Source organism: Streptomyces sp. NPDC111656, from assembly GCF_055656965.1.
Genome location: NZ_JBVKCA010000009.1, coordinates 112671 through 170341, shown reverse-complemented (window position 1 = coordinate 170341; position 57671 = coordinate 112671). Strand labels below are relative to the sequence as shown.

Sequence of the window (57671 nt, the reverse complement as noted above, 5' to 3'; positions counted from 1 at the left end):
TGCTGATGATCGCCATCGGCGCGATCTGGCAGGTGTCGGTGATCGTGTTCGCGACGGTGCTGCTGACCCGGTTCACCGGGATGGGCGGCTGGGCGAGCCAGGACGTGCTGCTGATCGCGGCGACGCGGATGCTGGCGCACGGTCTGTTCGTGCTCGTCCTGGGCCGGGTGCACGGACTGGCGCGGCACATCCAGGAGGGCGTGATCGACACGTATCTGGTCCGCCCGATGCCGGTCCACCGGCAGCTCCAGCTCTCCGTCTTCCCCACGAATGCGATCGGCGACCTGACGGTGGCGACCGGTCTGATGGTGGGCGCGCTGACCCGCAGCCAGCTGGACTGGAACGCGGCCCGGATCTCGTACCTCGTCGTCTGTGTGCTGGGCGGGATGCTCCTGGAGGCGGCCCTGTTCACGGCGGTGGCCTGCGCCTCGCTGCGCTTCCCGGCCGCCGACTACTGGGGGCGCTGGCTGGAGGAACTGCTCGGCACGTTCGGCAGCTATCCGCTCAACGTGCTGCCGCGCGCGGTCGGCGGTTTCCTCACCTTCGGGCTGCCGCTGGCCTTCGTCGCCTACTTCCCGGCCGCCGTGCTGACCGGACACGGCGGCGACTCGGGGGTGCCGTACTGGCTGGCGGCGGCCTCACCGCTGGTGGGGCTGCTCGCCTATCTGGGCGCGCGGCTGCTGTGGCGCTGGAGCCTCGGCCACTACTCCGGGGTCAACGGCTGACGACCGGTGGCGCCGGTCCCGTCCGTACGGGGTCGGCGCACCGGGGTGAGCAGGGCCAGTACGGCGACGAGCACGCAGCAGGCGCCCGCGATCGCGCCCACCGCCGCCGTGCCGTGGCGCCCCGCGGCCCACGTGAGGACGGCCGCGCCGGCCGGGGCCGCCGAGTAGTGCAACGTCCAGAACGCCGAGGTGACCCGCCCGAGCAGATGCTCCGGAGTCACCTCCTGCCGCAGCGACATGGAACACGTACCCGCCACGCTCCCGAAGCCCAGGAAGACCGCGGTCAGGGCGGCGACGGTCGGCACGCTGCGGGCCCAGCCCAGACCCGCCAGCGCGCATCCGCACACCGCCACCGAACCGATCCAGGTCGGGCCGAAGCCCAGGCGTCGGCGCACCCGGGCCACCAGGAGCGCCCCGGCGATCGTGCCGAGCGCGCCGACCGCGAACACGGTGCCGACCGCGGCGTCGTCGCGGCCGAGATCGTGCTTGAGGTGGTAGATCAACAGGTCGTTCAGTCCGAGTGTCAGGAAACTGAAGAAGGACAGCAGAACGGTCAGGACGCGCAGTACCGGATGCCGGACCAGGAAGGACACCCCGGCGAGCAGATCCGTCCACAGCCGCCGGACCGCTCCCGCTCCGGCCGCGGGTCCCGGTGCGGGGCGTGTGCTGCCCTTGAACCGTACGAAGCCGACGCAGGCGGCCGACACACCGAAGCTCGCCGCGTCCACGCCGACGGCGGCGGCCGGCCCGAACCACGCCGCCACCAGCCCCGCGCACACCGGACCGGCCACCCCGGCCGCCGCCGCGGTCGCGTTCAGCCTGCCGTTGGCCTCCGTGATCCGCTCGACGCCGACGAGGTTGCGGACGACGGTGACGTAGGCGACGGAGAACAGCATGCCGACGGCCTCGCACAGCGGCAGGACCACATAGAGCAGCCAGATCCGCGGTCCGAAGACCCAGACCAGCGGAATCACCGCGTACAGCGCCATACGGACCAGGTCGCAGGTCACGAGCAGTTTCCTGCGGTCCACCCGGTCGACGACGACCCCGGCGAAGACGCCGGCCACGACCGAGGCCGCCCCGCCGACGGCCGTCAACAGGCCCATCTGCGCGACGGATCCGGTCGCGTGCAGCACGAGCAGCGGCAGGGCGATCAGGGCGAAGGAGTCCCCGAGGACCGAAAGGGTCTGCGCGACCCAGAAGACACCGAAGTCACGGTCCCGCCGCAGCGGTTGTGGAAGTTCTTCGTCAACAGCGGCTTCCGCGGCCCGCTCCGAAGGTCTGGGCTCTTCCCCGCGCCGTGCCCTGTACGTCACCGTGTCGGCCCCCGTCACCCGATCCAGTCGTCGACCAGCCTAGGGCCTGTCCGGCGGATCATGTGACTACTAGGCTGCGACGATGGAACACTTAACCGACGTGCCCGGGAGCTTCGCCCAGCCCGCGGATCCGGCCCGGGCGAATGACTACGACAGCTTCGCCGAGGCGTACGCGGCGGAGACCGAGAACAACCTCGTGAACGCGTACTACGCGCGGCCCGCGATGTTGGCCCTCGCCGGAGACGTGGCCGGCCGCCGGATCCTGGACGCCGGTTGCGGCTCGGGCCCCCTGTCCGCCGCGCTGCGCGACCGCGGTGCGGTTGTCACCGGTATCGACGCCAGCGCCGGGATGCTGGCGTTGGCAAGGCGGCGGCTCGGTGACGACGTAGCCCTGCACGTGGTCGACCTCAGCGACCGCCTGCCGTTCGACGACGGTGCGTTCGACGATGTGGTCGCGTCGCTGGTGCTGCACTACCTGGAGGACTGGGGGCCGACACTGGCCGAGTTGCGGCGCGTGCTCAGGCCCGGCGGCCGGCTGATCGCGTCGGTGGACCACCCTTTCGTGGCCTACACGTTCCAGGAGCCTCGGCCCGACTACTCCGCGACCACCAGCTATACCTTCGACTGGACGCTCAACGGACGGTCCGTCCCGATGAGGTTCTGGCGCAAGCCGCTGCACGCGATGACCGATGCCTTCACCACCGCCGGTTTCCGCCTGACCGTCATCAGCGAGCCGCAGCCCGACCCGGCGGCCCGTGAGCTGTTCCCCGACGACTTCCATGACCTTTCGACCAAACCCTGCTTCCTGTTCTTCGTCGTCGAGGCACCGCCGTCGGCCACCGGCTCCCGGTGAAACTCCGGACCAAGGTCACCAAGGGCGGTGCAGGGTCCGTCCGGCGGTGATCTCCTCGTAGCGGGCGGTGCGGCGTTCGAGGGTGCCTTGGGCCTGTCCGGTTCGCGGCGAGTTGTCTTGCTCCCGCCGTGGGCCGTTGCTATGCCTTGGGCACTCGACTCTATGGAGGACGCTGTGCATCAAGAGCCCCCTCTTCCCGTTCCTCCGCGTTCACGTGTCCGGGGATTCATCTGCGCCGTCGCGGCCACCTCCCTCGTGACGCTCACCGCCGCGACAAGTCCACCCGACGCGGACACCCGGACCGCGGCGGCCCCGGCAGCCGTGGTCCGCGAGTGGAACGCCATCGCCACCGACACGATCAAGACCAGCCTCGGCCCACGCCCCTCCGGGCAGGCAGCGATCTGGGAGGGGTTCGTCTCCGTCGCCGTGTACAACGCCGTGGTGGGGATCGAAGGCGGCTACGCCCTGTACAAGTGGCACGAGCGCGGTCCGGCCAAGGCATCCTCCGCGGCGGCCGCCGCCACTGCGGCCCACGACGTGCTGCTCGCCTACTTCCCCGCCTTCAAGGAGCAGCTCGACACGGCCTACGCGGGCTCGCTCGCCGCTCTTCCGGCCGGTCAGGCCCGAGACCGGGGCGTCGACTACGGAAAGCGCGCTGCCGCCCGCATCATCGAACTCCGGGAAGGGGACGGAAGGTTCGCAAACGTTCCCTTCACCGCTTCCCCGGCACCAGGGGTCTGGCGGCCCACCCCGCCCGCGTTCCAGCCCTTCATCGACACCTGGCTCGCCAAGCTCCGCCCCCTCCTGCTCGCCTCCCCGCAGCAGTTCCGCCCCGGCGGACCACCTGCCATCTCCTCGGCCCGCTACGCCGAGGATGTCCAGGAGGTGAAGACCATGGGCGCGAAGACCGGCTCGGGCAGGACCGCGCAGCAGACCGAGACCGCCCTCTTCTTCAGCGGCAACCTGGTCGAACAGGTCCAGACAGCCGTACGAGACCACGCCGCCCGGCACCGGCTCGGCATCGCCGAGACGGCCCGGCTGTTCGCCGCGGTGAACGCGTCGGCGACCGATGCCGTCGTCACGGCATGGGACGCCAAGTTCCATTACAGCTCCTGGCGGCCGATCACCGCCATCCGTCTCGCCGACACCGACGGCAACCCCGCCACGACGCCAGACCCGGCCTGGGAGCCGCTGCTCCTCACCCCACCACACCCGGACTACGTCGCCGGCCATACGACCGTCGCCGCTGCCGTGGCACGCGCCCTGACCGGCGTCCTCGGCACCTCGCACATCGACCTCCACGTCCCCTCCGAGGTCACCGGCACCACGCGGTTCTACGGGTCAGCCGAGGGCCTCAACCGGGACGTCGTCGACGCCCGTGTGTGGGGCGGCGTCCACTCCCGCACGGCGGACGTAGCCGGCTGCCGGGTCGGCACCCACGTGGCCGCCTGGGCGCTGGACCACTACTTCCAGCCGGTCGCCAAGGACGGCACCCAGCCGCCCCCGCCGACACGAGCGGCTCGGCAGGACAAGCCCGCCGAGCCCAAGTGCGGCGACGACACCGACTGAACCACAGAGCCGGGACTCGTCAGTCGGGCCGGACTTACGTCGGACAGCACTCGGTACGCCTCGATCTGCTGGTGGAGAGGCAGCCGCCCCGATCCGAGCAGCATCGTCCGTGCCCTCAGCACCGCGTCCTGATCGACTTCAGCGGGTTCGTCCATACGGCGATTCTGTGAGCGCCGGAAACCCCGGACAAGGCGGTTGGGCTGTGCCGTCCGTCCTAGGAGAACCGGCCTCCCAGCTGTCATGACGGGGATGGTCGAGCCCGGGAGGTCCCGTTCGGGGTCCCACTGGACGCGGGCGGGGCCGCCTTCAATTTCCGTCGCCAGGAAGGCAGATCGAGGTGTGAATGCTGAAGTGAGCTTCGAGGGCGTTCAGTTGAGCCATCACTTGCTCGACGACGTCGTATCGGATCTCCACGCCCTGGGGTACACGAGCACGTCCTCGGACTCCTGACGGTTCCTCATGGAACCAGCGCCGGTGGCGCTACGCTGCTGTGTCGTGCAGGAGACGCGCCTCGACACTGCTCGCATCCGGGCGGCTCGCCGGGTGATCGACCCGGTCTTTCTCGACACTCCGCTGTACCGCTGCGAGGCGCTGGAGCCCGGCCTCGGGTGCACGGTGAGCATCAAGCTCGAAACGGCGAACCCGGTGCGCAGCTTCAAGGCCCGCGGCACCGAGGTGGTCGCGAGCCTGCTCGCCGACAAGGGCTCGCGAGCCGTGGTGTGCGCGAGCGCGGGCAACCTTGGACAAGCCCTCGCGTGGTCCGGTCGCGGCCGGGGGCTCGACGTCACCGTCGTGGCGTCCCGCTTCGCGACCCGGGCCAAGCTTGATCGCATCCGCGCGCTGGGCGCCGGGTTGGAGCTGGTCGACGGCGACCACGAGATGGCTCGTGAGCGGGCGGCGGCCATCGCACGCTACGCCGGCATCCGGCTGGTCGAAGACAGCCTGGACATCGAGACCTGCGAGGGCGCGGCGACCATCGGCCTGGAGCTCGTGGACACCGCGCCGTCGTTCGACACCGTCCTGATTGCTCTCGGCGGTGGGGCGCTGGCCACCGGCGTGGGTCATGTGGTGAAGGCATTGGCACCCGGAGTCGAGGTGATCTGCGTCCAGCCGCTGGGCGCACCGGCAATGACGCACTCGTGGCGCAGTCGGCGTGTCGTCACCACCGACTCGACCAACACCATCGCTGACGGCGTCGCCGGCAGGCACCCCATCCCGGCCGTCCTGGACGACCTCCTCCTGGTCGCCGACGACGCCGTCCTGGTTCAGGAAGCGTCGATCATCGCCGGTATGCGCATGCTCCTCGACCACGCCGGCCTCGTCGTCGAGCCTTCGGCCGCGCTCGGCATCGCGGCGATCCTCGAAGACCGCGACCGCTTCGCCGACCGACATGTCGTCACCATCGTGTGCGGCAGCAACGTCGACGTAGACGCCTACCACGGCTGGGTCGACGCGGCTCCCATCCTCGGTTCCTGACAATTGCCCAGGTCAGCACCCGCACCAGCCGCGAGTGATCGCAGCTTCCCAGACTGAGGGCTCAGAGGCGGAGCAGCCAAGCAGTTCTCGGTCTGATGGTCCGTGGGTGCTCAGTCGGCAGGTACCGGGTGAGAAGGTCGTCGCGTCGCTGCGGAGGGTGGGCACCTGTCTAGAAGCCGCGTCACCGATGTCGTACACACCTGCTGAAGACGAAGCACCAGGTACCTGCCGAAGTAGCGCCTCCCCTCCCGGTACCGTGCATAGCGATCTACAGTTACGCGCATCATCTGGTTATAAGTACACCCGCTGGAGATCTTGAATTCGCTGCTGACGTCAATCAAGTCCATAACGCGGCAGTTGAGGCCATGGGTGGATCGATTGCCGGCCCAAGCCAGCTGCGAGGTGTCTATCAGTCGGATACCCAGGGCAGCGGGCAGGACCCTGGGATCTTCGATGCCCTGAGAGATGTGGTGGCGTCAGCACCCGATGCGGCGATCATGGCAGCTTGGCGGCGCGTAGAACTGCGGCTTTTCGAAGCGCACTGTCTCGTGCAGGGGATTTCACTGAGCACCGGACGCCCCTTTCGCGTCTTCCCCATCACTCCTCGCCGATGGGCGGATCAATGCCCCATCGGCGCGCCACAGCGCACCAGATGAAGCGGGGCCGTTGTGTTGCTCGGATCGGACTCCCGGCTCGATGCTCACGCACGAGCGCCCTCTCGGGCCGTCCTGGAGCCGCGGAAGGGCGTTCAACGGTGACCAGCGTCGACAACTGCCGACAGCTCAGCAGCAGGTCAGGACGTTGATCGATGAGGCGACCACAGGTCGCGGCCGCCGATGATCAGTTGTGGCTGAACTGACGCCGCACAGCAGCTCCTTCAACCAGGCCACAGGCGAAGAGGAACGCCTCCGCCGTTCCGATGTCAGTGCCGCCTGCTCTACTTCGGCACAGGACAGGACCGGTGAACGACGGAGACCGACATGGGCGTGCTGTACGACTACTTCCACGCGACCGACCGCACCACAGCGGTGAACCAGGCCATCGGCCCTGACGGCGACTGGCTCCGCGGGACGTCGCTGGAGGAGATGGGCGCAGACTGGATCGACGCCAAGGGCCTGGACCCGAACGTCGTACTGGCCCAACTGGTCGCCTACGCCGAGGGCGTCTCCTTAACGGATCAGCAGGATGCGCCGGAACTGATCTGGCCCGAACCGCCGTACCCCCAGGGTGAGCCCACCGACCCCGACTCCCCCTGGAACACAGGCCTGATCCTCGAACAACTTCCCGATCGCTGGCGGGACATCCTCGCCACCCTCCCTGATGACGCGGTCCCGATGGTGGCGGCTCAGTGGTACGAGATCGAGGAGGTCGATTTCGCCGACTACCTCCATGCCGAGGATGCGGTTTCCACGTTCATGGCCCTCGCCTGCCGCGCGCGGAGGGCGGGCGCCCACCTTTACTGCCGATGCAGCCTATGAAGCCCCGTAAGGCCGGTAGCCCGCTGCTGGGGTCGTGTCAGACGCGTGCCAGATCGTGCGGGAACCACGGAGAACAGCGTGCAACGCAGTAGCGGCCGACCAGGCATCGTGAGCACTTCGCCCCAGGCCAGCAGCCCATTCAGTCGTAGATCACCTCAGCTTCCCAAGCTCGGTGTGCGGACGGTGCTGACGCAAACGATGCCCTCCGATACGGTCCCGAGCCATGGCGAATGGCAACGGTGTGCCGGAGAAGGCGGCGTGGATCCTGGTTCGGGACGACCGGGTGTTGGTGACGCGTAGTCACGGCAGAGATCGCTTCTACTTCCCGGGCGGTCATCGTGAGCCGGGCGAGTCCGACGGCGAGACCCTGGTGCGGGAGATCGACGAGGAACTGCAGGCGGCGATCGACCCCGGTTCCATGGTGCACTTCGGCACATTCGAGATCGGCGAGCGCCATCCGAATCACGGCCCCTTCCGGATGATCTGTTACACCGCCGATCACCGCGGTGAGCTGACCCCATCGAGGGAGATCGCCGAGAAGGCGTGGTTCCGCTACGCCGATCGGGACCGAGTCTCGGCCATCGACGAGATGGCTTTCGACGCGCTTTACGAGGCCGGACGGCTTTCCTGATCCCGTGACCGCTGTACAGCAGTGGAGTACAGCAAGCACCACGACCGCAGCAGAGCGTCAACAACCGACGATGGCCGACCGACCAGCCGACCAGACCTCAATGACCGCCCAGCCGAGCGCTCGGGACCAAGAGGTCGCTCCAGAGCTGTGCCGCGTGGGTACCTGCCGTTTCCCCAGGTCCACGGATGGCCGACTCGTATGGTGAGCCGCATGTCATCGCCGCTGAGAGCAGACGAGTCAATCGCCGGCCAGGAAGATTTCGTTGCCTTCCTGACGAGGCTCACGGAGGACTACCGTCAACGCGGGGAGGAGTGGGAGAACCCCACTCTGGAGCAGTTTCAACGTACTACGCTCCGGCACTTATGACCGCAACGCTCTACGAGTGACCGCCGACAGTGGCCAATGCCGACCAACAACGACCACCGGGCGCACGAGACCACTGCTCCTGAGCAGGGAACACGCAGGTCACCAAGATCCCCGGCAAGACCCAGGGCAAGAAACCCTAAGTTGGATCCTGTGGCTGATCTGACAGGTTGTGCCACTCGTGACCACACCCGCCGACGCAGTGCAGCGTCCGCCTGCGGGTATCGGCGATGCTGAAAAGGGCGACGAGCAGCCGAAATGACTTCGTGAGTTCATAGGCCGGAAGTCGGTCCATCCCGAAGCGCCATTTCGTGAGCATCACCGCAGGCGTGTGAGTGGGCCGAATGCCAGAGCGCGCGATGCTCTCCGCCACATCGTCCTCCCTCGCACGAGCCTGCCCGCAGAACAGCACCAGCGTGTACAGGGCCTTGCGCTGGTCATCGTCCGAGAGGCCTTCGAACCACTCGACACCATCAGCCACGGGTCTGAGCCCTTGCGCGAGTTCGTTCAGGATCACCTCGTGTGCGTACAGCACAGCTTCTCACCCCCATGCGATCAGGCTGACGGTACGCCCGCGGGCGCCCGAGAGCCGCACAGTTTTAGGTGTTCCGTGCAGGCCGGTTTCGTCCACTTCTACGACGAGGAAGGCCGAAGGGCGTTCTCGATCAGAGCGAACCAGGTAGCCATGGTCCAGCAGCTCCAGCGGTACAGCAGCTTCGTACCGCGGCCCCAGCAACCGCCCCCGGCCGATACCGCCCCTTGGGGGCTCCGTAGCGGCCGGTATGGCCGTCGCTGACTGATCCGGCCAGAGCCCACGGATCAGAAGGTGCACGACGCAGATAGTCGCGTGCCACGACCGTGCCAGGGGGTCAGCCACGGTCAACCAGAGTGGCTCCAGATCACATCCGGGCCCGCTGGCTCACCCAAAGAAGCCGCAGGTCACCCCCAAGACGCCCCCGCCTCTCTCCTAAAGCGGTGGCGCGAGGGGCCCTCTCCGCACCTGTCGATGAAACGCCAGGTCAGAGCGTTTTCCTCGACGGTGTGATCGGCTCACCGAACTTGCGTACTCCAGGCAAAACACTCCACGGCCGGTGACCGCTGACCGTCCCCCGAATGGCATGTCCCGGATGCTGTGCACAGGATGGAGAGGTAGGCGCGGCCTCCAGCTCCGACCTCCGGAGCGACTGAGGGGATGGTTTGCATGTCGTACCCGAAGCAGGTGTATTTCGGCGATGGAGGCGAGATCAACGCGCACTTCCTGCCGACCGACACCGCGCCGAATGTCGGCGAACCTGGAGACGGCATGGCCATCCGCTACCTCGCGACGGCCGACATCACGCGCGGTGAGTTCGGCCTCTACCGGGTCATGCTGGGGGCGAAGGCGGGTGGCCCCAAGACGCACTTCCACCGGACCATCTCGGAGTCCTTCTTCATCCTCGATGGAACCGTCCGCCTCTTCAATGGCGAGAAGTGGGTCGACGCGCGGGAGGGCGACTTCTTGCACGTTCCGCAGGGCGGGCTGCACGCCTTCCGCAACGACTCCGACACCCTGGCCGAGATGCTGCTGCTCTTCACTCCGGGCGCACCGCGTGAGGAGTTCTTCGAGAAGATGTCGGAGATGGGCAACGCCACCGACGCGGAGCGCGCCGAGTTCTTCGACAGGCACGACCAGTATTTCGTCGACTGACCGGTCCCAGCCGCTCCCGCGGCGTCGGGCCCCAGACGCGCGGCGGCACAGGACCGTCGTCCGCACGCTCAGGCGGTCATACCGGCGAGTTTCGACGGCAGTTCAACAGACCCCGGCACCCGACGCGTCACCCGCACCATCGCCCGGCAGACCTCAGCGACCGTCGCGCCCATGGTTCGCATCGAGGGGCAGGGAGTTCGTAGGACCTCGAGTGGGTGATCACGGTCGTCGTGGTGATCGTGATCTCGTGGAGCGTAGCTGCCGATGTCGTCAGGGCGTACGTAGACGTGCTGGCTCTGGTGACCGCGCTTTGCGCGGGCCGCGGTGTACAGCAGCGGCATTCAGCAACCGCACGGACCGGCGTTGACCGTCGCAACCTTCCTGACTGACCTGTGCCGGGGTTGCGTCCCTGGAGACGGTGTATGGGTGCGACCTGATCCGGGAGTTGCTCCGGCTTCTGGCTGATGCCCACATAGATGGACGGCCACCGGCTGATCTTCGAAGTGGCGAAGCCTCGAAGGAGATCAGCCGGTGACCGCACCTGACGGTGTGCCCCTGCACGCCCTCGCGGAAGACAACCTGGCCGCGGCGAGTCCGGATCTGCTGCGCGCGATGGTGAAGACGTTCGCCGACGCGCTCATGTCCGCGGAGGCCGACGCTCTCTGCGACACCGAAACGGGCAGGTCAGCGACGAACGCGTCCACCACCGCAACGGCTACCGCCCGCGCGAGTGGGACACCCGCGCAGGGTCCGTGGAACTGACCATCCCCAAGCTGCGCCAGGCCAGCTACTTCCCGCACTGGCTCCTCGAGCGGCGCCGACGGGCCGAGCAGGCCCTGATCTCGGTGGTCACCACCGCCCACCTGCTCGGCGTGAGCACTCGCCTGATCGAAAGGCTCGCCGCCTCTCTCGGCGTCACCCAGCTGTCGAAGTCCCAGGTCAGCGTGATGGCCCGGCACCTGGACGAGCAGGTCGCAGCCTTCCGCAACCGGCCCCTGGACCAAGGTCCTTACGCGTTCGTCTGGGTCGATGCGCTGACCCGGAAGGTCCGCGAGGGCGGCCGCATCATCAACGTCCACGCCTTGATCGCGGTCGGCGTCAACGCCGACAGGCGCCGCGAGATCCTCGGCATCGACGTCGCCACCGCGGAGGACGGCGCCGGCCGGCTCGCCTTCCCGCGCTCCCTGATCGCCCGCGGCCTGAGCGGTGTCCAGCTGGTCATCTCCGACGCCCACGTCGGCCTCGTCGACGCCATCGGCGCAGTGCTGCCAGGCGCCTCCTGGCAGCGATGCCGCACCCACTACGCCCGCAACCTGCTCAGCCAGGTTCCGAAATCGGCCCAGCCCTGGGTGGCCACGCTGCGGACCGTCTTCGCACAGCCCGACACCGACGCCGTCCAGGCCCAGATACGACACGTCCTGGACGTCCTGGAAGCCAAGTTCCCCAAAGCCGCAGCCCACTTGGACACCGCCCAGCACGACCTGCTGGCGATCACCGCCTTCCCTCGCGAGATCTGGCGGCAGATCTGGTCGAATTAATCCGCAAGAACGGCTGAACAAGGAGATCCGCCGTCGCACCGACGTGGTCGGCATCTTCCCCGACCGCACCGCACAGCCTCAAAACGAGATCACCGAGCAGCCGTTGATACGCCACTCCCGCGGACGTGACCCTTAAGGGGCCATGATCACTCGCGCCAAAGCAGTTCCAGCCCGCTGGGCGGAAGGTCATCGTCGTCCGTGCCTGTCGGGCATGCTTTGGGGAGTGTGACTGATAGGCCGATGCTCTTCATCGCGGCTTGGTAGGGGACTCCGGGTGGTGTTGCCCCTGACCAAATCACGGAGGTGCAGGTGCTGGTGTCGCAGTTTCCCCCGAATGTGAAAAAGTCGCCGCTCTCCACGGACTTGCAGCGGCACACAGCGTGGGTCGGGTTGCGCGGGTCGATTTCGCATTCCATGTCCAGGCAGTTTGCCCATTGTGCTGGGGATGCGCAGGTCATGGTGCGGGTATGGTGGTTCGTGTTTTGTGTCGAGAACGTCGATACCAATCTTTTGCCGACTTGTGCCCGTTCTGTACACGACTTATAGCCGTAGGAGTAGCCGTATTCCACCACGCAGCGGCAGATGACGACGTTCGGGTCGCTCGGCGAGGGTTTGCAGGCGGCTTTGGTACACAGCGCGTAGCGCTGTTTGCAGAGCCATCCCCCAGCGAACTTCACTTTCTTTGGGCGCCAGTTCGCCCCGGTAACGCCGCGGGCCATCGCGCGGGTGGAGATGACGGTGGGTACCATCGTGGCCGAGGCGAACACCAGCGCGCGTCGTGCGATCGTTGATCTACCGCGCGGTTGGAGTGCCCTGGTCACCAGGTCGGCGATCTCTGCTGCCCCAGCTGCGGGCGCGGCGGCGAGGATCCGGTCGGTGTCGATCAGCATTGCGCTGGGTGTGGCGGTCAGACCGTAAGCGGTGAGCAGCATTCGGTCTTCGTCTACCAGTAGGTTCCGCAGCCCGTGCTCACGTGAGAAGGCAACGCTGTCCGCGGGGGGACCGCCGTTCACGATTGCGATGGTCAGCCGTTCTGCATGGGCCTGTTGCCACCGGGCCACCTGTGGCAGCAGTGCGTCGCACGCGCCGCACGCGTGATCAGTGAAGAGAAGCAGAAGTGGCTTATGCGCAGCGCCAAACAGTTTGTCGAGAGTCCATACTTGTCCCGTTGCGTCAGGCAGTGAAAAGCCCGGTGTGACCATGCCCGGTCGCACTTTCCCGGATCGCTTGAGTCCCAGCACCACCCAACACGTCGCTGCGATGGCCCCTAGGCCCGTGAAGAACCATGGGGCACGCCCGTCGGTTGCGACGAATCCCGCCATAGCTGCGAGGAGCCCGTTGCGTGCGAGCGTGGCCCACCCGACCGGCGTGGCGCGTAGCCCTCCGAAGCAGTGGCAATCCGGGGTCCTGCCGCGTGCGATGCTCACCACGATGGCCAGGCAGAACGTCAGCAACAGTCCGAGCGCTCCAAGCGCACCGATTCCTGCCCATGGGTTGACGATTAGGGCCAGGGCTGTGACGAACTCGTAGGAGACGAGAAGGTATCCAAGCGGCTTCCCCATTCGAGCTGGCAGGCCGAAGCTTGCGATTGCGCGAGGCAGTCCCTCGCGGTCCATGAATTTGGCGATCCCCGCGACCCCGAAGACCGCAGCCAACACCAGCCGTGCTGCCAGGACCATGCCCGCTCACTCCAATCGTTCTGGACGCCCTCCGGACGGAGCGCAGGCACCACGCACACACACCACGGCGCCCCGAACGACTCGTACCGCCTTGCGAGGCCCCGAACAACACTCCACAGGTCAGACTCACCCAGACGGCCGTGAGCCCGGTGACCGATCGACATCAATGGCGTGCATGGAAGGTGCTCGGCAGGTTCCGACTGGTCGGCGCGGTGCTGTCGAGCAGAACGACGAGTGGACCGAGGGCCGCCGCTACATGGGACTCGACCTGCTGACCACGGCCCGCCTCCACCCGATCGAGTCACAAACCGACGAGACCGCCCTGCCCACCGAACTCACCGCACAGCCTCAAAACGAGATCACCGAGCAGCCGTCGATACGCCATTCCCGCGGCCGTGACCCCGCCGGCGTGGCTGAGGCCGCTCAACAGCGGCCAAGGACGACCATCAGGCGCACGGGCGCTCGGCCCCTGAACAGCGAGAACCCAGCTCCCCAAGATCCCCGGCAAGACTCAAGGCAAGACGAAGTAGCCCCTAACCTCCTTGTTTCGGTTGGGAGCGATGAGCCGGGCTGACCGTGGTTGTTGGCCGCTTGCCGTCAAGCGGGCATGGCTGGGGCCCGACGCTCGGGTCGGGTGCTCCGGTTCCTCGGGTCGTGGGTGGGCAGGGACGGTGTTGCCGGTCAGGTGGCTGGCCGTGGCAGGGCGGCGAGGCGGGCGAACGCGGTGACGAGCTCATGTCGCCAGGGCCAGGTGGCGGAGATCCGCAGGTGGAGGCGGCGGCCGCCGCGGGTGATGCGGGCGGCTGCGTGCAGCAGCCGGTAGCGGAGCTTCTTCGGCTCGGCGCAGGCCAATTGGCCCTCCAGCAGCAGAGTTTGGGCCCAGGCGAGTAGGTCGAGGCGGTCAGAGCCAGTTCGAGCCAGTCAGCGTTGATGGCGAAGTGGCGGGAGGGGAAGCGGCCGAAACCGGTGGTCTTGCCGCAGCGGATGCGGTCCTCGACGCGGGCGTGCGCCCGGTGGCGGACCTCCAGATGCTGCAGGGAGCCTTCGCCGTGAGGGGTGTCGGTGAGGAAGACCTGGTGGTGCATGCCCTCGTCCAGATCGAACAAGGACAGCTGGGCGCCGGGGTGAGGGCGCTCGCGCCGGACGATGATCCGGGTGCCGTCCGGGTGGTCCGCCAGGTCCACCATGCCAGTCAGTTCTGCCACTTCGGCGCCGGTCCGCAGGGTGCCGTCCTGTTCCAGCGCGGGGTGCCACAGGTGGTCGGGCAGGGCCTGGATTGCGCGGTGGAGCGGTTCGGTGTCGGCGTATCCGACGGAGAAGGAGGTGTGGATACCCGTTCGCGCAGTGCCCGGAGGCGGGTGAGGAAGGCTTTTGCGCCTCCGGCGCTGTCGGCGCGGATGAGGATGTCGGTGCCGTGGCGGTGGGCGTCGGGGATCTGGGCCAGGGCGGCGTCCAGGACGGTGATGTGGTCTGCGGCGGTTTTGGCGCCGGCGTTGCCCGGCCGCAGCACTCCGGCCAGGGCTTCGCCGGTGTTGTCCAGGAAGCACAGCAGTGGGTGGTGGCCGAAGCCGCGTTTATAGGTGGCCGCCGCCTGCTCCTTCTCCGTGTGGCGGGTGACGAGGGTGGCGTCGATGTCCAGGACCAGGCCCGGCAGGTCCCGTCCGCCGGCGTGGGCCGCGGGTGTGCCGCCGGTGGTCTCGGTGGCCTGCAGCCAGGCGACCTCCCGGGCGGCGGCTCTCGCCGAGCGCAGGCGGGCGAGTGCGGCCGGGTCGATGCCCGCCAGCAGGCGCCAGGCGGTCGGGGTGGAGGCGACCGGACCGAAGACCTCCCTCTGGTCCCGCGGCAGGGCCAGGTCCACTATCGCCTCGCCGCCGTCGGCGAGCATCACTGCCAGATCGACCGCGATCCGGCCGGGGTCGTGCCCGGTGCCACGCGGTCGCAGCCTGCGCAGCGCGTCCGTGAACACGCCGGTCAGGCCGGTGACATCAGCGAGATCGGCCAGCAGGCGGAATCCGGCGTGGCTGACGACCCCTTGGCCGTCGGCGGAGACGACGAGCTTGGGACGCGACCCGGTAGTGTGCACGCAGAAGTGCCTTCTTGCTGTGGTGACAGAAGCCCTAGACAAGCCTCATCATCCCAGCTCAGGAGGCACTTTCGCGTTTCCGCTCGAGATCCGGACGCCGCCGCAAATGAAACGCGGAGGCCAGCGCCGCGTCCCCGACCATGAGACTCGATTGGATCAAGGGCGACATCGAAGGCAAGATGACCGAGAAGTCGCTGGACGGAAAGGAACAGGCCAACAAGTTCAGGGTGAAGCGACCGATAGCGGTTCTGGCGGCGAGGGCGGCGGCGACCTTGGTGTGGGCGCTGGTGGCGGTGCCCAGGGCGGTTGCCGCGACCAGTGGGCGAAAGGCGGCGAAGCGCTGGCGGAAGAAGGCGTCTTGACGGGTGGTCGGCCGACTGGAAGAAATGGGCCGGGCCCATTTCCCCGAAGGGACCCGATCCACTTCCGAGAGAGGACGTCACCGGATGTCCGGCCTTTCCCATGTCCCGAGAATCTCCTGGTTAGGACCTTTTTCCCCCGGCGGCAACCGTCGTCTCAGCGATGTGATCGCAGCCGGTCTCACGATCGTTCTGGTCGTGTGCGGCCTGCTGGCGGTGCCCTCGGAGGCGAGTGCCGCCGAACCCGACCCGCCGCGGGCGTTGCCGCAGAATGCCACCGACAACGATGTGAAGTGGCAGCCTGCCCTGGATTACGACACGGACAGCTGCTACAACGTGCCGGCGATCGGGCCGGACGGCACCATCGCCCAGGGCCTCGACCACAACAATACGTCCGCTTCGGCGGATTGCCGTGACCAGTCCGACCTGGACAACAGCAATTCCTACGCGCGTCAGCGGTGCAACTCCGGCTGGTGTGTCTACCTCTACGACTACTACTTCGAGAAAGACGTCGCGATCGAGGACGTCGCAGATGCCGGCGGCCACGTCCACGACTGGGAGCACATCGCCGTCTGGGTCCACGACGACCAGGCGAAATGGGTCTCCGCGTCGCAGCACGGCAACTACGAGATCAAAGCGGCCGACGACGTCCTCTGGGACGGTACCCACCCCAAGCTCGTCTATCACAAGGACGGCGCCTCCACGCACAACTTCCGCTTCGCGTCATCGGGGGACGAGCCGCCCGAGAACCATTACCACCGATGGATACGCTCCCCTCTGGTGTCGTACAACGGCTTCCCGAGCGGGCTGCGTGACAAGCTTTTCGACCACGATTTCGACCACGCCTCGATCGCCATCAAGGACCCGAACTACGCGAGCGATCTCGAAGTCGCCATGCCCTTCTACGTGACGACCGAGTGCAGGCCCAACGGGAGTGGCGGCCAGATCTGTACCGAGATCAAGAACCCGATGTTCCCGTTCGACTACACCCGCGACGAGAACTCACCGGGCGATCCCAACCCGCCCTCTGATCCACCGGACACACCGCCCGCCGACCCGCTCAAGGTGATGGTGGTGGGCGATTCGATGACGCAGGGTCATGAGGGTGACTGGACCTGGCGATATCGGCTGTGGCAGTGGTTCCGGGACCAGCATGTGGCGGTGGATTTCGTGGGGCCGTACACGGGAACCCTGCCGCCCGACTCCCCGTCTGCACCGAAGCCTCCCCCGCTCCAGGGCGAGCAGCAAACAGTCACGGGACCGCCCCGGACGTCGGGCGGGTACGCCAAGGGCGCGGAGGAGTTCGACAGCGACCACTTCGCCGTGTGGGGAAGGCAGGCGGCCCAGGACAAGACCCTGATCCGTGAGCAAGTGAAGAACTTCAAGCCGGACCTGCTGCTGGTCGGGCTCGGGTTCAACGACATGGGCTGGTTCGTCAGCGATGCGAACGGGACCCTGTCGAGCATGAAGTCACTGGTCGACGAGGCCCGCGCCGCCGATCCCGAGTTGAAGTTCGCGCTGGCCAACGTCCCCCAGCGCACCAAGATCGGCGGACGGGACGACCTGATCGCCAACACCGACACCTACAACCGGCTGCTGAGCGACGCGATCCCGCAGTGGAGCACTGACCGGTCACCGGTCAAACTGGTCGACTGGCGCGGGGACTACTCCTGCGAGCCGGACGGATGCCCCGCTGGTTACGACGGCCTGCACCCCAACGCGCTGGGCGAATACCAGATCGCCCACGCCTTCGAGAAGACCCTGCACGACCGCTACCACCTGGGCACCGCCGTCCCGGCCGTCCCGGCGAGCGCGCCCGCCCGGCCGACGCCCGTGCCGGACCACGTCATCGCCTCCTCAGAGGACAGCGGCATCAAGGTGACCTGGGATGCGGTCTATGGAGCCATCGGTTACCAAGTCCGCTACCGGCTGGTCGGCATGGCCGACTGGACCGAAGCCCGTGTCGCGGCGAACCGCTTCGACACCACCTGGACCGAGGACGGAATGGAGTGGGAGTACCAGGTCCGAACCGACAACGGCGGCACGGTGAAGTCGGACTGGTCGGCGACTGTCGGGGCCACCGCGCATCCCAAGACCGCTCCGCCGCCCGTCGGTATCGTCACCACAGCCACCGCGGCCGGCGTCGATGTCGTCTGGGGCACCCCCACCGGCCCGTACACCGACACCATCGACCGCTACCAGGTGATCACCTACGACAAGGACACCCCGGGCGCCTTCATCGACAGCACCTCGGTCACCGGCAAATCCATCCACATCGACGGCCTCACACCCGGCCACCACTACGAGGTGGCCGTCGTGACGTGGAATGCCGCGGGCGGCGGCCTGCCGGGCGCCGGACGTCCCGTCACCATCGGCGCGGGTACCCCGCCGGCGCCCGGTGACCTCCACGTGACCTCAACCGACCCCACCACGGTGCAACTCACCTGGTCGGGCTCCTCGCAGGCGGCCGGATACCGAGTCTGGGTCCGCAACATCAATGACGGAAGCCAGTCCTCCGCCGACGAGTTCATCGTCGACACCACGCACCATGGCATCGCGTACCTCTTCCCCGGCACCTGGAACTACGAGTTCTGCGTCACCGCCGTCAACGGAGCTCTGGAGTCCGCGAAGTCCGACTGCATCGTCGCACCCCGCCCCGCGAGCGGCTAGTACTCCAGCAGTACTTCGTGGCTTGACCTGGGGAAACGTAAAGCGGTGGGAGTGTAGCGGGCAGACGGCCGTCACGGGCGGCTTCTGCCCGCCCGCCCCTCGAAGGAGTGTCCCCGACGGCGATAGTGGCAGTGGCGGGCAACAGCCTGGCGTCGTCGGCGCCAGCGCGACCAGTTCAACGCGTGGGTGTGGGCACGAGGGTGTCGGGGCGCGCAAGCTGCCAGGAGTCGCCGCACTTCCGCCACAGTGAGCTCGATGACCTCAGCCTCCTCATCAGCGCAGCCCCCTTTTCGCCCTCCTGCGCGGTCGCTCGCGGTGTTGGCGCCGGCGTTGCCGGGCCGGAGCCGGCCGGACAGTGCCTCGCCGGTGTTGGCCAGGAAGCACAGCAGCGGATGGAAGCCGAAGCCGCCTTTGTAGGTGGGTGCGGCCTGCTCTTTCTCGGAGTGGCAGGTGACCAGGGTGGCATCGAGGTCCAGGACCAGCCCGGGCAGCATGCGTCCTGCGGCCCGGGCTGCGGGGATGTCCTCACTGTGCTCGGCGGCCTGCAGCCAGGCGACTTCCCGGGCCTGGGCGCGGGCCGAGCGCAGCGACGCCAGTGCCTTCTCGCCAACGTCGGCGAGCAGCCGCCAGGCTGTTGGTGTCGAGGCGACGGGGCCGAACACCTCTGCCTGGTCTCGCAGTACGGCCAGGTCCGCGATGGCCTCGCCGCCGTCGGCGAGCACCACTGCCAGATCGGTGGCGACTCGGCCTGGATCATGGCCGGTCCCGCGCGGCCGAAGCGGCCTGAGAGCGGTGGAGTACGCGGCGCTCAGCCCAGTGGCATCAGCGAGATCGGCCAGCAACCGTGCCCCGGCATGACCGACCACCCCCGAACCATCAGCACTGACATGGATCTTGGCACGCAACCCGATACGCTGCACGTAGAAAGTGCCCTCCGCCTGGACCGACAGAACCCCTCAGCAAGGTTCATCGTCCCAGGTCAGGAAGGCACTTTCGCGTTTCGGCCCCACCAGCCGCCGTAACCAAGTGAAACGGCGGGGCCAACGATCAAGCCCCCTGCCGGCGAAGACCCGCGGGCAGGGGGCTTGTCGCTGTGGACGCCGATCGGCGGTCAGGCTGCCGGCATCGGCGATCCCGCGATCAGGAAGTCCCCGATCTGACGATCAGAAGGAGACGGTGACGCCGGCCTGGTGGTACTGGCCGACGGTGTCCAGGGCCTCGTCCTTGACCGCGCCGAACTGACCCACGAGGTCCGAGCTGCTGATCGCCGTGGGGCCGGCGGCGATGCCGACCTGCGGGCTCAGGCCGCCCGAGACGGTGTCGAGCTCGGCGTCAGAGATTTCAATGGTCTGAACCTGGGGAGCGGAGTTCATGATGAAACTGCCCTTCGTATGGATGTTCCACAAGGGGGAGCGGCCAAGCTGGGGATAAACGGTGGGCCGCGACCGCAGGCGCGCGCCATCCGTTTCCGGACGTCTTGGCGCGAACCCGTCGGCGCGAAGGATCAAATCACGGTGCGTGCCCGGCATCCAGCCGGTCGCTGCTCCCAGCGGGGCAGTTGAAAATGTCGGCTACTCATCCATGCACGCATGCACACGAATTGAGGGCAGCTTCTCTACATACAGCCCCGCACAGGAAAGCGACAGCTATTGCCACGGCGACTCCGAACAGGACAACTCCGCACCAACAGAACGCCCCCGTGGCGCAGTTGCGCATTCGCTGTGCAGATTCAGTCACGTTCATATCCGCGCGTTCTTCAGCACCTCGTCCACAGCGTTCCGCTGCCCGTACGCAGCCAGCCTCATCGGGTCCGGCTCCTCCGTCGGCACGGGGCAGAGCAGGGCAGAGCAGGGCAGGGCACGACAGCGCTACGGAGCAGAAGGGGCCCGTGCCCCACCCGCCGCCCAGTCCGTCAAGGTCCGTGGTCTGTGCACCAAGGCAGCGGCGGGGGACGGGTCGGCTGAGTCCTGGGCAGGCCGTCTCTGGGCCGTCCGAGGCACAGACGAATCGGTTTCCGCCGGAACGGACACCACCACACGCCGGCCTGACGGCTGAGGTAGGGGAAGTGATTGAGGACGTATTCGGGGTGCAGCGGGCGTCCGTCGGGGCGGTGGAAGACACAACCGCCGTGGGCGGCGGTATGGGTGACGGGTCCTCTGGCGCGGGCGCGGTGTCCAAGGGCGGTGGCGACTCGGCCGGAGAGGGCGACCCCGTTCCGGCTCGTGGCCTCGCCTTTGCGCAGACCGGCCCATAGTCAGCCGTTTCTTTCGGTGCGCGACATCACTCCATTTGCGTGTATACGTGAAGGTTCGTCTCCGACAGGTGCCGGGCGCTGAGCCGTCCGGTCACTTGCACGGACAACGGATAGGGGATTGAGCAATGCTCCTCGACGATTCCGTCCCTCTGCCTGCTGCTCCGTCTGCACTGATGACATCGCCCTTGATCCAAATCCCGCTCGTGGATGAGCTCACCCCCGCCATCCTGGAACGGGCCGCCCTGCCGGTCGATTTCACCGTCGACGACAAGGTGCGCAGGCGGGTTGCCGAATGCCGCGAGTACACCGCCACGGCGATGAGCGACGGCCGCGCGGTGTACGGCGCGACCACCGGCTTCGGACCGCTCGTCGCATTCCCCGGCCGTGCGGAGTTCGGTCACCGACACCGGCACCGAGAACTACACCTGTCTCGAATACTCCGGGAAGAATCTCCTGGTCACCGCGACGGGCACGGCGAAGGTCCAGCTGCCGGGGACCCAGTGCACGGGTGACGAGAACGAGGGGACGAACGACGTGACGGTGACATGGTCGGACGGCACCACCTCACACATCCACTACGACAGGATCCATGGGGCTGAGACCGCCGGCCTGGTGGCCGTCTCCGAGAGCGGGACCGTTTCCCCGACCAGCACCAAGTTCGCCAATGACGCCTCGTCACTCACCGGAGAGCTGATCGGTCAAGGCTGTGGTACCGCTACGGGCGAGACGTCGGGCCACGGCACTTTCACGGTGGTGTTCAGCCACTGATCCGCGTCGTGACCTGGGCCGCCCCGAAGTTCCATCCGTGCCCCCGCGGGGCTCACGCATGAGCGCCCTCCCTGGCCGTCCTGGGGCCGTGAAGGGCACTCAACGGTGCCCAACGCCGACAGCTGCCGACAGCTCGACAACAGGTCAGGGCGTTGATCGATGAGGCGGCCGCAGGTCACGACCGCCGGTGGTCAGTTGTCGGCTACTGATCGCGCCCGCCGTCTACGGCCCGCCGTCGAAGAAACCGGACTTCAGGTCCCCGATGATGGCGTCGAGTGGATGCCCACTGACGATGAACGGTCCGCTCCAGGGCGCGCTGAGTGCGAAGAGCAACGCCAGGCTCAGCCCGACCACACTCGCAACACCTACGATCAGCAGTGACGTTCGCAGGCTGCTGCGGAAGACCAGTGCGCCGGAGTTCACGATCAAGGCCAGTCCGCTGACCACAAGCGTGACGACGTAGAGCGCGGGAACGTCGCGCGAGGCGGCCGCAACGCGGGCGCGACGACTACTGGTGACACCGTCCATGGAGACCACCAGCTCCGTGCCTGTCGGAGTTCCCACCTCGGGCCGGGCCGCCTCGGCGCGCACACTCCGCTCCAGCCGTGCGATCGCGTGAGCGGTGGCGGGGTCGTCACCGGACGCCGCTGCTGTAGCCTCCCACTCCCTGGCACGCGTGGTCTGCAAGTAGTCCAGCAGTGCCGCATGGATCGGCTCCGACTGGACTCGCGGACTTGTCGCCGCCCATGCCAGGCGGGAGGCCGCGGCCGCCTCGTCGCTCACCAACCCCTCGGCTGCGCGCAGGTAGCCGGCCTCGCTGGCCAGTGTGAGTGCCGCAAAGATCGCGAAGGCAGCGCCGAGTGTCGGCATCAGGGGCGTGGCGATCTGCGGCACCCGATCCCGTTCCTCTACCGGTACGAGCGCCCGGACGCCGACCCGCGCCACGGCCGCGACCAGTAAGGCAAGTAGGAGCCCGCCCACAACCAGCACCGCCGCCGGCAGCGAGGTCAACCAGTTCACCACATCACCTACAACGCGTTCCCGCGAGCACCCTGCGGCGGCGGCACATCGGCCCCCGCGACCTGGAACTCCTCGTCGATCACTTTTAGTGAACGCCCCATGATCACAGGTTGAAGACCTCTGACGCCTGCGACGCCCGGCACGGCATCTCTTTTCGTTGGCCAAACTTTCCGCCCAGGAACGCAGGTGAACGCCCCCGTACACACACCCACACCCGACCAACACAGTTGGGAAGCGTGCTGGTGACGGTCGAGTTAGCCATGCGTCACACCCGGGCCCGCCATGAGAAGCTCCGGCAAGAACGACTCGACGCCTACTCCACCTACGCCGGCACGCTGATCAACTACCGCCGCTGCCTGGTGCACCTGTGGTTCTGCGAGCACGAACAGCCACCACCAGTAGACCCCGATGCCGTCCGGATCCTCGCGTCTTGAGGCACCTACGGACGCACCCCTTCGTACGGACTGTCCAGAGACAGCCACACATCAGCAGGGCCGCACCACAAAGTGCTACGAGCCGACCGCTCACGCCGATCAGGCCAGATACCTGCCCTAGACGCGACCAGCTTCCCAAGCTGAGGGGTCAGGCATACACGCGCCTGATCGGTCGGCGGCCTCGCCGTCGTGGCTGACTGTCGTCGGCTGAGGCCCAGACGAACCCGCATCCAACGCTGTGCAGACGTCATCGGTCACCCAACTGCGGCCGACGCGGCAGGACTGTGCATCCTGACCACCATGACGAACCCCGAAGGCCCGTACGTGAAAGTGCACTTCCGGCTTGTGATCAAGAACGACTGGCCCCCGGCGTCGATGGAGAGCCTGTGGGCGGTCGACCAAGGCGACGGCGGCCGTACCCTCGACTGACGCCGCCCACGTACTCCACGCTGGGCCGTCCCTGGGCCGTCCGAGGTTGCTCAACAGGGAACAACGATGACCAATGACGACTGCTCAGCCGCACATGAGACTCGTCCTGAGCTGGGAAGACGCAGGTCACCAAGATCCCCGGCAAGACTCAGGGCAAGAAGACAGGTTGTGTTCGCCCTCAGTCTCCGCCGACCGTGAGCCTGCCGCGTCCGCGACGGACGTGCCCCTCCCGTGCCCGATCGGTCGGGAAACAACGGGGAGCCACGGTCGCTGGAGGACGACGGGGACGAGAGCGGCCCCTGACCGAGCTACCTGGTCAGGGGCCGCTCCAACGAACAGATCGAGCGGGCCCTTGAAGCTGCTGAGGAATAGCAAGCCTACCTGGGGCTACCGAGGCGTCGCCCCGGTGATCCGGCTCAGATGCCGCGCGAAACACAGCCAACTGGGAACCCACGCGTCCGCCCCTCCATCCTCCTAGTCACGAGTCCCGAAGCCGCACCGATCCGCGACCAGGCGGCCGGGACCCATCACAGGGGGAAGGAACCCGAATCTTGCGCAACAAGTTCGGCCGTACGATCACCGGCGCAGCAGTGCTCGGGCTCGCCGCCACCGGCGCCATCGCAGGAACAGCGAACGCCACCACAGACGTTCCCGACACTTCGGGCGCCATCACAGGAACAGCAAACGCCACCACAGACTCTGCCGACAACGCCTCCGCAGACGTTGCCGACAGCCCCTCCATAGATCTTCCCGACAACTTCTCCGCAGCCGTTCCCAACGCGGTGTGGACCGCGAACGGTTGGCCCGCACCTTCAGCCGATCCGCACCTTCCTGACGCGAACGGCAACATCGCCGCCGACCAGGAGGAGGAGCCGCAGCCGCTCATCTCTGAAGGCATCTACGGCCCTGACGCCGACCCGGCGTCCACGTCCGCAGATTCAGCCGATTCGGCAGCCGCAGCCGCAGCGATCAGCGGCAACGGAACGGCCAACTGGGCGTACAACAACCTGGACACCAGGTGGGAGTACAGGACCGACTGCGCGAACTTCGTCTCCAAGGCCCTGTACCACGGGGGCGGAATGAAGATGCGCCCCGGCGGCCGCAAGGCGGACAATGCCTGGTGGCAGGGCAGGTATGGGTTCGGTAAGAGCTGGAGTTGGACGAGCGCGGACTACCTCCGGCGGCACGTGACCAAGTGGCGGAATTCCGCGATGATTCCGCACGAGTACAACGCCAAGGTGGGGGACCTCGTCTTCTTCAAGTGGAAGAGGGAGAGGATTTACAACCACGTGGCGATCGTCTCAGCCATGGTGCAAGGGCACGCGAGGATCGTGCAGCACGGCCTGAAGAATGAGACCACTCTCAACGAAGTGATCAATCGGTACAGTCACACCCCGAACCCGATCGAGAAGGTCACGATCGTCAGGCCCAAGACCCGCAATTAGCAAGGATGTGAGATGCCCAGGTTCAAGCAGAGCCATACGGCGGCCGGATGGCTGGCAGCAGCAGCAGTGTTGCTGACGTCTGGATGTGCTGTCCTCGACAGCAGCTCTGCTGATGCCAGAGGGCCGGGCGCGTTCTACGAGCAGGCGTACGCCGACCACGAGCCGTTGCACGTGGTCGGCTACCCCTCCACCGGCTCTCTGCTAGTGGTGCAAAAACTCGTGTGGGACATCGCCGATGGCAAAACGGATGAACTTCGCAAGCTGGCGACCAGCGACAGCAACGAGACGGACGCCCGGAAGACCGCCGACAACTGGATCAAGGGCTTCGGTGCCGGCGCCCGCCGCAATGTGACAGGCGATTTCTATGACGACGGCTCAGAGCGCCAAGTCGTGGTCCTGTACTTCCATGACACCCGCCAGGTCAAAGAGTTCACCGTTCGGCTCGATGGCGACGCGGGCAAGGAGGACTGGCGGGTTCTGATGAAGTCGGCCGATTTCAAGGACGCAACCCTCGCTCCCAACTGGGCGCCGAAGGAGCCGGGAGGAACCGGCTCCAGAATGAAGAACAGCAACTGATCACATGAGCACCTCGGGCCCCCGCCCTCCGGAACGAGCCGGAGGGCGGGGGCTCGTCATCTCCCATGTCACGGCGCCCTGCGCCCCCTGGTCCGCGACAGCGCCAATCCTCCGACCGGGCGCTCTCGCAATGGTGATCCACAACGCTACACAGCCGGATCAAGGTGAGACAGGACCCACGCAGATGGGGTGCCCCTCGGTGAGAGGCACCCCATCTGACCAGCAGGTCTATGACCTCGGCGGAGGCGGTGAGATTCGAACTCACGGTGACATCGCTGCCACGACGGTTTTCAAGACCGTTTGCGTGATCGGTCCCTGACTTCCCCGCTTCCACAACACCGTGCCCGATGTCCGCCTCGGAAAGAGACGCCAGCCGGAGGAGCAAGGCATCCTCGCCAAGGACCGCCACGGCTCCTACGGTACCGTCCCGTGTACCACCCGCCGCAGCCTCATAGAGCTCATGGAGCAGCACGGGTTCTGGGGGCATGCATCATCCGCAACCACCGCGAGCGCTGGCGCCGCAAGACCGTGCCGCTCTCGCGCCAGAAAGGGCGAGGACTCACGGGGAATCGGCGGCAACAGCGTGGCAAACACTGGGCCTTGCTTCAAACCACGTCTCCACAGCTCACGCCGGCAAGCACGCACCCTCGCTCCCAAAGCGGGCGTTGTTGCAGGGGCGGCGACCGCAATCGATCCTGATCGAAATGTCTCCATCCCAAGGCCGATCCGCCAGCCGGAATCAGGGTGCACCTTCACAGGGGGTGCAATGAGGTCTCTCGCGATCACGTGGACTCCGTGGAGTCACGGCTGGGCTTTCGTCAAGGTGACTGACGATCAAGGCGGGGCGGAGATCGCCGCTTCGTACGTCACCGACGGGCCTGAGCAGTTCCTGTACGCGGTTGCCAGGCTCGTGCTGGGTGACGGAGAGACGCTCGCTGAGCTGGAGGGGGAGCCTCAGGTCTACCGATGGTTCTTCCGTCGGGACGGATCTGAGGTCGACATGCGTCTCGTCGTGGCTGAGAACGACCGGGCACCGGACAGCTCGGAAACTGTTCTCTGGTCAGGTCGCCACACGATCGCGGCACTGGCCCGCTCGGCCGTCCGCGCCTTCGACCAGATCACTCACGAGCTCGGTGAGGAGACCTACAAGGCTCAGTGGGGCCGTCCGTTCCCTCGAACCGAACTCGAAGCCCTACGCATCGCGATGCGGGCGCACGTCAGGAGCACCCCGGCTCCTGACATCACCAGCTGACATCAACGAGGGGGGACACAAGCAACCTTGAGCAGCCGCAAGCGGCGTTCCGATACAGGGAGCTCGGTTCCATGCGGGACTCGGGATCGAACTCCTAAAGTGGGTGTCGCAGGTTCGAATCCTGCCGGGGGCACAGCGAGAAGGGCCAGCACCACATCGAATTCTCAAGTTCTCCTCAGAACATTGATCATTTGATTGTCCAGTACATGCCCTGACCGTAGTGTCCGGGTGCTCGATCGCCACGGGGGCGGTCCACCGGAAAGGTGTCACATGGGCATCGGTTCACGGCGCGCTGCGACCGGCGCTGCTACTGCTCTGCTTCTCTGCTTCGTGACTGCGGGTACTGCTGCCGCTGATGAATTGCCGACAGGCGACAACAGCGCGATATCCGCTGACCAAACGGCGGACATCAACGACAGACAGGTCTGGGAGGACGCCACCGATCAGCCACTCTCCGAGAAGGCGCCGTCCATGTGTGACCAGCCGTCCACGTGGTACACCATCACGTCGAAGAAGGCATACCACGTTCCTTCTTGGTGGAACGGCACCAAGTACAAGGACGGTCCGGGTGGCACCATGTCCGTGTCCGTCACCAAAACTGGCACCATTTCTGCCGAATTTTCAGCGAGCGGGGAGTGGTCGGCCGGAGCAATCCTCGCGAAGGCTAAGACCACCATCAGTATTAAAATCGGTGCCAGTGTCTCTGTCGCCATCGGCCACAACTACTCCCATGACATCAGCCGGAACAAGTACGGACACCTGCAGTACGGCTCGTGGGGGTACAAGCTGAACTGGAAGCGGTACCGTTCCGCCGGTGGTAGCAGCTGTGGTGGCGTCGAGATCGCTCACGGGTCGGCGACGCTGCCCACATCCGAGACTGGCTGGAAGTACTGGGAAACCTCGTCATGACCTTTTCGAGCCCGCGGGCATGGCTCGCCGGATGCGCTGTGGCAGCGTCAGTAGTCCTGCTCGCCTCGTGCACGTCCGGCAGCGATGACGGCAAAGCCTCCAAAGATCACTCGCCGCCTGTTGCGAGTGGGTCGCAGACGGCAACAGAGTCGTCCCAGAAGAAACTCACTGAGCAGGCTCAAGCGGCCCTGACCGCCGTCCACAGCGGGAAGATGGTCGAGGCCGGCGCGGAGCGGGTGATCGACGGCATCCACACCGAGCCGAGCCTGAACGAGGGCAGGACATACAGGCTCAACCTGGTGTGCGTCGGCAACGGCAGCGCGCAGTTGACATTCACGCCGGCGAGCACCGGCACAGAGACCAAGGTGCCTTGCGATCAGTCGGTGGTCCAGCAGCGGATCACCGTGCACAAGCCGGTACGCATTGATGTCGACGGCGCCAAGGGGTCGACCGGCGTGATCGCCTGGCGGATCGACGCCATCTGATCCGGGCATACGGGTGACCCCAGCACGGCTGCTGGGGGCACTCAATCAGTGCAGCAGCGAAATACGGCAACCTCAACGACCGAATCCGACCAGCCGCGTCTTCGTATGGCTGAAGCGCGACCTGCATGACCCTCAACGGCTGATCTCTATAGAGCTACGGATCAGAAGGTCCCGCCACCAGGAGACGGCTCGGCTCCCGCCTCGGGCCGTCGTGCAACAATAAAATCTCGGTGCCACGGAGTTCAGCGCAGAGCCCTCCGCTCGTCTACACGACGGGTCGGTATACCCAGAAACACATCGGGCGCTGCAGAGCCAAAAAAGATGTTGAACGTCTCCAGCTGATAGGACCAGGCCCCGTCACATCTGCCGACGAACCGGTAATTGATCTGCCATTGCAGCCACTGGCCGGGAGCCAGCCGAACGGCTGGCGGGCGCCGGTTGCGTCGTGGCATGGCAAACATGGATACCTCTGGTGGATCCACGCGCAGCAGCCCATCGACCTCGCGGAGGATCGTCCCGGGCGCCGACAGATCCCGCACCTGCATACGAGGCTCGAAGGAATCGGACTCCCGCATAGCGACCTCGTGGAGGGCAGAAATCAAGCCGGGAGGCAGCAAGAAGACGGACGGGGCGGAGTTCCTCAGGGCAGCTTCAGGACCGCCGCGCGACTTCTTCGTCCACGACGTGCGCACCCGTTGAACAACGGCATCCATGGGCTCGATCATCCGGCATGACGCCGCACCGCGGCCACAGAGTTATGTGCCGCGCCAGACCTGTGCCAGATCGTGCGGGGAACCACGGGGACGCCGGGCACCAAGTCAGCGGCCACCTGAACGCCAGCACTGAAGATTCCCCGTGATCTCGGACACTTGATCTCTATGTCGCGAGGGCGTGTTGGTGCCGCTGCCTGGTCTCAGCTGGGGTGAGGTAGCCGAAGACCTTGTGCTTGCGCAGGCGGCGGTTATAGAACGTCTCGATGAAGGCGAAGACCTCTGCGCGGGCGGTGGCCCGGTCTGGCCATGCACGGGTCCCGATCTCTTCTTTGAGGAGGGTCCAGAAGCTCTCCGCGGCGGCGTTGTCGAAGCGTGTTCCGGTGCGGCCGCGGCTTTGCCGGAGGTTCATGCGGCGTGGCGACGTGTGGCGCACCGAACAAGTCAGGGGGCCGGTGCCGGCGGAAGGTGGTGACCGGCACGTCTCGGTGTCCGGTTCATCAAGGGCCCTGGTCCGCATACGGCGTGGCCCAGCGCAAGGAGAAGGAAGCCAAGGCGAAGAAGCGCTCTATCCGCAAGAAGCGCTGACCGTGGCTGACATCCACAGGTGACATCAACGGCACCGGACGTCGGCACCCATGCACGGCCCAGCACATACGCCCCGATCGAGCAGGGACCCTGCCGGGCCGATCGAACTCCTAAAGCGGGTGTCGCAGGTTCGAATCCTGCCGGGGCACGGAGAGAGAAGGGCCGGCTCAGGAGGATTCCGAGGCGTGGACGACGAGGGCACGCACCACAGCCGCACCACATAGGGCGGGGAACGGCGGGAATCACAGGGAAAGCGGCACCGCCTGCCAAGGTTCCCTGCCAGCCGTTCGCCCAGGTCAGCCTCACTGCCGGAACGGTGCTCGCCGCTGCGACGTACGTCTGTCTCGCGTCGCGATCCTGGAGGCGCGTATGCCGGGCCGGACTGCCGTCGGCCGTGGCCGGTTTCGCCTCCAACGGTTTCGGCGTCGCGTTCATGGTCCCTACGGCGATGGGCGTGGCCGGGCAGCAGCCGGGCTCATCCCCGCCGAGGGCCTGTCCGTCGTCACTTCGGGTGTCCTGTGCCACGGGGGCGGTGCTACCGGTGGGAGGGGCGGCGGCTGGAACTGTCAGCGCAGTTCCAGCCGGCTGCCCTCGATCGTTCTCGTCGGGTCAGTGGTCCGCGCAGCACGGGGTCGGGTCCGGGACCTCGAACGGGACCAGGGTCCCGCCCGCGGCCGGCATCGCGGCCAGGACCAGTTGTCCTTCGCGCCACTCCGGTCGTACGTGATCGCGGGTGACGATCCGCTGGTCCGGGGCGGGGCCCTCGGGCGCCCCGAGGACGACGATCCGCTCGACCGCGGAGACGGCCAGCAGCCGGGCGACGGTCACCGTGCCGGTGAGGGCGTCGGCTCCGGCGTACCGGACGGCACGGCCCCCGGTGCGCGCGAGGTGCTCCGCGGCGGCGTGCGCGGCACCGGCGGCCAGCTCGTCCGGACCGTGCCGCTCGGCGCCCAGAGCGGCGCCGAACTCCCGTTCCGTGAGCGCCCGCCAGGCCGCGCGGGCCACGCGCTCCGAGGGGGTGGAGAAGGACAGCGCGGTGTGCCGCCGCCCCTCCCGCACATGGTGCGTGCAGCCCACCACCCCGTCGTCCAGGCCGAGTTCGACGGCGAGGTCGAGGAGGAGATGGTCCGCCACCCGCAGGGTTGCGGACAGACCGGTGTCGACCCCGACGACGTACCGTTCGGTCACGACGGCAGGATCCACACCGGGTTGGAGTAGAACCACAGGTCCTTCCACGGGTCCGCGTCACCGACGACGTCCACGGCCGGGCCCGCCGGGTCGACCGCCGCGCCCATCAGACCGGTGGCGGAACGGTTGCCGTCGGTGCCGCGCAGCCGGACGTACACCGGGCGGTCGACCGCGCCGAGGGAGTACGACAGACGCACCACGCCCGTGGACTTGTTCACCTCGTACGACCGGACGACCTTCGCGGTCGGCGCGGTGAAGGTGTCCTTGTCCGCGACGGCGCCCGTGACATCGCCCTGGATGACATCCACGCGGGCCAACTTCGGTACGAACCCCGCCCAGTTGGGTCCGTCGGCGAGCGCGATGTCGACCGTCAGCGTGACCTTCTGCCCCTTCTTGACGTGCAGCGCGCCGCCGAGGGTCGCCCAGCGGCTGCCGCCCGCCACCCGCGCGTCGAGGCCGCTGATGAGCTGCCCGTGGTCGACCCATACGCGCCCGGCGCGGATGCCGTCCATGACGGCGGCGTACGAGAAGCCGTCGGCACCGACGTGGGTACGGCTGTACTGGCCGGGCCAGTAGTCGCCCTGGGTGACGTCGATCTTGCCGCCGTAGACCGGGTCGGTGTGCCTGCCGTTGGCGGTGAAGTCACTGTCCGGGCCGCCGCGGACGGCGGTGTCCGTGTACACCTGGTGGGAGTCGGAGTTGGCCGTGATCCACCAGGGCTTGCCCTCGGCGAGGAGGCTGTCCCACAGGCCGCCGACCGTCGCGGTCATCCAGTCGAAGCCGCCCCAGGTGCGGTAGCTCTCCAGCGGGTAGCCGGCGAAGGAGTCGGCGCTCGGGTTGTTGTCGTAGATGCCCCGGGCGCGCCCCATGCCCAGCGGCGTGGCGATGCCCGCCGCCTGGTGGCCCGGCGCACCCTCGAAGCCGACGGCGATCTGCCGGCCCGAGCCGGTCGCGTCGCGCCAGCCGCGGATCTCGTGCGGCGAGTCGACACCGCGCCGCGCCGGGTGGTTGGCGAGCATCAGCGCGTCCTTGACCTTCCGCCGCTGCACCTGCTCCGCGAGGAAGTTGAGGCCCGCGACGGCGAGCGCCTCGTTGGCGGGCGAGGACCCGCTGGTACCCGTCACGCTGCCGTCGTAGGACGTCTCGAACGCCTTGAGGACGCTGACCTCGTTGTTGCCGGGGTGAACGAACACGGTGCCGTGCTCGGCGCCCGGTATGTTCCACTCCAGCCCCTGGAAGACAAGTGTGTCCTCGTACTTCTCCCGGGCCTCCTTGATGTCCGGGTTGACCTTGTCGACACCGATCTTGGCGTGCGTCTCGCTGCCGTGGTCGGTGATGACCATCCAGTCCAGACCGTGCCGGGCGCCCTGCCGGACCTGGTCGACGACGCGGTACTTGCCGTCGCTGCTGTACTGGGTGTGGATGTGGTGGTCGCCGGACAGCCAGAGGAACCCGTTCCGTCTGCGACCGCTCGTGGCGCTGGAGGCGTACGCCGGTGCCGCTGCCCCCTGCGCGAGGACACCACCGGCGGCCAGCCCCGCCCCCAGCAGCCCCGCGCGGCGCAGCAGCGAGCGGCGCGACTTCTGCTCGGGGGTCAGGGCCTCGTCGGGCACGGAGGCGTCGAACGCGGCGGGAAGCGACTCACTCTCGTGACCGTGACTGTGGTCGTGCTGGTGACCGTGGTGGTGATGCCCGTGCCCCATGCCTGCCTCCTGAGTCGTGCGCCGCGAGTGCGACAGCGCGCCACGAGGAGATTCGGTGCGGAACGTGAACGCCGGACGGCGGGCGCGTGATCGGCGGGCGATGGGGGCGAGTCGACTCACCACTTCCCCCTCAACTACCCACCTAGGCCCACCAGTAGCTCCGCCCACACCACCTTGTAGGCCATCCCGATCCGGGGCTCCACACCCCACCGCTCGGCCAGCGCCGCGACGAGCACCAGCCCGCGCCCGCCTTCGCCGTCCGGCTCCCGCAGCACCGGCAGCCGCTCGGTGCGCCCGTCGGCGACCTCCACGCGTACGACGCCTTCGCGCAGCACCAGCCGTACGCGGAAGCTGCGCCCGCGCACGCTCCCGTGCCGTACGGCGTTCGCGGCCAGCTCGGCCACGACCAGGCTCACGTCTTCGTTCGCCGCACTGTCGTACGCGAATCCCCACACGTCCATCCGGTTCGCGACCAGCCGCCGCGCGAGCCGGGCGCCTCGCGGCGTGCAGCTGAAGAGCTGCGTGAACGTACGTACGGTGACCGGTTCTTGGGCCCGGATGTCTCCTTGCATGGCCCAACGGTCCCGGGGATCACGGGCGTCGACCAGCGACGCCACTCGTACGCCGGGTTCTGTAGGAGTTCACGCTATGGACAGTACGAGTCACCGTCCGTGACCATACCCGTCATGACCAACAGCACCACGAACGAGCCCGAACCGTCGGACGGTCTGAAGACGTTCGGCCTGGTCCACAAGGCCTGCCGCAAGCGGGCGGGGCTGACGCAGGAGGAGTTCGCTCCCCTGGTGGGGTACCAGCCGTCCACGGTCGCGTCGATCGAACAGGGGAGACGACTGCCGCCACGGGCGTATGTGGAGCGGGCGGAGGAGGTGTTGGACGCGTTCGGAGTGCTGCGGGCGGCGGCGAAGTACGCCACGCGGCAGCCGGGTTTGGCGTCCTGGTTCCGCGAGTGGGCGGAGCTGGAGGAGCAGGCGATCAGTCTCTATACGTACGAATGCCGCTTGGTGCCGGGCCTGTTACAGACGGACGGGTACGCACGGGCGGTGATGTGGAACGTGCCGCAGCGGCCGACCGACGAGCAGGTCGAGCAGCGTGTGGCCGCGCGCTTCGCGCGACAGGAACTGCTCAGTACGGATCGGGAGCGGCCCACGGCGTTCAACTTCATCATCGAGCAGGCGGTGTTGGAGCGGCACACGGGCAGCGAGGAGGTCACGCGAGTCTTGATCGACCACCTGCTGCAGGTGAACGAGCGGCACTGGAACGTCGAGATCCAGTTGATGCCGCTCCGGCAGCCGGTGCACGCGGGTCTTGACGGCCCCATGCGCTTGCTGGAGACGCCGGAGAACGAGTGGCTCGCGTACGCCGAAGGCCAGAAGACCGGGCACCTGATCAGTGACCGCAAAGCGATCAGCGTGCTCCAGCAGCGGTATGCCAAGATGCGCTCACAGGCTCTCTCCCCCGAAGACACGGTGAGCCTGCTCCGGGAGATGCGAGGAGCGCTATGAGCACCACCGAACTGGCCTGGTTCAAGAGCACGTACAGCGGCAGCGAGGGTGACGACTGCGTCGAAGTGGCCCTCTCCTGGCGCAAGTCGACCTACAGCAGTGGCAGCCAGGGCGACTGCGTCGAGGTCGCCACCTGCCTCACCACCATCCACATCCGCGACTCCAAGCACACCTCCGGCCCTCAACTCGCCCTCTCCCCCACCACCTGGACCGAGTTCGTGGCTTTCGCCGCGCGCTAGCCGTTCACCGCGCGGGAGTGTCAGGTGTTGGCGCCGCGTGCCGCCACCCGCCAGCGGTCCAGTTCCACGCCCTGGCGGGCGATCACCAGCTCGTCCGCGAGGTTCACCGGCTGGCAGACGTGGTTGGGGACGACGGCGAGTACCGCGCCGAGGCGGGGGGCGGGTACGCCTTCCGGGAGGTGGACCACCGCGTGGTGCTCCCAGAGGGCGGTGATCGTGGCCTCGGGGTACTGCGGGAGATAGCCGTGGCCGGTCACCCACGCGGAGCGGTCCGCGCCGAGGACCTTGCTGCCCGCGTCGAGGACGAAACGGTCCGGGGCGGGGACGCTGATGACCGTCGAGGCGGCCGCGAGGGCCAGGTCGTCGACGCCGCAGCAGCCCATGGCCAGTTGCTGAGCGTCGTTGAAGACGTAGACGCCGGGACGGAGTTCGTCGACCGGGCCGGGGCGCCAGCGACCCGCCGTCGGAGTCGAGCCGCCGCTCAACACCCGGGGTTCCAGGCCCTGTTCGCGCAGAGCCTCCGCCGCCTCGGACAGAGCCCGCTCCTCGTCGCGGGCCGCCCGCTCCCGGGCCTCTGGGTCATGGCCGTATCCGTGTCCGGGGAAGGTGAACGCGCCGAGCGCGCTCAGCCCGGCGTCCGACGCGGCGCGGGCCACCCGACCCGCGTCCGCGGCCGGCACCCCGGTCCGCGCCGTGCCGCAGTCCACCTCGACCAGGACCTCCACCGCGCGGTCGCTCCCCCGCACCGCGTCCCCCAGCCGCCGCGCCGCCGCCACCGAGTCGACGCCGACCCGCAGCGCGACCACGTCGGCCAGTCGGCGCAGGCGCCGCGCCCTGCTCTCGTCCGGCCAGAGCGGATACGCGATGAACAGGTCGTCCACGCCCGCCGCCGCGAACGCCTCCGCCTCGCTCAGGGTCGCCACCGACAGTCCGCGCGCACCCGCCCGGAGCTGCCGCCCCGCGATCTCCGCGCACTTGTGGCTCTTGGCGTGCGGCCGGAGAGCGAAGCCGCCGGCCCTGGCGGCCTCGGCCATGCGGGCGATGTTCCGGTCCAGTACGTCGGCGTCCACGACCAGCGCGGGCGTGACGAGCCCTTCGGGCAGTTGCTCAAGCATCACTACGTCCTCCCCGCATCACCACGTCCCCCAGTCCGCTACAGCCTCTCACTCCCCATGCGCCTGTGTATATTAGGTCCCTACCTAGGACTCCTAGGCAATCAGGCAAGGCAATCCAGACAAGCCAGTGCTCCAGAGGTGGTCCCCATGGCCCGTGCCGGGCTCACGGCCGACCGTGTCGTCGAGGCCGCGGCCGATCTCGCCGACGAGGTCGGGTTCGAGAACGTCACCCTGTCCGCGTTGGCGCGCCGATTCGGGGTGAAGGACGCGAGCCTGTACTCGCACGTCAAGAACCTGCAGGATCTGCGGACGCGGGTCGCGCTGCTGGCCGCGGGCGAGATGATCGACGGGATCGCCACGGCTGTCGCGGGGCGGGCCGGCAAGGACGCCCTCGTCGCCTTCGCGGGCGCCTACCGGACGTACGCGCTCGCGCACCCCGGCCGCTACGCCGCCACGCACACCCCGCTCGACCCCGCCGTCGGCGCCGCGTCCGACGCGTTCCGGCGTACCGCCGAGATCACCTACGGCATGCTCCACGCGTACGGCCTGTCCGAGCCGGACCTCACCGACGCCGTACGGCTGTTGCGCAGCACCTTCCATGGTTTCTGCGCTCTGGAGGCGATCGGCGGCTTTCACGCCGCCAGGGACGTGCAGACCTCGTGGGAGCGGGCCCTCGACGGCCTGCACACGGCCCTGGAGCACTGGCCACGGAGCGAGCGGAGGGAAGAGGATCATGCGTGACAGGCACTACGACAGGCACTACGACGAGCAGTACGACGGGCACTACGACGTGCGGGGCAGCGGGCCCCTGCTGCTGGTCATTCCTGGCGGGGCCGGTCATCCCATGGGGCTGGACGGCGCCGTCGCGCGCCTTTCCGAGCGGTTCACCGTGGTGACGTACGACCCGCTCGGGCTGTCCCGCGGCCCGCTCGACGGGCCGGTCGGGGACCAGCGGGTGGAGGCGTGGAGCGACCGCGCCCACCAGCTGCTCGACTCCCTCCTCCCGGACGGCGAGTCCGCGTGCGTCTTCGGGAGCAGCTCCGGTGGGATCGTCGCCCTGGACCTGCTGGCCCGGTACCCGGAGCGGCTGCGGCGCGTGGTCGCGCACGAGCCGCCGAGCATCGGAGTGCTGCCGGACGCTGCCCGGCAGCACGCGATGATCACAGAGGTGTACGAGATCCACCGTACGGAGGGGGTGGCGGCGGCGACGGCCCGACTCGGCGCCGGTCTGGAGGGCCGGAGTCGGGAGCCCGGTCCACACCCCCGCCCCGCGTCGACTGCCGCCGACGGCGGCGAGAACGCGCGGAGCGGGCAGAACATGCCGGACTCCCGAGAGACGCAGAACACGCCCATGGACATCTTCCTCGGCCGCGTCCTGCGCCCCTTCACCTCCCATGCCCTGGATCTGGACGCCCTGAAGGGTCTGTCCTCCCGGCTCACGCTCGGTGCCGGAAGCGACTCGCGGGGCCAACTCCCCTATCGCACGGCCTCGTTGCTCGCCGAACTCAGCGGCAGCGACTTCGTCGAATTCCCCGGGGGTCACCTCGGCGTCCTCCAGCACCCGGTCGCGTTCGCGGACCGGCTGACCGAGGCGCTCTGAGTCGCCCGGCAGACGGAGGGATCAACCAGGCGCCGCGAAGAGCTGCACTGTGTACTTTCCGCTGACGGCGACGCCGGTGTCCTTGAACGAGCAGTTGACGATGTTGCCCTTGTGGCCCGCGCTGCCCATCCAGCCGTCAACGACCTGCTTGGCGCTGGTGTCTCCCCAGGACATGTTCTCCGCCGACGGCCCCGCGTTGTAGCCGGCCTCCTTGATGCGCGTTTGGGGCGTGGAGCCGTCGGAGCCCGTGTGGTTTGTCAGGTTGTTCTTGGCGGCGTCGTCCGCGAAGACCTTGGCGGCCTGGGTCAGCTGCGCGTTCTCATGGAGTGCGGGGCAGTTGGCCTTTTCGCGTTCGGCGTTGACCAGCTGCAGGACCTCGCCGGGCGAGGTCTGCAGGGCGCGCGGCGCGGCGGCGGGGACGGTGACCGTCGCCGCGGCGCCTGCGGCGGCCGCTCCGGTGAGCACCAGCAGAGGGGCCGCACACGCGGCAACGCAGACACGACGTATTCGATTGCTCTTGGTTCGCACGGGATTCCCTTTCGTCAGGGGCGGTCGGCAGCTCCCCGACATCGCGTGCGACGCGACGCGAGGAACGTGACGGCACCCTCCCCGCCCTTGGCCGTCACCAGCCCGCGGCCTCTTTCGCCGCTCGGGTGAGGGGCATGACAACGCCTCCTCGTACAGATCCACCGTAAGCCCGACCACGCGCGCTCACGACTCGGGCGGCCCGCGGGCGGTGCCCCGGGACAAACACGCCATCGGAGCCGGTCCGTTGAGAAATCGCGTCATCATCGGCGTCCGCGCCCGCATCGACGTCTCCGTCCGCCCCGGAGTCCGCGTCCGCGCCGACCTTCGAGGCTCCCGCCGACCGGCTCGGCGCGCCCCGGCCGAGGTCCGCCGCACTGCCGGGCACCGAGGTGGACGACGTACCGGAGGCGCTGGTCTTCGCGCAGGTCAAGAAGCTGAGGCAGGCCTAGGAGGTCCGGTCCTGCGGGCTGAGGGCCTGTACCTCGTCGTACGTCGGCGCGGTGCCCCGCGGTGGGCGGCCTGCGCGGATGTCCGCCATCGCGTCCAGCGCCGCGCCCAGGGCCCGCCGGTAGAGGTACGAGCCCAGGCTGATCCTGCGTACGCCGAGGTCGGCGAGGTGGGAGACGGGCGGGCCCGCGGGTGAGTAGAGGATGTTCAGCGGTACGTCGAGGGTCTTGAGCAGGGCGGTGACGCGGGCCGGGTCGGTCAGTCCGGGGACGAACACGCCGTCGGCGCCCGCCTGTTGGTAGGCGTCGAGACGGCGGACGGTCTCCCGCTCGTCCACACCGTCGCCGAGCCAGTGGGTGTCGGTGCGGGCGTTGACGAAGAGGTCCGGTACGGCTGCCTTGACCGCCGCGATCTTCGCCGCGTGCGGGTCGGCGGGACCGAGGCCGTCCTCCAGGTTGATGCCGACGGCTCCGGCGGCGGCGAGTTCGCGCGCCAACTCGGCGACTTCGGCCGGATCTTGGCTGTATCCGTCCTCGGCATCGACGGACAGCAGGTAGGGGGCGCCCCCGAGTTGCCGAGCGAGCCGCACGGTCAGGTCCCGGGTCGCCGCGACCCCGTCCGGCAGTCCGGCCGCCGCGGCGACACCGAGGCTCGTCGTACCGATCGCCGCGAAGCCCTGAGCGGCGAGGAGCCCGGCCGAGGCGTGGTCCCAGGCGTTGGGCAGCAAGAGGGGCGCGTCGGCGTGGTGGAGCGCGGCGAAGGGAGTCATGTCGACCTTCCGGTGCGGGGAGTCATGTCGATCTTCCGGTGCGGGAGCTAGACCTTTCGGTGCGGGAGCGGCGGGCGATCACGTCAGCTTGCCGACAGCGTCGGCGTAGTACGTCGATCCCTCGAGTTGTTCGGCCAGTTGGCGGAAGTTCCACCCCTCTCCCGGGGAGTCGTCGAGTCGTTCCTCGGTCAGCGTGTCGAGCCGGTTCGCCCACGAGCCTGGTTTCCAACTCGGCCACGTGGTCGAGGAGATGGTCGTCGACGTGTGTGGGCCTGCCGTCCCAGGCGGTCCAGGTCGCCGCCGGATCGAGGACGTGGTCCACCATGGCGACGACGCCTTCGGCCGGTTTCCGGGGTGAGGAGTTGTCCATACCGCGAACGCTAGGCGCGCGATCCTTCGGCGCCCGCCGAACCGTGTCCGGCGTCGCACCCCGAGAAGCGCGGCAACCTTTCGCCCTGCGGTGGCGACCACCCGGCATGACCAACGCAAGACCCACCCCATCGCACCGCCGCCGCCACGTGGCCCGTAAGCCCCTGGCGGCCGGACTCGGGGCCGTCGGTGTCCTGGCCGGTGCCTGGTACGCGACCGCCACGCCGACGACCACGACGGCCGCCGCCCCGCAGCTCGCGGCCGTCACGAACACCACGGTGAACCTGGCCGCCAAGTTCCCGTACCTGTCCGCGGGGTACAACAACACCCGCGAGTGGACGCGCACCGCGACCGCCGTCGCCCCGAACGGCACCCTCCGCGTGGCCTGGCCCGCGTCCGACGGCGTCCACGTCACCCCGCTGACGGCGGCCGGGAAGCGCTCCGGCGCGGACACGGTCGTCAAGGGCGCCAAGGAGGTCGGCGGCCTGGTCGCGCACAACGACGGCTTCGCGCTGCTGACCCGCGTCTTGGACACCAACAAGTGGAAGGAGACGGCGGCGGCCCTCATCCGCTACAAGAACGGCACGCAGGCCTTCCGTACGAAGCTCACGGGGACCGCCTCGCACGACACGGCTCCGCTGCTGGACGGCCGGCTCACCTGGAACGGCACCAAGTACGGCACGTACTTCGTCGTGCACGGCGCGGGCGGCTTCGCGGACGGCCACTTCGGCGACAAGCTGAGCTACGTCAGCGCCAAGGGCGCGAAACTGACGGGCGGCTGGAGCTGGGGGTGCAGCCACAACGAGGGCATCGCGCTGCACGCGGAGACGACGGGCGCGTTCACCTCCCTGTGCTTCGACGACTGGCGCTCGGGGCTGTTCGTCTCGACGGGCATCGGCGCCCCCGACAACGCGCCCGCCGTGCAGCGCGAGCAGTGCTGGGCGGGCTACTGCGGCGGCACGTTCGCGGGCCGTTCCGGCGACCTGGTGAAGTCCTCGACGGGCCGGTACGCCACCGCCTTCGCCTCCCGGGGCGCCGCCTCCGCGGCCAAGAATCCGGACGACGCGAGCGGGCGCGGCTGGACGGTGAAGCCGAAGACGTCGACCCACCAGGTGACCGTCGCCTTCCTCAAGAACCGCACCACCCCGGCGGGCAAGCCGGTCCGCCTCACCAGCGCCGCGGGCACCGAGAACGTCAACGTCCACATAGCCCCCTACGGCAAGGACCGGCTCCTCGTCTCCTGGGAGTCCCTGAAGAACGCCAAGTGCTCGGCCGGCACCTGCACGGGCACCTTCACCGGCACCCACCTGCGCCTGATCGACTGGAACGGCACCCTCAAGACGCCGGACAAGGTCGTCCAGGCGCGTATCTCCGGTGATGTCGTGACCCTCAAGGACGGCACCCTGACCTGGGCTTACGCCCCCGTCACCCCGTCCTACGCGAGCGCCCTCACCGGGGCTTCACCGACCACGACGACGCTGAAGGTCGCCCGTCTGAAGCCCTGAACCGGAAGCACGTCGAGGGGCCCGAGGGCCAGCTCACGCGGACGTCGTACTCCCCCTGCCCCTCCACCCCCTCCACCTTCACGGACACCGACTCCGTGAGGGGCAGGGGGTCCGGCTCGCCGGTGAGCCGGGCGAGGGCGACGAAGAGGGTGGCGTCGGGTCCCGTGACACCGGCGGAGTCCAACAGGTTGTGCGCGGGGAGGAGTTCGGCGTGCACGCCGTCGTCGTCCGGCCATCCCGTGACGCGTACCGGCGTCCCCGGGTCCGCTCCCGCCACCAGGTGGGCCCGCACCTCCACCGCTCCCCGGGCGACGACCAGGTTCACGACCCGCGCTCCCCCACCCGCCGTGTGCCGGGACGCCACCCAGCCGTCCCCGGCGCCCAGCGGCTCGATGTCCGTCCGGCTCGGATCGTCACCGACGATCACGCTGTTGTCGTACGACGTCGAGGGCGCGGTCGCGGTCGAGTACGCGAGCCGCGTGTAGTAGGGGTCGTAGCGGACGTCCTCGCTGCCGTGGTTGTGGAGGCGGACCAGGCCGTCCGAAGTCGTGGTCTGGAGAAGCCAGTTGGGCGGTCCGACGGGGGTGACGGCGTCGGCTCGGTCCGTCGGGCCCGGCTCCTCCCGCGCCGTCCACACCTCGTGGTCCGGCGGGAGGAGCAGGCCGACGAAGGCCTTGCTCGCCCAGTACGGGGAGGCCGGGCCCGAGTAGCCCTGCAGGACCGTCTCGTCGGGGCCGTGCCAGCCGAGGGTCAGCAGGCCCCGGTCGTCGACCGCGCCCCGGTCGAGGAAGTGGCGCAGGGCGCCGGACGCCAGGCGCCTGGTCTCGCCCGGCGACAGCGGCGTACGGCCGGTGAGGGCGCCGAGCCACAGCGGGGCGGTCGTCGCGAAGCGGTAGGTGAGGGAGCGGCCCTGGCGCATCGGGGCGCCGTCGCCGCCGAACAGCCGGGCGTAGTCGGCGAGATGGCGGGAGAGCCGACCGCCGTACAGGTCGAGGAGCCGGGTGTCGTCAGCGAGATGGGCGTGCAGCACCGGGTACAGGTGCATCGCCCAGCCGTTGTAGTAGTCGAAGGCACGGCCGGGGCCGTCGGTGTACCAGCCGCCGCCGACGTACCACTCCTCGATCCGCTCCAGGCCCCGGTCGATCGCGGCCCGCGACGCCTCGGGCTCGTGGCCGACCTCCGCCAGGAAGCCACCGACCGTCACCGGGAACAACTCCCAGTTGCAGGCCCAGGGTTCGGCCGTCAGCGCGTCGCCGAGCCAGGCCGCGGCCCGCTGCCGCACACCGTCGTCCAGGCGGTCCCACAGCAGTGGCCGGGTGAGCCGCAGCGCGAGGGCGATCGACGCGGCCTCGACGAGGGGCTGGCTGCGGTCTTCCACACGCGGCCAGACGCCGGCCGTACCGGCGGCGAGTCCGTCGGCGTACCGCTCCAGGGCCTTCTCGTCGCGGCGGAAGGCGGCCAGGAGCAGGGTGCGGGCGTAGCCCTCCAGGCCGTCGGAGAGTCGGCCCGACCAGCTCGTGTGCGCACCGGGGAGGTGGTAGAGGGCGCCGTTCTCGGTCGCGTACGGGGCGACCGCGGCGAGCAGGGAGTCGGCCGCCGCCTCCCAGTGGGCGCGGGTGTAGCCGGTGTACGGGCTGAGGGTGCGGTCCTCGTCGGGCATCAGCGGCGCTCCGTGGTTCGGCGGCTCGGTCGGGTGGTACCTGGGGCGCCCCGGTTCCGGACGGGACGCCCCAGGAGTTCATCCCACCCTCACCTGGCGCTCGGGCACCAGATGCTGGGCGAGGAGTTCGTCGCGGACGAGGCCCGCGTAGACCGTGGCGCCGTGCACGGAGGTGTGCGTGTTGTCCCGCTTCTCGTTGTAGAGGTAGATCGCCTTGGAGCCCTCGACGCCCAGCGACTCGACCAGGGCCTTGGTCTTGGCCGTCAGGTCGATGAGGGGCACCTGCTCGGCGGCGGCGACCGAGCGGATGACGGCCGGGTGGTTCACACCGAGGCCGTTGACCAGCAGCGCGGTGTCGTTGTTCAGGGTGCCGTCCGCGTTGAACCAGCGGCGGACGATGGGGGTGACCAGGACCGGGTCGCCGCCCCGCGCGCGGACCCCGGAGACCAGGGTCTCCAGGTTCGCGCGGTACGTCGGCTCATCGGTCGTCTTGTCGTTGTGCGCGAGCTGGATGAGGACCAGGTCGCGCTGCCGGATGAGCGGCTGGACGGTGGGGAAGAGCGCGGGGTTCTCGAGGTAGGTGACCGTGCTCTCCCCGGAGTCCGCGTAGTTGGCGACCGAGACGCCCTTGCGGAGGTACTGGGGCAGTTGCTGGCCCCAGCCGGTGTAGGGGTCGCCGGGCTGGTCGCAGACGGTGGAGTCGCCGACCAGGTAGATCTGGCGGGTGCGGGGGGCGGCCGGGGTCACCCGGATGTCGGCCAGCGCGGGCGCGGAGCCGCCGAGGGCCAGGTCCAGGCCGGGGGTGCCGTCGGGGCCGGTCGGCTCGCCCTCGGGGGCGCGGACGTTCACCGTGAAGCTGCGGGTCACGGGCTTCCCGGCCGCCGTGGCGGTCTCGGGCAGCAGCGCGCGGCGCGTCTCACCGCTGACGCTCGTGCTCGCCGCGCTCTCCCCGCCGAGCCGTACGCGGACGTCGTACGTGCCCGGCGCGACGTCGAAGTGGCAGGCGGTCGCGGTGCAGTTCTCCAGGCCGAGGGCGCGGGGCCCCGCATGCGCTTGGGCGGGCGTGGCCGTCAGCACGGTGGCGGCGGCCACCGCGGCCACCCCGGCAGCTCTGAAACGTCTCATTGCGGCTCCTCCAACAGGACGACAAGACCTGGCGGCAGGACCGTACCGCTCCCCGCAAGCGCTTTCTAGTGCTCGGCGCGTTTTCACATGATTGCCAACTCCCAGGCGGCGAAAGCCCTTTCGCGAAATCGATTCAACTGTCAGTCTTCCGGACACCCGCACACCCCCACCTCCGAAGGAGGCACCCCCATGTCCGGATCCACCGGCAGATCCCTCGGACGCCGCACCTTCGTCCTCGGTACGACCGCGGCGGCCGTGAGCGCGACGGCCCTCACCCCGACGGCCGCCGCCGCGAGCTTCGGCTACACGGACGACGGCTCGAACTACGTCGTCGACACCGGCGCCAACCTGGTCTTCAAGGTCAGCAAGACCAACGGCGACCTGACCTCGCTCGTGTACCGCGGCACCGAGTACCAAGGCTACGGCGGCAAGAACTCGCACGTCGAGTCCGGCCTCGGCACCTCCACCGTGACCATCGCGCAGTCCGGTTCGACGATCCTCGTCTCCGTCGCGTACGGCACGCTCAAGCACTACTACGCGGCCCGCAGCGGCGAGAACCACGTCTATCTGTGGACCAACAAGGCCGACACCTCGGTCAGCGCCACCCGTTACATCGTGCGCGTCAAGGCGGGCCTGTTCCTCAACGACGAGCCGGACTCCTACACCTACGCGCCCACCACCATCGAGTCCGCGGACGTCTTCGCGAAGTCCGACGGCCAGACCCGCTCCAAGCACTACTCGAAGCTCCGGGTCATCGACTACAACTACCTCGGCTGGACCACCGGAAGCGTCGGCCTGTGGATCGTGCGCAGCAACCACGAGAAGGCCTCCGGCGGCCCGTTCTACCGCTCCCTGCTGCGGCACCAGAGCGCGGACGGCGGCGGACTGTACGAGATCCTGTACTACGGCGAGAACCAGACGGAGTCGGAGCGCTTCGGCCTCCAGGGTCCGTACGTCATCGCCTTCACGGACGGCGGCGCGCCCTCCTCCTCGCTGTACGCGGGGAACCTCACCACCTCCTGGGCGGACTCGCTCGGCATCTTCGGGTACACGGCCGCGAGCGGCCGGGGCCGGGTCGCGGGCGTGGGCATCTCGGGTCGCGACACGGCGTACGCGTACACGGTCGGGCTCGCCAACTCGGCCGCGCAGTACTGGGGTTCGGCGCGGGCCTCGGACGGCTACTTCTCGATCGCGGGCGTGCTGCCGGGGTCGTACACCCTCACGGTCTTCAAGGGCGAACTCGCCGTGTACACGTCGTCGGTGACGGTCACGGCGGGCGGGACCACGACGCTGAACAGCATCGCGATCCCCTCCTCCAACGACCCGTCCAACGCGAGCGCGATCTGGCGGATCGGCACCTGGGACGGCACGCCGGGCGGGTTCAAGAACGCGGACCTGATGACGTACGCGCATCCGTCGGACGTCCGGGCCGCGTCCTGGACCGGCAACGTGGTAGTCGGCAGCGGCACCGAGACCTCGGCGTTCCCCTGCTATCTGTGGAAGGACGTCAACAGCGGCATCATCGTGTACTTCAGGCTGACCGCCGCCCAGGCCGCCGCCGCGCACACCCTGCGCATCGGCGTGACCACGGCCTACGCCAACGGCCGCCCGCAGATCGTGGTCAACGACACCTGGACCTCGGCCGTCCCCTCACCGCCCACCCAGCCGAGCACCCGGTCGCTGACCGTGGGCTCCTACCGGGGCAACAACTACACGTTCACCTACAGCGTTCCCGCGTCCGCCTGGCTGACGGACACCAGTGCGTACAACACGCTGAAGATCTACGTGGCGAGCGGCTCGGGGTCGACGTCCTTCCTCAGCGCGGGTACCTCCATCGACGCCGTCGACCTACTGACCTGACGTCATGTTCCGCGCGTCCACTCCTGGTTGGTCCCTCCGTTGCAGGTGTACGTGATGATGGCGGCGGAGTTGGCGGTGGACGCGCCGGACACGTCCAGGCACTTGCCGCTCGCCCTGGCCTTGACGAGCACATAGCTGCCGGACGTGGTCAGGCTCCACTGCTGGGCGGTGGCGCCGGTGCAGTTCTCCTGGGTGACACTGGCGGAGTTCTCCTGGAGGCACAGGGAGCTGCCCCGGCCCATGAGTTCGTAGTAACCGGTGCCCAGGTCCTTGAACCACCACTTCTGGTTGGCGCCGCTGTTGCAGGTGTACTGGCTGATCGCGACGCCCTGCCACAGCGACTGGCTGGGAACGTCCGCGCATTTGGCACTGGACCGGCCGACGAGGGTGTTGTACGTGGCGCTCGTCCCGGTGATCGTGCCGGCGGTGGTGTCGACCGAGACCTCCGGATACCAGGACATGGACATCGAGGTGGAGGTCGGGAAGGTCAACGGCAGCCAGACGTAGCGCGAGTCGTTGACGGTGCCGCCGAAGGAGTTGCCCCACCGGTCGCCCATGTAGAGGTACGAGGTGCCCGAAGTCCCCTGGACCGGAAGGACGTACGCGGTCTGCGAGTTGTACGTCGTCGAGTCGCCGACGTTGGTCATCGCGGTCCAGGGGCCGGCGAGGCTGGTCGCGGTGGCGTACTGCTGCTGGTTGGCGTTCCAGCCCGTGGCCGCCGAGGTCAGCATGAAGTAGACGCCGCCCCGCTTGAACAGCGCCGGTGCCTCGCGGTGGCCGCCCACCCACGGGTTGGCGACCAGGCTGTCGATGCCCGTGTAGTCGGCGGTGAGCTTGTAGATCTGCAGGTCGTAGTTCTCGCGGGCCGCCGACACCATGTAGCCGGTGCCGTCCGAGTCGACGAAGGTCGTGATGTCACGGGACATGTACTGGCCGAGCGGCTGGAAGCTGCCCTGGTAGGTGTAGTTCCCGTCGACCGTGTCCGAGACGGCGACGGCGGCGCGCGCCTGGCTGTAGTCGACGCCGTTCTCCTTGTGCATCCACATCACGAACTTGCCGGTGGACGCGTTGTAGATGACCTTCGGCCGCTCGATGTAGGCGGTGCCCAGCTCGGAGGCGCTGGACTGGGTCAGTACGTGGGACCGGAACTCCCAGTTCTTCAGGTCGGTGGAGCGGTAGGCGTCCACGTACTTGAAGGTGTTGTCGGCGTTGCGGTCCTCGCCGAACCAGTAGTAGTAGCTGCCGACCTTGATCACCCCGCCGCCGTGCGCGTGCACGGCGTTGCCCGAGGTGTCGCTGAACTGCGTGCCGTTGGTGATGGTCTGGGCCGCCGCCTGGGCCGGTCCGGCGGTCGCCAGTGCCGCGGCGACCGCGCAGCACAGGGCGACAAGGATTGCGTACACACGTCTCATCTGACGCCTCCCGGAGGGGGTTCGAGATTTCGTACGGCATCTGTCATTACGAACGCCGAAAAGGTAAGGGGGTGTTACGGGAAGGTCAACGGGTCGCGCGTGACAAAGATGGACGCGAGATTTCTGTTATCGCCGCCGTCCGCGTACGTCTCCGATGACGTGCGCAGCCATACCCACAAGACAGCAGCCGCCGTAGGCGCCCTCGCGACCGTCGCCCTTCTGGTCACCGCGCCTCCCTCTTTCGGCTCCGTTCGCCTCCGGGACGCTCCAGCCGGCGGCCGTGACGCCACCGCCGACGTCCTCGCGGGCCGGGACGTCACGCTCACCGGCGACACGGTGGTCACCGTGCCGTCCGGCACGACGACGTACGACGGGGTGTTCCGCGGCCGGGGCACCCTCACCGTGCGCGGCGGCGGCACGCTGGTCCTCACCAAGGACAGCGACTTCACGCTCCCTGCGGCCCGGCAGCGGCAGAAGGTGACCACCCAGGGCGGCAACCACCCGTATACCACCGTGAGCAACCCGGACCCGCCCGCCATCACCGTCGAGCGGGGCGCCACCCTCCAGTACGGCACCGGCGGCGGCACCGGACTGATCGGCCACTTCCCCTACAACACGCCCGGCTACCAGCTGAACCAGCTCAACGTGCGCGTCGACGGCACCCTGCGCCTCTCCCTCACCCGCACCTTCAACATCGGCACCATCAGCGGCTCGGGCCTGGTCACCCAGCCGCGCAACATGTGGGGCACCCTCGACCTGGCGGGCACCCACCCCTTCTCCGGAGTGATCGACAACGGCACCGGCATGGCGGTGGGCCGCCCCGAGTACCCGGTGGCGCTCCCGAACGCCCGCGCCGTCCTCAACCAGGGCTCCTGGATCATCGACACCCCGCTGTACCAGACGATCACCCTGCGGCAGAACTTCTACCAGCGCGCGTACGGCAGCGACGTCAACGTCCACTCGCGGCCCGGCAGCAAGGTCGTGCTCACCGGCCAGTACGGCTACAGCGACCAGGGCGGCGACACCGACCCGTCGTTGAGCGACCCGGGCATCAACTGGCGCCCTGTCCCTCATCAGTTGAATAAACGCGGCACCAACATCGAGGGTGCGGACGTCCAGTGGGGCGACGGGACCACCCACAAGATCTTCATGCCGGGGACGAAGGACACCGTCTACATCAACCTGCACATGGCGAGCGGTGTCCGGTCCCGGCTGACCTTCGCCTACGACGGTCCCGTCACCCTGGGCGCGCCCATCGGCGGCGGCCGGTACCACGACACACTGGCCGCGCCCGGCGCCGGGGACGTCGTGATCAAGGGGACGCCCGGCAACGACGTCACCTTCGCGGCGGAGCAGCACTACGACGGGTCGACGACCATCGAGAAGGGCGCCGTGCTGCGGCTGGGCTCGGGCGCGCGGGGCGGTGACGGCTCCCTGATGACCGGCACCGAGCGCACGCGGATCGTCGACGACGGCACGCTGATCGTCCGGAACGCCGCAACTCCCCTGTCACTGCCCCGAATTGAAGGCGCCGGTGGGCTCACCCAGTCGGGCGCCGCGACGACGACCCTGACGGGCGGCGAGGTGTCGTACACGGGCCCGACGACGGTCACCAAGGGCACGCTCGCCCTGGCCTTCGGCGCCACGCTCGCGCACAGCAAGGCGATTCGGCTCACCTCGGCCGGTGCGCGGCTGGACGTGCGGACGACGGGACTTCGGGTGTCCACGTCCCTCAGCGGCAAGGGCACGGTACGGGGCGCCGTCGTCAACGACGGCGAGGTCGCGGGCGCCCTCACAGTGACCGGCGACTACACGCAGGGCGCGAAGGGCACGCTGGTCCTGCGCGACAAGCCCCTGAAGGTGACGGGCGCGGTCCGGCTGGCCGGGGACCTCGATCTGTCGGCCGCCGGGACCGGTCCCGCCCGCGAGATCCGGGTGCTCGACCACACCGGCCGCGCGAGAACGACCGGCGCCTTCTCCGGCCTGCGCGAGGGCGCCTCGGTCGAGCTCGCCGACACCACGTACCGGATCAGCTATCACGGGGGCGACGGCAACGACGTCACCCTGAAGGCTGTACCGCAGCACCGGACCGCGGCCCCGTCCCCCGACACGTCCGGCGCCACGTCCGGCGCTGCGTCCGTGAAGAACTCCACCGCCGTCGGCGAGAGCGAGAACGCGAACTCGTGGTGGCCGCTGCTGCTCGCACCGCTGCTGGCCGCGCTCGCCGTGCCGGTGGTCCGGCGGGGGCGGTCACGGCGACGCGGTGGACGGCGGCACGCCGCCTCCCGGTGAGTCGCTGCCTTCTGGTGAGTCAGGGGGGCCGGGAAGTGGTCGCGCACCAGCGGATGCCGCCACGCCGTGTCGTCGTCCAGCAGCTCCTGGCCGACGGTCTGCGCGGAGATGTAGTCGCGGAGGAAGCGACGGGAGAGCCAGGGCCGGTCCCGCCCGGGGGCGTCGCCGTGGATGCCTTCCGCGCCGTGGGTGTCATTCGCTCCGCGGATGCTGTCCGCGCTGTCGGAGTCGTCCGCGCCGTGCGTGAGCGCCGCTCCGTGCGCGCCGCCCAGTCGCCGCGCGTGCTCGGCATGGCGGGCGATCGACCACGTCCTGCCGGACTCCCCCCGCACGTCCTCCAGCCACAGCGCCACGTCGCCGTCCGGGCGGTCGACAGCGGCGAGCAACCGGGGGGCGGTGATGCCCCACGGCTGCCGGCTCCGGGCGAGCCCGGACGCGTACACATGAGCCTCGCGGCGCCAGAAGTTCCAGTGCCTGGGGTCGTCGGACGCGTCCCAGGAGCCGCCGGTGCCCTTGCCCCGGGTGAGCACCTTCAGGACGGAGCGATCACCGACCGTGACATGCCACACGGCGCTGGTGACGCCGTTCTTGAGGTTGTGGACGAGGGGTTCGAAAACGGCCCTTTCCGCCGGGGCCCCGAGGATCTCCCGCACTTCGGCGCGGAGGATCTCACCATCGTCGGCGTCGAGTTGATCGACCTCACGCATGCCCCCAGGCTAGGGCTTGTTCTCCTCATCAGATGGACATGACGGGTCGCGGCCGTCCCCATCGACTAGCGTCGTGACCATGACCAGCGACACCCCCCGCAGCGCTTCCTCCCCCTCCCTCGCCGACGCCCTCGCCTCCGGAACGGTCGTCCTGGACGGCGGCATGTCCAACCAGCTGGAGTCGGCCGGGCACGACCTGAGCGACGAGCTGTGGTCGGCGCGGCTGCTCGCCGAGCGGCCCGAGGCGATCACCGAGGTGCATCTCGCGTACTTCGAGGCGGGCGCGGACGTGGCGATCACCTCCAGCTACCAGGCCACCTTCGAGGGCTTCGCGAAGCGCGGCATCCCGCACGGGCGGGCGGCCGAACTCCTCGGCCTCAGCGTGGAGCTGGCGCGGGAGGCGGCCCGTCGCGCGCACGCGCAGGGGGCGACCCGGCCGCTGTGGGTGGCCGCATCGGTCGGCCCGTACGGGGCGATGCTGGCGGACGGTTCGGAGTACCGGGGGCGGTACGGGCTGAGCGTCGCCGAACTGGAGCGGTTCCACCGCCCGCGCCTGGAGGTGTTGGCCGCCGCCGCGCCCGACGTACTGGCCCTGGAGACCGTGCCCGACGCCGACGAGGCCGAGGCGCTGCTGCGGGCGGTACGCGGACTCGGCGTACCGGCGTGGCTGTCGTACACCGTCGCCGGGGACCGTACGCGGGCCGGGCAGCCCCTGGAGGAGGCCTTCGCCCCGGCCGCCGACGCGGACGAGATCATCGCGGTCGGCGTGAACTGCTGCGCCCCCGAGGACGTGGACGGCGCGGTGGAGACGGCGGCGCGGGTGACCGGGAAGCCGGTGGTGGTGTACCCGAACAGCGGGGAGGTGTGGGACGCCGAGGCGCGGGCCTGGAACGGGCTGTCGACCTTCACGGCCGAGCAGGTGACCGGCTGGCGGCGGGGCGGGGCACGGCTGATCGGGGGGTGCTGCCGGGTGGGACCGGGAGCGATCGCGGCGATCACGCGGGCGCTGACGCCGGCGCGGTGAGCGGGTGTTGACGCCCGTGCGGTGAGCGGGCGCCGACGCCCGTGCAGTAACTCCCGTGAGGCACACGCTCAACGAGGGCTTCACGGACGGGTGATGGTGTCCCCGTACTCGTCAGCCGATCATGGAGGCCCTCTTGAGCGAGCCACCACCGAGCAACTGGACGCCTGCGTACGGACCCGCCTCGCGCTCGCGGGGTTCGGCCTCTCCCTGCTGCCCGAGGTGTTCGACGCGGCGACGGGGGTGCCCACACGGGACCAGGTACTGGCCGACCTACGGTCGTTCGTGGCCTCCACCCCCGGCGCGATATCCGGCTGGGCACCGCCCGCCGAGGGCCCCGCGTACGCGCAGCAGGCCTCGCCGCCCCTCATCTGCCCCCTCCGTCACGGAGGCCTGGACGGGGAAGGTGGATCACGGCCCAGCGTGCCAAGAACCATCTGCTGCGGGAGGTCCTGGACGGGCTCATGAACCGCTGCGACGTGCTCCTGCAGACCGGGCCCGTCCCCTTCGACATCCTCGGGCTGCCCGAGATCGCCTTCCCCATCGGCTTCGACGCGGGCGGGGTGCCGGTGGGGGCGATCCTCGGCGGGCAGCCCTACGAGGAGGACCGGCTGCTGGAGGTCGCCGCCGCGTATCAGGCGGTCACCGACTGGCACACGCGGCGGCCCGCCGACCCGGTCCCGGCCGCCGCGCGCCTCAGGGCCGCGCTCGCCCGCCCCCGGCTGTCGGCGGAAGAGGTGGCCACGAGCTCGGCCTGACGGCCATGAGCCGGCGGGGTCGGCGCGGGCGCGGCGAGGGGGTGGACTCCGGGGAGCTGAGCGGGGCACCGGGCCGCCCCGACTCGGCGTCCCACAGCGCCAGTTCACGGTCGCGCGGTCCGAGTACGGTGTGCGGTGCGCCCGCGCCGAAGATCCGGACCGGATGCGAGGCGTCCCAGGGCTGCCAGCCCGGGTCGCCCTCGACCGCGAACCGCACCCACGCCGCGTGCATCGCGTCGGCGAGTTCCTGCGGGGCGCCCGGGCCCGCGAGTTGCGCCGCCTCGGGCACCTCCACGGTGTCGAAGACGAAGCCGAGCTCCACGGCATGGCAGGCGCCCAGGCCCGGCACGTTGGAGGGCCAGGCGAACTCGTAGACGTACGCGGGTGTCCGCGGCGGACGGGCGTCGGCGAGCCGGTGCAGCGGCACCCGCAGCAGATGGTCGGTGACCATCTGCCCGACGAGGTCCGCGGTGCCCGCCCGCGGATGGATCGCGCGATAGCCGCGGGGCACCTCGTGGCCGCAGCGGCAGCGGGCCATGGCACCGGCGAGGGCGACGGGACCGAGCCGGTCGACTCGCTCCAGCAGACCTCCCGGGGCCAGCCACAGCCGGTACTCCTCGCTGGTCCAGCCCAGCAGCAGTTCGACGTCGGGCGCACCGCCTGCGCCGCCTTCAAGGAGTGCCTCCATCGGGTCGCGCGGGACGAGGTCGCCGTCGACGACGATCCCGAAGGCGGGCCCGCCGAGGACCGGGCTGCTGAGCCTGGCCACGTCGGCCTGGGTGCGCAGCAGCAGGGCACGGTCCACGGCGGCGAACGCCCGCGCCGTCGCCGGGACCTTCAGCCGGGTGGCCATCCTGCGCACCATGCGCCGTACCTTGTCGCGCTCGCTCGCCTCCGGCGGTCCGCTCTGCAGGACGGCCCGCCGGAACAGCCCCTGGGCGCGCGGGCCGGCCAGCAGCGCCCCGATGCTGATGGCCCCGGCCGACTCACCGAACACGGTCACCCTGTCGGGGTCGCCGCCGAACCGCGCGATCGACTCCCGCACCCACTCCAGCGCGGCGAGCTGGTCACGCAGCCCGGCGTTGGGCGGCGCGTCCGGGAAGAGCCCGTAACCCTCCACACCCAGCCGGTAGTTGATCGAGACGAGGACGACACCGTCGCGTGCGAAGGCGTGGCCGTCGTAGACGGGCACGGCCGACGAGCCGCGGGTCAGGGCGCCGCCGTGGATCCACACTATGACGGGCAGCCGGGCCCCCGGGCCGGGCTCCGGTGTCCAGACGTTCAGGTTGAGACAGTCGTCGCCGGGCACCACGGGGTCGGCGAGCAGCCGTGCGTACGCCTCGGAGTACGGGGGCTTGGGCGGTGTCGGCCCGAACTCCCCCGCGTCACGCACACCGTCCCAGGACTCGGGCGGTACGGGTGGCCGGAAGCGGCGGGCGCCGAACGGCGGGGCCGCGTAGGGGATGCCGCGGAAGACGGCGATCCCGTCCTCGTACCGGCCGCGCACCGCTCCGTAGGGAGTGGTGACCACCGGGTCGTGCGTCCGTGAAACCGAGTCCACCGCGTCCACTGCCATCCGCCCACCAGCTCCTCACCCGGCGCGTCGTGTCCTTCCACAGCAGAGCATCACACCGCCGGATCGGCCACGGAGGCGGTGTCGTCGGCCACCGCAAAATCATGCCTCCCCATGAAGTGGATCTCGACACATCAAGATCCGCTTCTGGACGCACCCTAGTGCCCGCCGCGCCCGGACCTAGGCACGGTCACCGGCTTCCCCCGGAAACATCCGATGGAGTACGGATACTCTCCGTTGAGGTGGTAGTGGTACATGACGACCTTCTTGCCGTCCCACATGATCGCGTGTGTGTGACCGTGGCAGACGTCCAGATCCCTGTTCTTGACGATCTTTCCGTCCCGACCGCGCGGCCCGAAAATCCCGAAGCCGTCGATGGCGTATCCCACGAGCGGTGAGTGCCGGGAAGGGGAACGGGTGTCCGCGGACCCCCTCGAGGACTTGCTGCCGAAGCAGGTCTGCGAGGGGCCGTGGTAGTGGTACTGCGTTTCGTACGGATGGCCCCAGCAGCGGTCCAGCGGCAGGGCCGCGTTGGGGTCGACCGGTCGGTCCTCCGCGTCGGTGGCCACCTCCAGGTGGAAGGTGCCGCCCGCCAGAGCCATCCCGGTCGTCAGCTGGTCGATGCACGTGGGCTGCGCCCGGACAGACGGATCACGCGGAACGGTGACGTCGAGGTTCCACGGCTTGATGGGGATCGCGGCGGCGTTGGGGTACCCGTGCGCGGGAATCTCCGCGTAGTACTTGTAGGCGGGGGTGCCCTTCTGGACGGGGAAGCGCCCGGTGGGACGGTCCGGGAGCCCGTTGCCCTTGAAGCGCCGCCCGGTCGCGCCCGTCGTCACCTTCAGGTACTTCTTCCAGTGCATGGTCCCCGACACGAACGGGCGCTTGAGCACGTCGATCACACCGTGCGCGTCGATCCACGGGCGGTCGGGCCGAGTGAGGGTCCCCCCTTTGCAGGCGAAGAGGGTGTCGCGCGCGGGTGAGGCGATCGACGTGCCGGTTGGGGGTGTGCGCAGGCGGGTGATGAGGGTGCCGTCTGCCCCGCCTCGTACGTCCTCGGCCGCCCGCGCGGGATGCGGCGGGACCACCGCCACGGCTCCGGAGTCGGCCGGGGCCATCGATGGACCCATCAGCGCACAGGCGGTACCGGCCGCCACGGCAACGGATCTGAGTACGCCCTGCATCAACGCTTCCCATCTCGACAAGGAACAGACGGGCGGCGAGCCGGCGCGCCCGGCCCGATTCCCGCCGCCCGCATCACCTCACCACGCTCCGCTGCCGATGCCCTGCCGACACGTACACGCGTTCGGGTGAGGCCGAGTCCGAAGCGGGTCGCGCCACCGCCCGCCAGTCGTTGGGGGCAGGAGCCGACCACGGCCCGGACCTGTCGGGCTCCTGCCTGCGGGGGATGTCGTACCGGGCACGAATTGGTTGCGGCCCGGGCTCCCCGCGGTGGCCGGTGGCGGCACTGCGGCAACATGACGGCCCATGAGCAGAGACCGCTACGTCGACTTCCTGCGCGCGTGGGCGATCGGCCTGGTGGTACTCGGCCACTGGCTGATCACCGCCCTCGTCCGGGAGCCCGACGGGGAGATCCGCGCGCCGGAGCTGCTGGCGACCGTGCCCTGGACCCAGTGGCTGACGCTGGGGTTCCAGATCATGCCGCTGTTCTTCCTCGCCGGGGGCCATGCGGCGGGCGGCAGTTGGGCGCGGGCCCGGGCGGCGGGCGGCAGGGCCGCCGGATGGGTCGGAGGGCGGGCGCTGCGGCTGCTGCTTCCGGCCGCCGTGTACAGCGGACTTGTGCTGTCCGCCGTAGGGATCTGCTCGGCGGTCGGCGTGGACCCGAACACCCTTGAACTGGTGGGCTGGGCGATGGCGATGCAGTTCTGGTTCCTTCCGGTGTATCTGCTCCTCAGCGCCCTGACCCCGCCGCTGCACGCGGCGCACCGGCGCTGGGGGCTCCTCGTCCCGGTGGCGCTGGGCACGGTCGCCCTCGTGGCCGACACCCTGGTGGTGACGGTGCACACGCCGTACGTCGGACTGCTCGACTACGTGCTCGTCTGGGGCGTGGCCTACCAACTGGGTTTCTGCTGGCGGGACGGCCTGCTGACGGAGCGCCGGCCGCTCCCGGCCGCGCTGGCGGCGGGCGGCGCACTGGCCTTCGCCGCGCTGATCACCCTCGGGCCGTTCCCGGTCAGTCTGATCCTGGTGACCGGACAGACCCCCAGCAACACCGATCCGCCGTCGGCGGCGATGCTGGCGTGGGCGGTGGCCCAGGTCGGCCTGTGCCTGCTGGCCGCGCCCACGGTACGACGGCTGCTGGACCGCGAGCGGGTGTGGCGGGCGGTGCGCCCCGTGGGCGGCGCCAGCATGACGCTGTATCTGTGGCACATGCTGCCGGTGCTGATCGTCGCCGCCGCGTTCTATCTGACCGGCCTCGCGCCCGAACCCACCCTCGGGTCAGCGGCCTGGTGGGGACTCCGGTTCCCGTGGCTCCTCGTGCTCGGCGTCGTCCTGGCCGGTGTCGTGCGGGCGCTGCGTCCCCTGGAGCGCGGGCTGAGCCTCCTCTACGAACGGACGCGCCCCGACCCCGACTTCTCCCGCTCCTCCGGCTCCTCCCGCTCCTGGCTGCCCTGGCTCGGTCTGGCGGCGAGCGTCTCCGCCCTGACCCGCTTCGCCACCCGGGGCTTCGCCCCCGACGGCCGATTCCCCGTCCTGCCCGCGCTGGGCCTGCTGTTGGGCACGACACTGCTGACGGCACGCCGCCGGACGACCGCCGACCGGGACCCCGAAGAGCCCAAGGAGGCTCTGCGCGAAGCCGCCTGACGCCACGTCGGGTGCCGTCGGCGGGGCGGGCGGCGGACTGCGGCGGGGCAGGCGGTCGGGCGATGGGCAGATTTCAGGACTTTCCCCGTGTCGTCCATGGCTTCGTGGAAGGCTGATCCGTCCGGTCAGAGCCGTCCGAGGAGCTCTCTTTGGTGCGCATCGCGAAGGAAGACGCCGACATCGTCCGACGGGACTGCGGTCCCGGGGTCGTCGAGGAACTCACCGACTGGGCGCGGGAGGAGGGGCTGACGGCACTGTATGTGCGGCGCCCCCTGTGGAGTGTGCCCGGCAGGAGCTACACGGGCGCCTCGCTCCTCGCGGTGGAATGCGCGCCTGCGGCCCGGATGCTCATCGTCAAGGTCCTCCCCGCCGGCGCATCCGCCCGCGAACCCGAGGCGCTGAGCGCGGCACTGGACGCGGCCCCGGACTTCGCCCGGCGTCACCTGGTGGGACAGCCGTTCCCCGCCCGGGACCTTCCGGACGGTCGGACCCTCATGTTCCAGGAAGCGGCGGGCGACAGCCTGCGGGACAGCACGCCGTTGGGTTCGCTCGACGGCGAGGAGACCGACCGGGTGCTCGCGGAGGTCGTGCGCGGGTTGCTGACCGAGTGGAACGGTCCCGCCGAGGAGCGGGCACAGGCCGCCGTCCCGGAGCCGGTGACCGCCTCGGAGTTCCTGCGCGCCGAACTGGGCGACGCCTGGGAGGGCGGTGGTTCGGTCCGGGCCTGGGGGCGCGGCCTGGGTGTCCTGGAACCCTCGCCGCCCTGGGTCTACAGCGACGGGCTGCGCCTGCCCAACCCCTACCTGATGGTGACCGGCCGCTCCGCCGCGCTGCCCGACCCCTCCGTACGCGTGCTGCGCGGCCGGGCCCACGGCGATCTGCACCTGGACAACATCATCGTGTCCCGCTGGGAGAAGGAGGTCCGCGCGGGCGAGTACCACCTGATCGATCTGTGCACCTTCCGCGACCGCGCCGCGCTCGGCCGCGATCTCGCGACCCTGCTGCTGTCCGCGCTGGTCCCCCACATCCGGCATCCCCTGCCGCCGGACCAGCGTCACGCCCTGCTCCGGTTCGTGGTCGACCCGGCCGCCACGCACCGCGCCGAGATCGTGCCGAAGGCGGCGGCACGGGTGGCCGCCATCCGGGACACGGCGCTGCGGATCATGCGCGAGCGGCGCTGGGGCGACTCCTGGGAACTGCAGTTCCTGCTCTTGCTCCAGGCTCAGGCGCTGCTGTTCACCTCGTACACCGACCTCGGCGACACCGGTCGTACGTGGTGCGCGCGGCTCGCGGCGCACGCGGCCGGGGAACTGCTGGGGCGCACCGGCTCGGGCGGGACGGCGGAACTGCCGTCCGAGCGGCCCGCAAGGGATTCGTTCGAGATGCCCGGACTGACCGGACCGCGGGCGTCGGCGGCCCCCGCCTTCGTACCGGACCAGGCGCCCCGGCGGAAGCTGTGGAGTGCGGAATCGGGGGTGCGGGACAAGGAGGCCGTGGTCGGGTTCGGACCGGACCACACGGTCGTGGTCGTCGACGGGCGCGGCGGCGTCAGGCGGTGGACCGTCTCGGGTGAGGAACTGCCCGGCGTCGGGGGCCGGTCACCGGCGCTGCGGCTCGGGCACCAGGCCCTGGTGGCCTCCCTGACCCACAGCGTCGTCGCGGCCCGTCCGGAGGCACTGGACATCACCCACTTCCCCCGGGACGGCGGCGTGCGGCGCGCGGACCCGGTCCGTCTCGGTACCGATCACTTCCTGGTGACCAGCGGCGGCGACATCCTGGCGACACACGACAGGAAGCGGCTGACGGTACGGAGGTTCGACGACGGGACGCCGATCGAGTCCGTGGTGTGCCCGCCGGCCCTGGCGGCGAGCGCTGTCAGTACCGACGGTTCCGTGATCGCCATGGCGAGTTCGAGGAGGGTCCACATTCACCGGAGGGGCGGCGGGCCACTGGTGAAGGAGACCGAGAACAGCCTGCCGTACGCCAGGAATTGGCTCCTGCGCGCGGCGCTGCCCGACCCCGGGTGCTGGCTGGCGGTCTCCCCGTCGGGCGGCCACGTGGGGTGCGTGACCTTCGCGGAGGTCGTGGTGTGGAGCGTCGACGACGACAAGGAGGTCTACCGCAGACCGCTGGGAGACCGGGAGAGTCTCGAAG

Annotated in this window: 47 protein-coding genes, 1 tRNA gene and 5 pseudogenes (2 of these 53 cut by a window edge); 32 read left to right on the top strand and 21 right to left on the bottom strand. The window is 69.1% G+C overall.

The window, feature by feature from the left end:
• Positions 1-725 carry the 3' portion of an ABC transporter permease gene (locus ACZ7M3_RS26675; protein WP_472066181.1) on the top strand. Its footprint begins 100 nt before the window's first position, so only the last 725 of its 825 coding nucleotides appear in the window; its start codon lies beyond the left edge, outside the window; the stop codon is at positions 723-725.
• Here ACZ7M3_RS26675 and ACZ7M3_RS26670 read toward each other — a convergent pair.
• Complete coding sequence (locus ACZ7M3_RS26670; protein ID WP_472066457.1) at positions 704-2041, bottom strand: MFS transporter; 1338 nt, start codon at positions 2039-2041, stop codon at positions 704-706. The two genes, ACZ7M3_RS26675 and ACZ7M3_RS26670, sit on opposite strands and share 22 nt — an antisense overlap.
• Before the next feature lie 82 nt (positions 2042-2123).
• Between ACZ7M3_RS26670 and ACZ7M3_RS26665 the strand changes: the two genes are divergently transcribed.
• The 6 genes from ACZ7M3_RS26665 (at position 2124) to ACZ7M3_RS26640 (ending at position 8414) form a co-directional block, all read left to right on the top strand.
• The gene (locus tag ACZ7M3_RS26665; protein WP_472066179.1) at positions 2124-2894 is read left to right on the top strand and encodes a class I SAM-dependent methyltransferase; all 771 of its coding nucleotides are present in this window, start codon (positions 2124-2126) and stop codon (positions 2892-2894) included.
• A 174-nt stretch (positions 2895-3068) separates the two neighbouring features.
• Positions 3069-4463 carry a vanadium-dependent haloperoxidase gene (locus ACZ7M3_RS26660; protein WP_472066177.1) on the top strand — a complete coding sequence of 465 codons (1395 nt, stop codon included), beginning with the start codon at positions 3069-3071 and terminating at the stop codon, positions 4461-4463.
• 495 nt (positions 4464-4958) lie between these two features.
• Positions 4959-5939: a threonine ammonia-lyase gene (locus ACZ7M3_RS26655; protein WP_472066175.1), complete on the top strand. Its 981-nt coding sequence runs from the start codon at positions 4959-4961 to the stop codon at positions 5937-5939.
• A 980-nt stretch (positions 5940-6919) separates the two neighbouring features.
• On the top strand, positions 6920-7417 hold the full coding sequence (locus ACZ7M3_RS26650; RefSeq protein ID WP_472066173.1) for a hypothetical protein: 498 nt from the start codon (positions 6920-6922) through the stop codon (positions 7415-7417).
• A 223-nt stretch (positions 7418-7640) separates the two neighbouring features.
• Complete coding sequence (locus ACZ7M3_RS26645) at positions 7641-8048, top strand: NUDIX hydrolase (RefSeq protein ID WP_472066171.1); 408 nt, start codon at positions 7641-7643, stop codon at positions 8046-8048.
• Positions 8049-8246: 198 nt separating this feature from the next.
• Complete coding sequence (locus ACZ7M3_RS26640; protein WP_472066169.1) at positions 8247-8414, top strand: DUF7660 family protein; 168 nt, start codon at positions 8247-8249, stop codon at positions 8412-8414.
• Positions 8415-8550: 136 nt separating this feature from the next.
• Here ACZ7M3_RS26640 and ACZ7M3_RS26635 read toward each other — a convergent pair whose 3' ends face one another.
• Positions 8551-8928 carry a DUF5958 family protein gene (locus ACZ7M3_RS26635; protein ID WP_257016533.1) on the bottom strand — a complete coding sequence of 126 codons (378 nt, stop codon included), beginning with the start codon at positions 8926-8928 and terminating at the stop codon, positions 8551-8553.
• A 684-nt stretch (positions 8929-9612) separates the two neighbouring features.
• Here ACZ7M3_RS26635 and ACZ7M3_RS26630 point away from each other — a divergent pair.
• Both ACZ7M3_RS26630 and ACZ7M3_RS26625 read left to right on the top strand, forming a co-directional pair.
• Positions 9613-10098 (top strand): cupin domain-containing protein, encoded by a 486-nt coding sequence (locus ACZ7M3_RS26630; protein ID WP_472066167.1) that lies wholly within the window; start codon positions 9613-9615, stop codon positions 10096-10098.
• Positions 10099-10629: 531 nt separating this feature from the next.
• Positions 10630-11709 (top strand): annotated as a pseudogene (locus tag ACZ7M3_RS26625) (IS256 family transposase); the annotation flags it as partial.
• A 73-nt stretch (positions 11710-11782) separates the two neighbouring features.
• On the opposite strand, the gene ACZ7M3_RS26620 reads toward ACZ7M3_RS26625, so the two are convergent.
• Together ACZ7M3_RS26620 and ACZ7M3_RS26615 are read right to left on the bottom strand one after the other, a co-directional pair.
• On the bottom strand, positions 11783-13315 hold the full coding sequence (locus tag ACZ7M3_RS26620) for a MauE/DoxX family redox-associated membrane protein (protein WP_472066165.1): 1533 nt from the start codon (positions 13313-13315) through the stop codon (positions 11783-11785).
• A gap of 681 nt (positions 13316-13996) precedes the next feature.
• A pseudogene (locus ACZ7M3_RS26615) lies at positions 13997-15398 on the bottom strand (IS1380 family transposase).
• 140 nt (positions 15399-15538) lie between these two features.
• Between ACZ7M3_RS26615 and ACZ7M3_RS26610 the strand changes: the two are divergent.
• Together ACZ7M3_RS26610 and ACZ7M3_RS26605 are read left to right on the top strand one after the other, a co-directional pair.
• The gene (locus ACZ7M3_RS26610; RefSeq protein ID WP_472066163.1) at positions 15539-15760 is read left to right on the top strand and encodes a hypothetical protein; all 222 of its coding nucleotides are present in this window, start codon (positions 15539-15541) and stop codon (positions 15758-15760) included.
• A 162-nt stretch (positions 15761-15922) separates the two neighbouring features.
• Positions 15923-18427 (top strand): NPP1 family protein, encoded by a 2505-nt coding sequence (locus ACZ7M3_RS26605; RefSeq protein WP_472066161.1) that lies wholly within the window; start codon positions 15923-15925, stop codon positions 18425-18427.
• 305 nt (positions 18428-18732) lie between these two features.
• On the opposite strand, the pseudogene ACZ7M3_RS26600 reads toward ACZ7M3_RS26605, so the two are convergent.
• Positions 18733-19377: pseudogene (locus ACZ7M3_RS26600) on the bottom strand (transposase); the annotation flags it as partial.
• A 213-nt stretch (positions 19378-19590) separates the two neighbouring features.
• On the bottom strand, positions 19591-19800 hold the full coding sequence (locus ACZ7M3_RS26595) for a hypothetical protein (RefSeq protein WP_472066455.1): 210 nt from the start codon (positions 19798-19800) through the stop codon (positions 19591-19593).
• Positions 19801-20806: 1006 nt separating this feature from the next.
• Between ACZ7M3_RS26595 and ACZ7M3_RS26590 the strand changes: the two are divergent.
• Positions 20807-21043, top strand: a pseudogene (locus tag ACZ7M3_RS26590) (aromatic amino acid lyase); the annotation flags it as partial.
• A gap of 22 nt (positions 21044-21065) precedes the next feature.
• Complete coding sequence (locus tag ACZ7M3_RS26585; RefSeq protein ID WP_472066485.1) at positions 21066-21449, top strand: hypothetical protein; 384 nt, start codon at positions 21066-21068, stop codon at positions 21447-21449.
• Between the two features lie 222 nt (positions 21450-21671).
• Here ACZ7M3_RS26585 and ACZ7M3_RS26580 read toward each other — a convergent pair whose 3' ends face one another.
• Positions 21672-22460, bottom strand: coding sequence for a bestrophin-like domain (locus ACZ7M3_RS26580; protein ID WP_472066159.1), 789 nt, complete (start codon positions 22458-22460; stop codon positions 21672-21674).
• Positions 22461-22696: 236 nt separating this feature from the next.
• Here ACZ7M3_RS26580 and ACZ7M3_RS26575 point away from each other — a divergent pair.
• From ACZ7M3_RS26575 to ACZ7M3_RS26560, 4 genes and pseudogenes are all read left to right on the top strand, one after another.
• Positions 22697-22897 (top strand): annotated as a pseudogene (locus ACZ7M3_RS26575) (hypothetical protein); the annotation flags it as partial.
• Between the two features lie 306 nt (positions 22898-23203).
• On the top strand, positions 23204-23332 hold the full coding sequence (locus tag ACZ7M3_RS26570; protein ID WP_472066157.1) for a hypothetical protein: 129 nt from the start codon (positions 23204-23206) through the stop codon (positions 23330-23332).
• A 551-nt stretch (positions 23333-23883) separates the two neighbouring features.
• Positions 23884-24777: an amidase domain-containing protein gene (locus tag ACZ7M3_RS26565; RefSeq protein ID WP_472066155.1), complete on the top strand. Its 894-nt coding sequence runs from the start codon at positions 23884-23886 to the stop codon at positions 24775-24777.
• A 12-nt stretch (positions 24778-24789) separates the two neighbouring features.
• Positions 24790-25353, top strand: coding sequence for a hypothetical protein (locus tag ACZ7M3_RS26560; protein ID WP_472066153.1), 564 nt, complete (start codon positions 24790-24792; stop codon positions 25351-25353).
• A 240-nt stretch (positions 25354-25593) separates the two neighbouring features.
• Here ACZ7M3_RS26560 and ACZ7M3_RS26555 read toward each other — a convergent pair.
• Positions 25594-25685: transfer RNA gene (locus tag ACZ7M3_RS26555), tRNA-OTHER, on the bottom strand.
• 491 nt (positions 25686-26176) lie between these two features.
• Here ACZ7M3_RS26555 and ACZ7M3_RS26550 point away from each other — a divergent pair.
• From ACZ7M3_RS26550 to ACZ7M3_RS26540, 3 genes are all read left to right on the top strand, one after another.
• Positions 26177-26605 carry a hypothetical protein gene (locus ACZ7M3_RS26550; protein WP_472066151.1) on the top strand — a complete coding sequence of 143 codons (429 nt, stop codon included), beginning with the start codon at positions 26177-26179 and terminating at the stop codon, positions 26603-26605.
• Between the two features lie 270 nt (positions 26606-26875).
• Positions 26876-27514 carry a hypothetical protein gene (locus ACZ7M3_RS26545; protein WP_472066149.1) on the top strand — a complete coding sequence of 213 codons (639 nt, stop codon included), beginning with the start codon at positions 26876-26878 and terminating at the stop codon, positions 27512-27514.
• Complete coding sequence (locus ACZ7M3_RS26540) at positions 27511-27999, top strand: hypothetical protein (protein WP_472066147.1); 489 nt, start codon at positions 27511-27513, stop codon at positions 27997-27999. Before ACZ7M3_RS26545 ends, ACZ7M3_RS26540 begins: the two co-directional genes overlap by 4 nt.
• A 242-nt stretch (positions 28000-28241) precedes the next feature.
• On the opposite strand, the gene ACZ7M3_RS26535 is transcribed toward ACZ7M3_RS26540, so the two are convergent.
• The 5 genes from ACZ7M3_RS26535 to ACZ7M3_RS26515 all read right to left on the bottom strand — a co-directional run bounded on the left by ACZ7M3_RS26535 (position 28242) and on the right by ACZ7M3_RS26515 (position 32760).
• Entirely contained in the window at positions 28242-28712 is a 471-nt protein-coding gene (locus tag ACZ7M3_RS26535; protein ID WP_472066145.1) for a hypothetical protein, read from the bottom strand.
• A 163-nt stretch (positions 28713-28875) separates the two neighbouring features.
• Positions 28876-29121 carry an integrase core domain-containing protein gene (locus ACZ7M3_RS26530; RefSeq protein ID WP_472066143.1) on the bottom strand — a complete coding sequence of 82 codons (246 nt, stop codon included), beginning with the start codon at positions 29119-29121 and terminating at the stop codon, positions 28876-28878.
• Positions 29122-29906: 785 nt separating this feature from the next.
• A complete protein-coding gene (locus tag ACZ7M3_RS26525; RefSeq protein WP_472066141.1) occupies positions 29907-30485 on the bottom strand; it encodes a hypothetical protein in 579 nt (192 codons plus the stop codon).
• Positions 30482-32188, bottom strand: a complete 1707-nt coding sequence (locus ACZ7M3_RS26520) for a PHP domain-containing protein (protein ID WP_472066139.1) — start codon at positions 32186-32188, stop codon at positions 30482-30484. The genes ACZ7M3_RS26525 and ACZ7M3_RS26520 overlap by 4 nt, the downstream gene beginning before the upstream one ends.
• Before the next feature lie 134 nt (positions 32189-32322).
• Positions 32323-32760 carry an ATP-binding protein gene (locus ACZ7M3_RS26515; protein ID WP_450429000.1) on the bottom strand — a complete coding sequence of 146 codons (438 nt, stop codon included), beginning with the start codon at positions 32758-32760 and terminating at the stop codon, positions 32323-32325.
• A gap of 114 nt (positions 32761-32874) precedes the next feature.
• Here ACZ7M3_RS26515 and ACZ7M3_RS26510 point away from each other — a divergent pair, with 114 nt between their 5' ends.
• A complete protein-coding gene (locus tag ACZ7M3_RS26510) occupies positions 32875-33711 on the top strand; it encodes a helix-turn-helix domain-containing protein (RefSeq protein ID WP_472066137.1) in 837 nt (278 codons plus the stop codon).
• Positions 33708-33950, top strand: coding sequence for a DUF397 domain-containing protein (locus ACZ7M3_RS26505; RefSeq protein ID WP_472066135.1), 243 nt, complete (start codon positions 33708-33710; stop codon positions 33948-33950). The genes ACZ7M3_RS26510 and ACZ7M3_RS26505 overlap by 4 nt, the downstream gene beginning before the upstream one ends.
• A gap of 20 nt (positions 33951-33970) precedes the next feature.
• On the opposite strand, the gene ACZ7M3_RS26500 is transcribed toward ACZ7M3_RS26505, so the two are convergent.
• Entirely contained in the window at positions 33971-35065 is a 1095-nt protein-coding gene (locus tag ACZ7M3_RS26500) for an alanine racemase (RefSeq protein ID WP_472066133.1), read from the bottom strand.
• Between the two features lie 147 nt (positions 35066-35212).
• On the opposite strand from ACZ7M3_RS26500, the gene ACZ7M3_RS26495 reads away from it, so the two are divergent.
• Together ACZ7M3_RS26495 and ACZ7M3_RS26490 are read left to right on the top strand one after the other, a co-directional pair.
• Positions 35213-35806: a TetR/AcrR family transcriptional regulator gene (locus ACZ7M3_RS26495; RefSeq protein ID WP_472066131.1), complete on the top strand. Its 594-nt coding sequence runs from the start codon at positions 35213-35215 to the stop codon at positions 35804-35806.
• Entirely contained in the window at positions 35799-36665 is an 867-nt protein-coding gene (locus tag ACZ7M3_RS26490) for an alpha/beta fold hydrolase (protein WP_472066129.1), read from the top strand. Before ACZ7M3_RS26495 ends, ACZ7M3_RS26490 begins: the two co-directional genes overlap by 8 nt.
• Positions 36666-36686: 21 nt before the next feature.
• On the opposite strand, the gene ACZ7M3_RS26485 is transcribed toward ACZ7M3_RS26490, so the two are convergent.
• Positions 36687-37130, bottom strand: a complete 444-nt coding sequence (locus ACZ7M3_RS26485) for a CAP domain-containing protein (RefSeq protein WP_355622328.1) — start codon at positions 37128-37130, stop codon at positions 36687-36689.
• Between the two features lie 508 nt (positions 37131-37638).
• Positions 37639-38409, bottom strand: coding sequence for an isocitrate lyase/PEP mutase family protein (locus ACZ7M3_RS26480; protein WP_472066127.1), 771 nt, complete (start codon positions 38407-38409; stop codon positions 37639-37641).
• 476 nt (positions 38410-38885) lie between these two features.
• Between ACZ7M3_RS26480 and ACZ7M3_RS26475 the strand changes: the two genes are divergently transcribed.
• The gene (locus tag ACZ7M3_RS26475) at positions 38886-40283 is read left to right on the top strand and encodes a hypothetical protein (protein WP_472066125.1); all 1398 of its coding nucleotides are present in this window, start codon (positions 38886-38888) and stop codon (positions 40281-40283) included.
• Here the strand turns inward: ACZ7M3_RS26475 and ACZ7M3_RS26470 are convergent.
• On the bottom strand, positions 40228-41943 hold the full coding sequence (locus ACZ7M3_RS26470) for a DUF2264 domain-containing protein (protein WP_472066123.1): 1716 nt from the start codon (positions 41941-41943) through the stop codon (positions 40228-40230). The genes ACZ7M3_RS26475 and ACZ7M3_RS26470 overlap by 56 nt on opposite strands.
• 78 nt (positions 41944-42021) lie before the next feature.
• A complete protein-coding gene (locus ACZ7M3_RS26465) occupies positions 42022-43068 on the bottom strand; it encodes a rhamnogalacturonan acetylesterase (RefSeq protein WP_472066121.1) in 1047 nt (348 codons plus the stop codon).
• Between the two features lie 189 nt (positions 43069-43257).
• Here ACZ7M3_RS26465 and ACZ7M3_RS26460 point away from each other — a divergent pair, with 189 nt between their 5' ends.
• The gene (locus ACZ7M3_RS26460) at positions 43258-44928 is read left to right on the top strand and encodes a rhamnogalacturonan lyase B N-terminal domain-containing protein (protein ID WP_472066119.1); all 1671 of its coding nucleotides are present in this window, start codon (positions 43258-43260) and stop codon (positions 44926-44928) included.
• Between the two features lie 2 nt (positions 44929-44930).
• Here ACZ7M3_RS26460 and ACZ7M3_RS26455 read toward each other — a convergent pair whose 3' ends face one another.
• A complete protein-coding gene (locus tag ACZ7M3_RS26455) occupies positions 44931-46340 on the bottom strand; it encodes an RICIN domain-containing protein (protein WP_472066117.1) in 1410 nt (469 codons plus the stop codon).
• Between the two features lie 159 nt (positions 46341-46499).
• Between ACZ7M3_RS26455 and ACZ7M3_RS26450 the strand changes: the two genes are divergently transcribed.
• From ACZ7M3_RS26450 to ACZ7M3_RS26435, 4 genes are all read left to right on the top strand, one after another.
• A complete protein-coding gene (locus ACZ7M3_RS26450) occupies positions 46500-48632 on the top strand; it encodes an autotransporter (RefSeq protein ID WP_472066453.1) in 2133 nt (710 codons plus the stop codon).
• Between the two features lie 786 nt (positions 48633-49418).
• Positions 49419-50363: a homocysteine S-methyltransferase gene (mmuM, locus tag ACZ7M3_RS26445; protein WP_472066115.1), complete on the top strand. Its 945-nt coding sequence runs from the start codon at positions 49419-49421 to the stop codon at positions 50361-50363.
• 93 nt (positions 50364-50456) lie between these two features.
• The gene (locus ACZ7M3_RS26440; RefSeq protein ID WP_472066113.1) at positions 50457-50828 is read left to right on the top strand and encodes a hypothetical protein; all 372 of its coding nucleotides are present in this window, start codon (positions 50457-50459) and stop codon (positions 50826-50828) included.
• Positions 50825-51118 (top strand): hypothetical protein, encoded by a 294-nt coding sequence (locus ACZ7M3_RS26435; protein ID WP_472066111.1) that lies wholly within the window; start codon positions 50825-50827, stop codon positions 51116-51118. The genes ACZ7M3_RS26440 and ACZ7M3_RS26435 overlap by 4 nt, the downstream gene beginning before the upstream one ends.
• Here ACZ7M3_RS26435 and ACZ7M3_RS26430 read toward each other — a convergent pair.
• Together ACZ7M3_RS26430 and ACZ7M3_RS26425 are read right to left on the bottom strand one after the other, a co-directional pair.
• On the bottom strand, positions 51057-52694 hold the full coding sequence (locus ACZ7M3_RS26430) for a carboxylesterase/lipase family protein (RefSeq protein WP_472066109.1): 1638 nt from the start codon (positions 52692-52694) through the stop codon (positions 51057-51059). The two genes, ACZ7M3_RS26435 and ACZ7M3_RS26430, sit on opposite strands and share 62 nt — an antisense overlap.
• 155 nt (positions 52695-52849) lie before the next feature.
• Positions 52850-53821 (bottom strand): YHYH protein, encoded by a 972-nt coding sequence (locus ACZ7M3_RS26425; protein ID WP_472066107.1) that lies wholly within the window; start codon positions 53819-53821, stop codon positions 52850-52852.
• Positions 53822-54179: 358 nt separating this feature from the next.
• On the opposite strand from ACZ7M3_RS26425, the gene ACZ7M3_RS26420 reads away from it, so the two are divergent.
• Both ACZ7M3_RS26420 and ACZ7M3_RS26415 read left to right on the top strand, forming a co-directional pair.
• Positions 54180-55517 (top strand): acyltransferase family protein, encoded by a 1338-nt coding sequence (locus ACZ7M3_RS26420; protein ID WP_472066105.1) that lies wholly within the window; start codon positions 54180-54182, stop codon positions 55515-55517.
• Positions 55518-55669: 152 nt separating this feature from the next.
• Positions 55670-57671, top strand: partial view of a hypothetical protein gene (locus ACZ7M3_RS26415; protein WP_472066103.1) — the 5' portion only. The gene runs 209 nt beyond the window's last position; only the first 2002 of its 2211 coding nucleotides appear in the window; it begins with the start codon at positions 55670-55672; its stop codon lies off the right edge, out of view.

Coding starts and splice junctions, on each gene's coding strand:
- ACZ7M3_RS26500 (WP_472066133.1), bottom strand. CDS start 35,065: ATGCTTGAGCAACTGCCCGAAGGGCTCGTCACGCCCGCGCTGGTCGTG.
- ACZ7M3_RS26475 (WP_472066125.1), top strand. CDS start 38,886: ATGACCAACGCAAGACCCACCCCATCGCACCGCCGCCGCCACGTGGCC.
- ACZ7M3_RS26470 (WP_472066123.1), bottom strand. CDS start 41,943: ATGCCCGACGAGGACCGCACCCTCAGCCCGTACACCGGCTACACCCGC.
- ACZ7M3_RS26520 (WP_472066139.1), bottom strand. CDS start 32,188: ATGGGGCACGGGCATCACCACCACGGTCACCAGCACGACCACAGTCAC.
- ACZ7M3_RS26490 (WP_472066129.1), top strand. CDS start 35,799: ATGCGTGACAGGCACTACGACAGGCACTACGACGAGCAGTACGACGGG.
- ACZ7M3_RS26425 (WP_472066107.1), bottom strand. CDS start 53,821: ATGGGTCCATCGATGGCCCCGGCCGACTCCGGAGCCGTGGCGGTGGTC.
- ACZ7M3_RS26540 (WP_472066147.1), top strand. CDS start 27,511: ATGACCTTTTCGAGCCCGCGGGCATGGCTCGCCGGATGCGCTGTGGCA.
- ACZ7M3_RS26630 (WP_472066167.1), top strand. CDS start 9,613: ATGTCGTACCCGAAGCAGGTGTATTTCGGCGATGGAGGCGAGATCAAC.
- ACZ7M3_RS26665 (WP_472066179.1), top strand. CDS start 2,124: ATGGAACACTTAACCGACGTGCCCGGGAGCTTCGCCCAGCCCGCGGAT.
- ACZ7M3_RS26545 (WP_472066149.1), top strand. CDS start 26,876: ATGGGCATCGGTTCACGGCGCGCTGCGACCGGCGCTGCTACTGCTCTG.
- ACZ7M3_RS26435 (WP_472066111.1), top strand. CDS start 50,825: ATGAACCGCTGCGACGTGCTCCTGCAGACCGGGCCCGTCCCCTTCGAC.
- ACZ7M3_RS26560 (WP_472066153.1), top strand. CDS start 24,790: ATGCCCAGGTTCAAGCAGAGCCATACGGCGGCCGGATGGCTGGCAGCA.
- ACZ7M3_RS26620 (WP_472066165.1), bottom strand. CDS start 13,315: ATGGTCCTGGCAGCACGGCTGGTGTTGGCTGCGGTCTTCGGGGTCGCG.
- ACZ7M3_RS26495 (WP_472066131.1), top strand. CDS start 35,213: ATGGCCCGTGCCGGGCTCACGGCCGACCGTGTCGTCGAGGCCGCGGCC.
- mmuM (WP_472066115.1), top strand. CDS start 49,419: ATGACCAGCGACACCCCCCGCAGCGCTTCCTCCCCCTCCCTCGCCGAC.
- ACZ7M3_RS26570 (WP_472066157.1), top strand. CDS start 23,204: ATGACGAACCCCGAAGGCCCGTACGTGAAAGTGCACTTCCGGCTTGTG.
- ACZ7M3_RS26595 (WP_472066455.1), bottom strand. CDS start 19,800: ATGAACTCCGCTCCCCAGGTTCAGACCATTGAAATCTCTGACGCCGAG.
- ACZ7M3_RS26480 (WP_472066127.1), bottom strand. CDS start 38,409: ATGACTCCCTTCGCCGCGCTCCACCACGCCGACGCGCCCCTCTTGCTG.
- ACZ7M3_RS26510 (WP_472066137.1), top strand. CDS start 32,875: ATGACCAACAGCACCACGAACGAGCCCGAACCGTCGGACGGTCTGAAG.
- ACZ7M3_RS26505 (WP_472066135.1), top strand. CDS start 33,708: ATGAGCACCACCGAACTGGCCTGGTTCAAGAGCACGTACAGCGGCAGC.
- ACZ7M3_RS26430 (WP_472066109.1), bottom strand. CDS start 52,694: ATGGCAGTGGACGCGGTGGACTCGGTTTCACGGACGCACGACCCGGTG.
- ACZ7M3_RS26535 (WP_472066145.1), bottom strand. CDS start 28,712: ATGGATGCCGTTGTTCAACGGGTGCGCACGTCGTGGACGAAGAAGTCG.
- ACZ7M3_RS26650 (WP_472066173.1), top strand. CDS start 6,920: ATGGGCGTGCTGTACGACTACTTCCACGCGACCGACCGCACCACAGCG.
- ACZ7M3_RS26460 (WP_472066119.1), top strand. CDS start 43,258: ATGTCCGGATCCACCGGCAGATCCCTCGGACGCCGCACCTTCGTCCTC.
- ACZ7M3_RS26420 (WP_472066105.1), top strand. CDS start 54,180: ATGAGCAGAGACCGCTACGTCGACTTCCTGCGCGCGTGGGCGATCGGC.
- ACZ7M3_RS26515 (WP_450429000.1), bottom strand. CDS start 32,760: ATGCAAGGAGACATCCGGGCCCAAGAACCGGTCACCGTACGTACGTTC.
- ACZ7M3_RS26640 (WP_472066169.1), top strand. CDS start 8,247: ATGGTGAGCCGCATGTCATCGCCGCTGAGAGCAGACGAGTCAATCGCC.
- ACZ7M3_RS26455 (WP_472066117.1), bottom strand. CDS start 46,340: ATGAGACGTGTGTACGCAATCCTTGTCGCCCTGTGCTGCGCGGTCGCC.
- ACZ7M3_RS26610 (WP_472066163.1), top strand. CDS start 15,539: ATGAGACTCGATTGGATCAAGGGCGACATCGAAGGCAAGATGACCGAG.
- ACZ7M3_RS26440 (WP_472066113.1), top strand. CDS start 50,457: ATGGTGTCCCCGTACTCGTCAGCCGATCATGGAGGCCCTCTTGAGCGA.
- ACZ7M3_RS26465 (WP_472066121.1), bottom strand. CDS start 43,068: ATGAGACGTTTCAGAGCTGCCGGGGTGGCCGCGGTGGCCGCCGCCACC.
- ACZ7M3_RS26530 (WP_472066143.1), bottom strand. CDS start 29,121: ATGAACCTCCGGCAAAGCCGCGGCCGCACCGGAACACGCTTCGACAAC.
- ACZ7M3_RS26645 (WP_472066171.1), top strand. CDS start 7,641: ATGGCGAATGGCAACGGTGTGCCGGAGAAGGCGGCGTGGATCCTGGTT.